Here is a 57,671-nt window from a genome sequence, read left to right as displayed (position 1 = left end):
TTTGTAGAGTAGATAACATTAAAGTGGATTGGATAAACTGGTTTCGTTTTTCGGACGGAATCAGTTTATTTTTTGTATATTGATTCGTTAATATAGGTGCATTTTTGAACTATAGGGAAACTTTTAGGCAATCAATTGGTTGGCTTTTGGAAAAATAATGAATCAATTGTTCCTTACCGTGCAGCTGAAACCACACATTTATTTAACATAAATTTTTCTTATATTTCTTTTTGTTTACTTTTATCTTTTATATTGTAAAACAGATTTTATTTTATCGCTATTTTTCCGAAATGATAATTTATACATTTAACTTGAATATGATTTATTTATGATAGTAACAGAAATTTATATATGGTAGTGTATCAATTGGAGTAAATCAATGCTCCTACTATCATTTAGGAAGGAAAATGTAAATGAAAAAGCGATTTGGAAAAAGGCTTTTAGCGGCTTGCTTATCCGTTGCGGTAGCGTCTACCATGATTGCAGGGTCAGCACTTCCAGCATTTGCGGTACAAGATACTGCAAATAATTTGGATCAACCAGCGCAAAAAGGCTTGTGGATGACTGAAATTTATCAAAATGATGTATCTTATCGAAGCGATGTTTATGGAAATACTAGTGACCAGATGGAATTTGTTGAAATTACAAATACTTCTGACCAGACAATCAATTTTAACCAAGACTATGGTTTTTGGTACGAATATCCTTCTGAAGACAACTATGTGATGAAACAGTTGGCAGTTACCACTGTTGATGGTAGCAGTGACGTTAACATTGCCCCAGGACAGACTGTTATTTTTTGGAGCCAAAGAAAAGACCTAGGGGAAGGCGGTTATGCTTCTGAAGAGGAATTCCGTAAAGATATGAATGTACCGGATGGTGTTCCAGTATTCATAGTAAGCGGACAAAACGGATTTGCAGAAAATGATCGTGGTTTTGCGATTAAAAAATCTACTGGGGAGACGGTTTCTTACTACCATTATAACAAAACAACGGATGAGGTAACATCCGATGGACTTTCTGTCCAATTGAGCATTCCAGACTTTGGCTCTACAATGAATGTATATGAAAGCAAAAAGCCAACCACTGCCGGTGTTGTATATACCGCTCAATTAAATGGACAACGTGAAATCCATATTCCAGAAAATCGGAAACCAGAAGGTTTATATTTAACAGAGATTAGAGCAAACGATAGTAATCGAGATGCGGTTTATGGGTCTGGATCCAATGATTTAATGGAATGTTTTGAGTTAACAAATACAACCAGCCAGGATATTGATTTAAACAAAGAATACCAAATTGATTATCGCATTAAAACGGATAATGTAAAAACATTGGAAATTACTACTATGGATAAAAGTAAGGAAGGCTGTATTATCCCAGCAGGAAGTACAGCAGTTATCTGGTGTTACCGTGCAGACTCTTTAGCAGGTTCCTATACAACCTATCCAACTGAAGAGGAATTCCGTGCGGCCTACAGTATTCCAGAAAATGTTCCAGTCTTTATTTTTGAAAATCAAAATGGATTAAATAATACACTCCGTGGTTTTGAAGTTTATAAAACGGCGGAAAACCAAGACAGGGAATTAGTTTCCTATTACTTCTGGGATGGAACTAATGATATGAAGGACAACAAAAGCGTTGACCTGAAGATTAATCCAGACGGACCAAAAATGGATGTTTATAAAGCGCAATCCACAACAAATATGGGTGCTATCAATGACGCCCAGGTAACCTATGCTGAAGATGATGGTTCCTCTCCAAATCTATCTTTGGCAGTTGATCCAGTAACCAGTGTAAACCAAGGGGATTTTATTCGAATCCCATATAACTACAGTGGGAGCGATGTGATGCCGGTAAAATCCATTGAATTGTACTATAAGACACCTGATATGGATTCTTATGTATGTGATAAGACAACATCATTTGCTATCTATAACAAATGGTATGCGTTTATTCCATCCGATGTAGTATTAAACGCGGATTATGTAGATTACTATGTAAAAGCATATAATACCTACCGCTATACCATGACAGATGTCCAAAGAGTTAACGTCAATAAACTGGATAATGTAACAGGATTACGTGTAAACTTTGGTGGAGATGGAAGTTTATCCGGAACACAATCTCTTTCTATCAAAGACTTTGACAATACAACTTCTTCCATTACCGCCACAGTAGATGGTGCTCCAGTGGAATTAATCCCATCTTTTGAAAATGGAGCATTTTTCACCTTTACCCACCGTGGTGTAGATAGCTATTTTAAAAACGCCTTGACTTGTGGGGATAAGATTATCAAAAATTTCTCCAAATGCAGTGAAATTCCGTCGGACTCTTCTATGGCAATTATGGTAGACCAATCCTATTTTACATACAATGAAGATGGTTCCGTTTCGATTGAACTGGCAATCCGTGCTGGTACCTATGGTTCCACCTGGGAATCTGATACTGATGCGAATAATGATGACTTTTATATCAGTAATATGGCACTTTCCTTGACAGATGGTACGGTAATCCAGCCAACTTCTGTAGTTGGAGTAAACGGCAATGATCTCAGCACAATGGGCGAAATTAAAATGGGGGATTCCGCTGATTGCGAAATCGCTGCGATTATGGATTTTGAAATCCCAGCGGGCAAAGTAGATGCCGTATCTGGTATGATTGATACCACAGCGCTTTCCGATGGTGGTCACCAGTTGGTTGTCAACAGCAGTTCTGGCAATTCCAAAACCATTGATTTTACAGTAGATAACAGTACCCCACAACAACCAGAAGAAACTCCAGTAGCAACCGATTTGGATTTCAGTATTGAATCCTCTACTTATCCAGCAGTAGCCACAGTAGGAAGTGTGGAAGGTGCAGCCAATACCACAATTTATCAAGCAAAAGCTTTAAATGACATTAGTATTTATACAGGTGTTGGAGATAGTACCGCACAGGCTGAAGCTGCCAATGGATTGGGTTCAGTAACTTCGGATAATGGTCAATACCCATATCAGATTTTTGAAATCACAACAGATGGCACACAACAAGAACAAATCAGAATAGATCTTTCTGCTCAAGCGGATTATGATCAACCAATCCAGTTATACGCTTTAAATACTACAGACAGTACCTGGGATATTCTTGAAACAACTGAACAGAATGGTAAAATTACCGCAGTATTCCCATTGGAAGATTATCTGGAAAACGGAAAAGTTACTGTTTTGGCGCAAGCAAGAGGAGAAGAATACACCCCTTATACAGAACCTCAAGCTACCCAGGATACCGTAAAAAATGATTACAACTGGGATGGTACAGGAATTCCAGAGCAGTATGATTTCTCAATTGCTTGGATTTCCGATACGCAATATTATTCGGAACAATATATGGAGAACTTCTCTAAAATGACCAATTGGATTGTAGATAATAAAGATGGTCTTGGTATCCAATACGTTGTCCATACGGGGGATATTGTTGACGAATTTAATGAAGAATACCAATATGTCAATGCTTCTAATGAGTTAAGTAAATTTGAACAGGCTGGTTTGCCTTATGGTTTATTAGGCGGAAACCATGATACTGGTCACGGAAATGAACGTTATGAACTATATGATAAATATTTTGGTGCAGAACGTTATGAAGGAAACAGCTGGTATGGTGGAACTTACGATGATAATAAAGGGCACTATGACCTGGTGAACGTAGATGGAGAAGAATTGCTGTTCATATATATGAGTTGGGATATCTACACTCCAGAGGTGGATTGGATTAACAGTGTATTGGAACAATATCCTGATAAAAAAGCGATTATCTGTACCCATCCAGGAATTAATGCAAATGCAGAACCGGATTATTTCAGTGATTTATTGTTAGAACAGGTTTGCAAAACACATACTAATGTCATTGCTATGTTAAATGGACATTACCATGGTGCTTCTATGAATAACGTAGGATTTGATGATAACGGGGATGGAGTCGAAGACCGCGTTGTATACCGTATTTGTACTGACTATCAAAGTGCTCCAGGTGGTGGTGAAGGATACATTAAAATGATGTACTTTGACCTGGCAAATGGAAAAATTTATTTAAATTCTTACTCTCCAGTATTAGATGACTATAACTATTATGATACTCCTAAATTAGATAATTATGGAAGCGGAGTAGTTGCTAGTGATATTGATATTGCAGAATTGCCAGTCAACTTTGATCGCACTACACCAAAAACTTTAACAGTAGATAGCTTGAACGCTAATTTACTTACAAACAATATTTTAGGACAAGGAACAGAAGGTCAAACACAAATTGAACTTTCTACCGCAAAAGGTCAAACAGATACTGCTTATGCAGTGGCAAAAGATGCAGAGGGAAACATACTTAGTTATTCCAATGCACTTCAATATACAGTTGGAACGGTTCAATCCACGAATAAGGATATTTTAAAGAAAGTAGTAGAATATGCAGACAACGTAAAAGCGAGTGATGAGTTTGACAATGTAATTGCAGATGTACAGAAATCTTTCCTTGAGGCATTCGATCAGGCAAAAACAATTTTAGAGGACCCAACCGCTTCTCAGGAACAAGTGGATGCTTCGTGGAAAACATTGTTAAATGAGATTCACAAACTTGGATTTGTAAAAGGAGATATTACTTCCTTACAAATGTTGGTCGATATTGCAAAAGGCTACGATTTATCCCAGTATATTGAGGCTGGACAGGCAGAATTTGATACTGCTCTTACTGCGGCGGAAGAATTACTGGCAAATGCGGACAATGCAATGCAGCAGCAGATTACAGAGGCAGCAGATAATCTGTTAAACGCAATGATGAACCTGAGGTTTAAAGCAGATAAATCTGTACTGGAACAGGTGGTAGTAGAAGCAAACGGAAAAGATGCGACAGCGTATACAGCAGAAAGCTACAATGCGTTAACAGTAGCCGTACAAACTGCAACAACAGTATTGGAAAATGATAATGCAACCCAAGATGAAGTTGATACGGCGGTAAATGTAGTACAACAGGCAATTGACAAATTGGTTCCGGTTACAACAGAAGATACTACTTCAAAACAACCTTCCCAGGATGAAACGAAAGAAGTAGTTTCTACCGGACAGGAAAGCCAAGAGACGAAATCTGCAAATACAACAACAAAAACAGTGCGGACTGGAGATACAGGAAGAAATATACTCTATCTCATGATTTCCGGTTTATCTGCAGCAACCGTTGGTGTGCTAGTAGGACATAAAAAACGTATGTCTAAATAATAAAAAACGATTTAAATAAAAAAAGACCTAACGAAATATAGTTAGGTCTTTTTTTATGAATTATCAAACTATTTTTGTTTTTGGTATTCAGGAAAGCATAAATAGTTATTACAAAACCGAGTATAAGTGGCTGGATTGAGATCCAGCATTCCTTTATGGAGTAATATTTCTAGCTTTTACTGTTTGTGATTTACTATAAAATGACATAGATGAGAGGTTAAAAGTGATCGAGATTAATTAATATTTTGTCTGGCTTTATACCGTTTATATTGTCTGATTATTAATACAATACCACATGGAACCACAAGCAGGCTAATCCACTGGGAGGTGGAGAAGATGAGCCAGGAACCCCGTTCCGCGTCATAACGGAAAAATTCCGTAATAAATCGGATTACACCATAACAGATGAGATAAAAACCAAGTAGAGAAATCTTATTTTCGACTCTGCTGATTCCATAATACAGCACAAAAAATAAAATTAAATTCAAACCAGCTTCCAACAATTGTACTGGAAATAGGGTAATATCATGAGGTGCTACAGGGGATGCTTGAAACATCATGCCAATTGGTGGATCAAATGGAATACCATAACAACAGCCAGCGCAGAAACATCCTAGTCTACCAAACGCATGAATTAATGGAATTGCTGGAATCATCACTTGAATGAGAGGATAAAATGGAATACGGTATATTTTGGAGTATAAATATACACCGATGATTCCACCAAATAATCCACCATAAAAGACAAATCCCCCTCCTAAAAGTCCCAATATGTTCTCTGGAGACTGGATTAACTCAGAGAAATGTTCAATGAGTGGCTTTAGAATCGTGAGGATATATAAGATTTTTCCACCTATTACGACGCCAATAGCACCAAATAATATAGAATAAAAAACATCTTCTTTTGGTACACCGCATTTTGAAGAACGGAATACAGATACGAGACATCCAAGGGCGAATCCAATTAAAATAAGCAGCCCATACATCGCAATCGTAAAATCTCCAATTGTAATGGTTGGTAACATAATAAGCTCCTTTCGTATTGCAAAAGCGGGATAGAATTTAAGAAATAAATCGATATGGGAGATACAATAAAAATAAAGTATTTTATTTGATAATGAATATCATTGGAATTCATATCATTTGATATTTTATAGTAAAAGTTTTGTTTTCTGGTGCTTTTATAATAGCTAAATGGAATAAGTTGTATTTCCATTTTGTCTTACAATCAGAGGGGAATTCATTTTCGAATCATATGAAAAAAACGGGCAAACGTAATGGTTTGCCCGTTGTGTGCTTTTCTAATTATTAGTAAGATAACATACCAGCTGTACCGATACAGCCAACACAAGCAACACAAGCAATTAAACTAATTGCACACAGAGCTACAGCGATAATGGACAGAACCAAACCTGCTGTAGCCATACCGGATGGAGCCTCTTTTTTAGCAGAGATACCTAAGATGATACCTACAATACCTAAAATAAGACCAACCCAACCACCGTATGGAATAAACATCAGTACCAGGGAAATAATACCCAACACTAATGAAGCTACCGCTTTACCATTTTTTTGTTCCATAAATGAAACCCCCATTCAATTTATTAATTAATATATTATTATGTTAATATATAGGACGCATTTTGTCAATAAATAAATCGCAAAAATTTTCAGTTTAATTTTTATGTATTTTGTCATATTATAGGAGAAACACAAATCATTGAATAATTTGTGTTTTATAAAGTTATTTTGTTTTCCATTTGGTTATGCAAATATGTTTTTATTATATGCACTATGGGAACCTTTGTTTCCTAATTATATACGATATAAAAACCTTTTTTACCAATAAGGCAATGATGCCATTTTGATAAAATTATATAAAAAGGAAGGCAAATTTAACTGCCTTCCCAATTCAAATTATTGATTTTCTTTGTGTTGTAAAGCGGCTCCAACAAAATCCACAAACAAAGGATGAGGACGGTTTGGACGAGATTTAAATTCTGGATGGAATTGTACCCCAACAAACCAAGGATGTTCTTTTACCTCTACAATTTCTACCAATTTTTCGTTTGGAGAAACACCTGCTAAGGTCAAACCAGCTTCCTCCAATTTTGCGCGATAAGCGTTGTTGAATTCATAGCGATGACGGTGACGTTCGTAAATCACTTCTTCTCCATATAGATTACGGCACTTGGTATCTGGACGAAGTTTACATGGATACAATCCCAAACGCATCGTACCACCTTTTTTGGTGATATCTTTTTGGTCATCCATAATATCAATTACTGGATCTTCTGCATCTTCTAAAAATTCTGCGGAATTTGCGTTTTCCAGTCCTGCTACATGGCGTGCGAATTCAATAACAGCCATCTGCATGCCCAAACAAATTCCGAAGAAAGGAAGGTTGTTTTCACGGCAATAGCGGATTGCTGTGATTTTTCCCTCAATACCACGGTCTCCAAAACCGCCAGGAACCAAGATGCCATCACAGTTCTTCAGTAAATCGGCACAATTATCTTCTGTGATATCTTCAGATTGGATATATTCAATTTTTACTTTTGTAGAGTGTGGCAAACCACCATGATATAAGCTTTCAGCTACTGAGATATATGCGTCAGGCAACTCTACATATTTTCCTACCAGACCAATGGTAACTTCTTTGTTTGCACTTTTCACCTGGTCGATCATTTGCAGCCATTGTATGTGGTCTGGCTCTCGTTCCTCCAAATGTAAATGATGACATACAGATTTCACCAAACCGTTTTTTTCCAACATCATAGGAACTTCATACAAAGTACCAGCAGTTAGGTTCTGTATAACATCCTGTGGACGGATATTACAGAACAAAGCAATTTTGTTTACCATATCATCTGGCAGAGGGTAATCGCTGCGGCATACAATTACATTAGGCTGGATACCTAAACTCAGCAATTCTTTAACAGAGTGCTGGGTTGGTTTGGATTTTAATTCAGTAGAACCTGGAACAGTTGGAACTAATGTAACATGAATATAGATTACGTTTTCTCGCCCTACTTCGGTGACAACCTGACGGATTGCCTCCAAAAATGGGGTGCTTTCAATATCCCCAACAGTACCGCCAATTTCTGTGATAACTACATCACAATTGCTGTTTTTGCCTACGGCATATACTTTATTTTTGATTTCATTTGTAATATGGGGGATTACTTGTACAGTACGGCCCAAATAGTCTCCACGACGCTCTTTGTTCAATACATTCCAGTATACTTTACCTGTAGTAATATTGGAATCAACAGATAAATTTTCATCAATAAAACGCTCATAATGGCCTAAATCCAAATCAGTTTCAGCGCCATCGTCTGTAACAAATACTTCACCATGCTGGTAAGGGCTCATTGTACCAGGATCCACGTTAATGTAGGGGTCAAATTTTTGGATGGTTACTTTATACCCTCTATTTTTTAGCAAACGCCCTAAAGATGCCGCTGTAATGCCTTTTCCAAGCCCGGAAACAACGCCACCTGTTACAAAAACATATTTTACAGCCATAAGTCGATAAACCTCCATATCTTTTATAGTTGCTGTCCCAAAAAGGGTGGTTTGGGTGTGTGATAAAACAAACCGCTTTTTTACCGTACTGGCGCTTGTTGTTTTTTCATAAACCATCAAAAGCTTAAAAATATGGACTTTTGGGACAGAAACAAAATAATAATCAAATTAATTGTACTATTTTTTTATGGCTGGGTCAACCGATTTTCCAATTATCTTGCTGAAAAAAAGTATTTTGTATCAATCACTAAATTTATTTGAATTAAAAGATAGGGATTTCACAGATATCTGAAAGGTAAATAGAAACGGGAGAGAATCTGCCAGTGCTATATTCAAACCGATTAGATTGAAATTGTACGGTATCTTTTACACTGTTTTTTATGGGAAGGCGTAGGACAACCTGTGTGCCTTGATGAGGCTGGCTAGTTAATAAACAGCTTCCTCCTAAACATTCCGCTAATTTTTTGGTGTAGGGCAGTCCAAGGCCAATTCCACTATGAGTTCCAGTATTAGGGTTATAGGAATAATAAGGAGTGAATACCCGTTCAAACTGTTCTGTGGAAATTCCTTCTCCATGGTCGGTTACCCGAATAATCAAATCTTCTTTTTGGGTACAAACCGAAATGGATACCAAATTATCAGACCCCCCATATAAATATCCATTGGAAATTAAGTTTAATAGAGCAATGTGGAGTTTTTCTACATCCGTTTGCATCAAAATAGGAGAATCTGGAAGATGATATTCAAACGTTTTGTTGGAACGAAGCAGGTTTGCCTGTACCAAAATAAAAAGTTGCTCTAACTCTTTTGTAATATCCACTGCAGTTAAGCGGAGGGAATTAGGACTAAGTTTACGGTATGCCAAACTGTTATTTACCATTTTTAACAGATGGTAAGCATTTTGTGAGATCTGTTTCAAATAATCTAAGGATTCATATTGTTCCTGCTGTTCCATTTCTTTATAGAGAAATGGCAGTACATTAAAAATATTTGTCAGGTATATTCTGGTTTCAACGCTAAATAAATCAGAAGATTGCATGGAAAATTCGTGAAATCTGGATAAACTGTTCGAATCGGTTTCTTCTAAAAGCCACTCCAAAAAACCACCATTTCCAACCGGGATATATCTAAGCCAAGCACAAGTATCCCCACAAATAAAATGGAACGATAGAGTAGTGGTAGGGTCTGACTGTTGGAGGGAAAAAAAGAATTCTTCCCAGATAACAGAAATATCTTTCGTATATTTTTGCTCTATTTTTCCGGCAGCGGGGTTGGACCATAAAATTTCTAATTGATTGGAACAATAAAATACTGGATTTTGAAAAGAAGAATAGTGTTCTTTTAAAATATCTAATTCTTCAGAAGTTACCATAATTGTGTAACTCTCCTTTGTCGTATTTTGTCGAAACAAGTCACTTTTAATTATAGCGAGAGTAAAATCAAAAGTAAAGGGAAGGATGAACAAAAAGTAAAAATAGCACTGTGAACAATTGTTATAGTAAGAAACTGTCATGTTTGTAGAACAGTATTGCAACTATAACAAAAAATAATTGCTGAAAATAATATGTTCCATTTTTCAAGCGGCATGTATGAAAAAGTGTTGGTAGATTCCGCCAGATGGTTCAAAATGATTGTGGGCCTAAAAAATGATAAATCATTTTGCGTTGTTTTTACAGAACTACTGGCATAAAATCAATAGAATAGAAAAAATTATTTTATGGCTTATTTTGTAGTGGTAATTGCAATAAGGCTGGTTTTTACCACTATTTTTTTGTTAAAAAAGAAAAATTCGTGATTGTTCATATTTCTGACGTTATTCTGATAAAAAAATTTTCCAAAAAAATTCTGTTAAAATGTTGTCAAACTCTTGTATATTTTTGAATTTTGGTATATGATAAGTATATAAACTTATTTGGAGGTTATTTAATATGGCTATTAAAGTTGGTATTAATGGTTTTGGCCGTATCGGAAGACTGGTTTTCCGTGCTGCTATGGCTCAACCAGATGTATTTGAAATTGTTGGTGTAAACGATCCATTTATCGATTTGGATTACATGGTTTACATGACCAAATACGACACAATGCACGGTCAATTCAACGGTACAGTTGAAGCAAAAGACGGCAAACTGGTTGTAAACGGTCAAGCTGTAAACGTATACGCTTGCATGAACCCAGAAGAAATTCCTTGGGGCGAATGTGGCGCTGAATACGTTGTTGAATCTACTGGTGTATTTACAACAACAGAAAAAGCTTCTGCTCACTTCAAAGGCGGCGCTAAAAAAGTTGTTATCTCCGCACCATCTAAAGATGCTCCAATGTTCGTAATGGGTGTAAACAACGACAAATACACAAGCGATATGAACGTTGTTTCCAACGCTTCTTGTACAACAAACTGTCTGGCTCCTTTAACCAAAGTTATCAACGATAAATTTGGTATGGTAGAAGGCTTGATGACTACTGTTCACTCCACAACAGCTACCCAAAAAACTGTTGATGGTCCTTCCAAAAAAGACTGGAGAGGTGGACGTGCTGCTGCTGGCAACATCATCCCATCTTCTACCGGTGCTGCTAAAGCAGTAGGTAAAGTTATCCCAGAATTAAACGGCAAATTAACAGGTATGTCCATGCGTGTTCCTACTTTGGATGTTTCTGTTGTTGACTTAACTTGCCGTCTGGCTACACCTGCTACCTATGAAGAAATCTGTGCAGCAGTAAAAGAAGCTTCTGAAACTACAATGAAAGGCATCCTGGGCTACACTGAAGATATGGTTGTTTCTTCTGACTTCCTGTCTGACCCAAGAACTTCTATCTTCGATGCAAAAGCTGGTATTGCTTTGACCGACAACTTCGTTAAACTGGTTGCTTGGTACGACAACGAATGGGGTTATTCCAACAAAGTGTTGATGCTCATCCAACACATGTATGGTGTAGACCACAAATAATTAGAACTTGTTCTTTAACAGCGGAGAGAAAATTCTCTCCGCTGTTTTTTTGCAAAAATTAAAATTAGAACGATTGAGATTTGTTTTTTATTTAAAAAAGTAGCATATTTGAATAGAGTGACTAAAATAGATATTTAGTAATTAAGACCACATTGGTTTACATTTACCAGTGATAAGCTTTTGCAAATAATGCTTTGTATCCTTTTCATAGAGAAATTTTATATTTAAAAAGTACTTGTAACACATAAAAGTAATACAGAAGAAATAAAGCATGATTCACAATTCCATTTAAAAATAAATTGCATCCTTAATTGGGATATTTACTGAATAAAGTGAACAACCTAAAAGAAAGGCAAAGTGGTATCTGATTTCGTTGAAAAATAGGGTTTCAAAAGGTATCTGGTGATTACTACATTTTTTTGTTCCCTGTTGTTCTACAATATAGGTAAAAAATGTAAGGATGTGAAATCATGAAACGGATTGTAAAATGGATGAGTTGTATTGTAAGCTGTTGTTTGTTAACAGGATGTACTGTTCAGCCTTATTCTTTACCAAGCAAACAGGCTGATCTGCCTGCCAATGATGTAACAGTTCAGATTGTATTGAAAGGGGAAGAAGGGGAATTTCTGCAAACCGCAGCAGAAGCTTATCAGAATCTTCATTCTAATGTTCAGATACAAATTGACCGGCTGCCAGATAATGCTGAATATAATACTGAGTTATTGTCCCGTATCCAAGAGGGGAATATTCCAACTGCTTTTTCGGTCAGTGGAAAAACAGATTTATCTTTTTGGCAGGATGACGTTGAAAATTTGTCCAATCAGGAATGGATATCCCCTGTAGAATCCAGTTTGATGAATCAGGTTACAATAGGGGAAAATTACTTTGCTTTGCCATTGGATTTGGTTGGATATGGTATTTTATATAATCAGAAATTATTGGACAATATGCAGATCAATCACGATTCTATCGGAACATTAAAAGGATTGCAGGACATTGTGCGGGAATTAAAATCTAGAAAAGAGGAAACCTCTTTGTCTAGCCCTGTTTGTGGGGATGGGGACTTTGAGGACCTGTTTGCTACTTACACCCAGCTGGATGAAACAAATCACGAATTCCATTTGCCAGAATCCTTTCAATGGTTTACCGAACTTGTAGGAAAAAACGATGTCGGAATGGATAGCGTTGCCATGTTATCCAACCAGAACGCAGCTATTTATCTAGGTGGAAGCGACATCATGCAAAAAATGAAAAAATCCGACGTAGGGCAACCAGATTTATTTTGCATGGCTCCTTTCTTGATTGATGATCAGGATAAATTAGTAATTGGGTGTGATTACCTCGCCATTTATCAACCAGCAGAAGGAGCCAAGAAGGATTGTTTGTTGGATTTTTTGAATTGGATGTATTTTTCGGACGAAGGTCAGGATTTATTGCGAGAAAGCGGTGTACTCTCTCCCTATACCAATACTGCTTCCTGCCAGGTAGATTCGATGATTTACAGTAAATGCCGGTTAAAACAGATAATCCCCAGTGGGGCAGGATCTGCTCCGATAGGATGGTGTGGAGAAAAATTTGACCAAGCCATACAGAATTATTATTCCGGAACATGGAACTGGGAACAGTTATTTGCGGATTTAAAGTCCAGATGGTAAATAAAAAGAAATGATTTTGTTTTGTCTTATGGTTTATCGTAGAGTTTTATAGATGGAATCCAGTTAGGAGTTTTTGTCTTTTCAAAATAAATTGTTTCCAGCTTAACAATCGGCTTTATTTGAGCACTATCCACATTTTGATGAAAAAATTTCCTGTTTTTATAAACCGATAAGATATCTTTACACTTTTTTCACCACTTTACGCCCTTTTTAGAGTAGAATATAGAGAAGAAATCTGAAATGAAATTGGGGAATGTATTTGTTTGGTTATGTAAAGCCTTATAAACCTGAATTGAAAATTGCTGAATTTGAATGGTATAAAGGGATTTATTGTGGGCTTTGTAAGCAGATGGGGCGATTGTATGGACCCATTGCCAGAATGATGCTCAGTTATGACATGACCTTTTTAGCATTGGTTTCCCTTTCCTTAAAAGATCAGTGCCATGGTTTAAAACGGCAGGTTTGTATTGCGCATCCACTTACGAAAAAGAATTGTATGTGCGCTTGTGATGATTTGTCATTTGCTGCCCATACCGCCATGATTATGGCCTACTATAAAGTAAAGGATAATATTCGTGACAGTGGTTTTTGGGGAAAAATAAAATATGCTTTAGCTTTACCAGTTGTCAGCTTTACTCATCGGAAAGCAAAAAAATGCCAACCCGAGATGGAAGAGGCCGTAGCAGCGATGATGGAGCAACAATGGAAAGCGGAACAGGAAATGGTTACCAGTATTGATAGGGCGAGTGACCCAACCGCAACTGCACTTGGAAAGATTGCGGCAATGTTGGGGACAGATGAAAAACAAAAATACATCTTGCAAAAAGTTGGCTATATGCTGGGAAAATATATTTATCTAATAGACGCCTTGGATGATTTGGAAGATGATATCAAAACAGGTAATTACAATCCTTATCTTTTAAAATTTCACACAAAGCAGCCAACAGAAGAGCAAAAAAAGGAAATTATTCAGTATGCCGTGGAGGTAACCAATTTAACAATTGCTCAATTAGCAGCTGCTTATGAATTGCTCGATATAAAGCGGTTTAAGCCGATTTTAGATAATATTATTTATTTAGGGTTAAAAGATACTCGAACGATAATTTTACAAAAAAGGGAGAAACAAAATGACAGATCCATATCAGATTCTTGGAATTAGTCAAAACGCTACAGATGAACAAGTAAAACAAGCCTATAATGTGATGCAACGGAAATACCATCCAGATAATTATGATGACTCTAACATGAAAAAATTTGCATCAGAGAAATTACAGGAAGCTACGGATGCGTTTGATTCTATTATGAATGAGCGTCGTAAAACGCAGGCAAAGAATAATAGTAATCCAACCATAACAATTGACAACCCAGAAACTGGTGGCAATAACTCTTCATATTCTTATGAACAGGCACAGCCTGGGGGCTATACAAACTATAATACCAATTCCTCAGCTGGATTTACGGATATCCGTAATATGATCCAAAACAATCGTATGGTAGAGGCAGAAGAACTGTTAGATGGCATGGGGCCGGAGAGTCGAACTGCTGAATGGTATTTTCTGAAAGGCACAGTGTTTTTTTCCAGAGGATGGATTGACGACGCTACCAACTATTTTTCTACTGCGAACCGAATGGATCCCAATAATGCGGAATACCGTGCAGCATTAAACCGTATGGCTTGGCAGCGCCAAGGAAATTTTGGTTCCGCACAAAATGGTCAATACCGTACCCCACAAAATAATGTGGGGGGATGCAGTGGATGTGATTTATGTAGTGGCTTAATCTGTGCAGACTGTTGTTGTGAATGTATGGGCGGCGACTTGATTTCCTGCTGTTAATCTATCTGTGAAAAAGAGAGGGAATTGAGTAATGAAACTAAGCCAAAAAGTTGCTTTAGGTGGTATGGTAACTGCTTTAAGCATAGTATTGATGTTTTTTACGGGGATTTTTCCATTTGCCATGTTTGCCTTGCCCGGAATTGCGGGGGTATTATTGGTACTCATTGTAATGGAACTGGGGCGCAAATATGCGTTGGTTGTTTATATCGGCGTATCCATCCTTTCCATTTTTATTTCACCGGATCGAGAGGCAGCGCTGTTTTATATTATTTTATTAGGGTATTATCCAATTTTAAAATCAGTATTGGAGCAGATACCTTCTCGTATTGTAGAATACCTATGTAAGCTACTTTTAATTAGTATTGTAACAGTAGCGGGATACTTAGCCGTAGTATATCTGTTCGGAATGGAAGATATTGAGACTAACCCCTGGCTATTGGCGGGCGGTTTTGTATTTGTGATTATTACATTTTTTATTTACGATTTAGCAATTACGCAGCTTGTACAATTGTATCAAGAGAAGTTCCGGAAACAGATTTTTAAACGCATTTTCAAATAATCAAAACATCGAAAGGGAGGCCTTTCGATGTTTTTTTACGACTGGTTTCCCATTTAAAAAATATATCCAAATTGTTGTTTATGCGTCTTATCAAAAAGTTTAATTTGTTTTATTCGTATAAGAGGATATCAACATCATTTTTGTCCTAAATTATAAGCAATTGTTTTGTTCTGTAATGATAAAACAGTAAATTTTTTTTGTTTAAATTTATGCAAATAGCTAAATATCATGTTTGTTTGAGCCCATCTATAGAAAAAATAAAAAAATATTGTATAATAAAAATAAGGAGAAAAATCGTTTTTATAACAGAAACATTGTAAAAATGAATGATAAATTGACATTTTCGCCGTACTGGTATGGTATTATGATGAATCAAAGGGGGGGATGAAATGATAAAAAGATGTTTGGCATGCTGCCTTGTTTTTGCCTTATTCTTTTGTTTTGTTACTCCTGTTTTTGCGGAAACAGAGTCTTCTGAGTCCAGCTCCTCCATGGCTTCTTCCCAGCCAGAATCTACGATAGAATCCAGCAGTTCTTCCGAGCAAACCAGTTCTTCTTTAGAATCTAGTTCTTCCCAGTTATCTTCCACAGTAGCTTCTTCTAGCCAACAATCTTTTCAGAATTCGACAACAACTTCTATTCTAGACCGTTCTTCTAGCCAGAAGGAGCCTGTTTCCAATAGTGGAGGTTTTGATGGGTTCGAGAATCAGGACGAAGCTGGTTTTCATTGGGATGACCAGATGACCGCTGCCTTGAATCGAGCAAGTACTTGGCTGGGCTTAAACGAGAAAGATGAAACTTATTTAATTGTAACTGGAGTTTGTGGAACCACAACGGATGTTGCTACCGCTACCAAAATGAAACAGAAAATTGTGGAGCGCAATGGGGAATACCATCAGGCGTTCCTTTTAGAGCAGGATATTTTAAGCCTGGTATTTAGTGGATTAAATCCAAAAGACTTTCAAGGTCTTGACCTCATTCAAGTATTATACCAATACCCTGATTTGCCAACAGAAGGGGTTTATAGCATGGCGTTTGCTTTAATTGCATATGATAGCAATGATTATAGCTTGTCAAGGAACGCCAGAAATTCTCGAAAACGTCTAGTGAACTGGTTGTTGGAAAGCCAGAACGAAGATGGCTCTTTTGGAATGCCGGGTTCTGAAATTCGGGATACCGCTACAGTGTTAACGGCATTGTCCAATTATGTAGATCAAAAAGAAGTGAGTGACGCTGTCCGAAAAGGGCTTGTCTATCTACAGGATACTCAAAATAAAGATGGCGATTTTTTACAGGATGGAATAGCATATTCTGAGAACTTGAGCTATGTTATGATTGCGTTGAATTCCTTGGGAATATCAGTGAATGACTCCAGGTTTGCTCAGAATCATCAAAACTTGATGGATCGTTTGCTTGCGTATCAAGGGTCAGATGGAGGATTCTCGGTTCAAATAGGTGAGGAAAGTACGGTTCGTTCTACAGGACAGGCTATTTTAGCTATGGTGGCAACTCAGCATCAAATTAATCCGTATATCCAGCAAAATAACCTAAACTATCAATCATCAAGTGAAGGACAATCCGATGGAATGTCAATTCAATGGATTATAGCAGTTGTAATTGCTGTTTTGATGATTGTCGGTATAGTGGTTGTTATTTATAACCGCAAAAAGAAACTGAGAAAACTGCAACAACTGGAAACGGAGAAAGAGGAAACAAAAAAATGACACGACCAATGTTAAAACTAGGTGGCGGTTTTGCAGCTGGTTTATTGGTTGCATCCTTTTTTAGTGGAAAGCTGATTTGGATATTGGCAGTTTTGCCAGCATCCATCAGCTTTTTATTTTACTTTAAGCGAAAATTTCGTCCGTTCTGTCTATTTTGTTTTTCTTTGGCAGTTGGAGTGGCATATTTGGGGTTTTATCAAGTATTTGTGTACCAGCCAGCTGTAGCGTGGGACGGAGAAACTGTTCCAGTAAAAGCGGTAATGTATGATTGTACAGAAGACATGAATGGAACGATGGAATATTTATTCCGTGTAAAAGAAATTGATCACAAAAAAGTTGCGGGCTACTATTATTTACGCAGTAATACCTCTACTCAATTGCCCTGTCAATATGGGGATATATGCCAGTTTACTGGAGAACTAGTACGGATATCAAAATCAAACCAGTTGACAATAGATGACCAAGCAAAAACGAAATATTTTTTCTTGTCCACAGATTTTGATGAAGTACAGGATTTTGAAGTAGTATCCCATAACCGTTTTTCCTTCCAAGCGATGTTATTCCAATTAAGGGACCGTATTATACAGGTATTTGAAGAACATTTGCAACCCGAACAGGCAGCAGTTTTATCCGGTATGCTATTGGGGCAGAAAGAAAAGATACCCTATTCTGTCACAGAATCCTTCCGACTAGCTGGATATTCCCACATGTTAGCGGTAAGTGGTTTGCATCTTTCGATTTTAATGGCATTGATAATAGGGACTTTAAGCAAAATCCGTGTGCCTAGAAAAGTTTCTTCTTTATTAGGAATTGTTTTTATCTTTTTATTTGCGCTGCTAACGGGTTGCTCCCCATCAGTTGTCCGTGCCGGTATTATGATGGGGGCGATTTTAATTGGAAAGTTAATGGATGCTAAAGCGGATTCGGTCAATTCACTGGGCTTAGCTGCTGGGTTAATTTTAATCATATCTCCTTTTTCTATTTTAAACCTCAGTTTTTTGCTCTCCTTTTCCGCAACATTTGGATTGGTGTTGTTGGCACGTCCGCTATCAAAACGGATATTTGAAAAAATAAAACTGAAATCCAGTTTGGTCCGATTTTTGGTGGAAGGGTTTAGTGTTGGGGTAAGCGCAACCATATTTACGATTCCAGTAATTGTTGCGTCTTTTTCTCAGTTCGTTTGGGTTTCCCCGATTTCCAATTTATTAGCAATTCCGTTGGCGACTGTTATTTTGTGTTTTGGATTTTTTATCGCTATTTTAGGATTGCTTCTGCCACAGGTATCCTTTTTATTGGCTCCTATTTGTTATTTGGAAAATGCTTCTATTTGGGGGTTGGAACAGCTGGCAAAACTATTTTCCCATGTACCGCCTATTCCGTTGCATTATGATTTTGTCCAGCTCTGGTGTGTTTTGAGTTTGGTGCTAGTTCTTATTGCCGTAGGGATTCATAAAAATAAATTCCTTGCATTGGTCGCTTGCGCTTCGGTTACTTGTTTAGTAGCTGGAGCGGTATCCTATCAAATTACAGTTTCCAATCAAATGATAATGGCTATTGTGGATGGAAGTTATGGGTATAGTGTAATACTTCAAAAAGATGGTACCACTGTGTTGTTGAACTGTGGAGGATATCGGGGAGGATATCATACCCTTTCCTATTTACAAGGCAAGGGTACCCAAAAAGTAGATTTGTTGGTTTTAACAGATGCCAATAAGAAAGAAGCGGCAGGAGTTCCATTTTTATTGGAGAATCAACAGGTGGATTGGATATGTGTTCCGGAAGAAGGAACAATGCTCGGCGATATTATGCAATCTGACCTGAGTAATACTCATGTAGTAGAGGATACTTCTATCCAAATCAATTGGGATGATTTTTGTTTGATTTTGGATGACCAGTCTGTTTTTTGTAAATGGGGAGAGGTGACGATTGCCATGGGAAATTATCCTCCAGTACCGGAAGGTGAAATCGTAACATTTTATTTAAAAAATGGGAAAACTACCAGGAAACCCGTGGATTTTTCTGTGAAATATGATATAATTTTAGAGAATAACCAAGTGTTATTGCAAAATGGTGAAACCGTATATCAAACGGAATCCAACTTAGTGGAATTGGTCTGTGATGAGAAGGGACAGGTGAAATAAAGGATGCCTTATATATCGGATAAAGAGCTGGTGAAGCAGGTTCGTCAAAATCAATTTTATTCTGTATACTTTTTGTATGGGCAGGAAAATTACCTGTTGGAAAAAACAGCGAGTCTTCTGTTCCGAAAAGCGGTTACTGGTCAACCACTATTTAATTTTGTAAAGGTAGATGGGGCAAAAGCGACTTTGGAGCAATTGTCCAACGAAGTGGAAACACTGCCTATGATGTCAGAACACCGTTGTATCGCGGTGGAAGATATGGACTTAGAAAAATTAGGGAAATCACAACTGAAACAGCTAGAACAGATGATTCAGGATTTGCCAGAAACCACTATTTTGATTTTTTGGTATCCTGGACGGGAAGTTATATTAAAAAAATCCAGCACATACCGTAATTTTTCTAAACTGGTTGAGAAAATTGGTTGTGTAACTGAATTTGTGTTAAAAACCCGTTCTGATCTAGTAAAAATCCTTTGCAAACAGGCAGAAAAATTGGGGAGTGCTATCAGTACAAAAGCGGCATATGATTTGATTGACCTTTGTGGGACAGAGCTAAATTCGTTATTACATGAACTAGATAAGTTGGCCTTTTATGCTTTGGGGAGAGAAATTACTAGGGATGATATTTTCCAATTGGTGACCCCCAGTGTAGAAAGCTCTTCTTTTGACCTTGCGAAAGCGGTACTACAAGGACAATATCAAAAAGCATTTCAGATTTTGGATAGGCTGTTATCCCAGCAACAGGATGAGATATTGCTTTTATCTGCTATGAATACTTCTTTTTTGGATATTTATCGTGCCCGAGCAGCACAAAGCGCAGGGCAGAATGAAGATGCGATCTTACAGGCGTATTCTTATAAAGGCAGGGAGTTTCGGATGAGGAACGCTATGCGGGATTGTTCCCGCTTTTCTATGGGGCAGATAAAACGCTGTTTGGATTGCCTGATGGAAGCGGATATCAAGTTGAAATCTTCCAGGGTAGACCACCGTATTATCTTGGAAACAGCAGTTGGTAAAATGATTCTGGCTAGGCAAGAGGTGAAGGGATGATTCATGTAGACCAAGCAATCGTAGTGGAAGGAAAATACGATAAGATAAAATTAAAACATCTAGTGGATGGCTTGGTAATCCAAACAGATGGATTCCGCATATTTAAAGATCGGGAAAAATCCGCCTTGATTCGGAAACTGGCGCAAACGCAAGGGGTAGTTGTATTAACCGATAGCGATACCGCTGGACTGGTCATCCGCAATTATATCCAATCCATTGCCCATGGTGGACGGGTTACCAATGTATTTATTCCCGAAATTTTAGGGAAGGAAAAACGGAAAGAAAAGCCCTCTAAAGCAGGATTCCTGGGAGTGGAAGGAATATCGGATGAAATTTTGCGGAAACGGTTGCAACAGGCAGGGATAGGATGTGAACAGCCTATTCAACGGACACCAGTGACAAAATACCATTTGTATGAAGATGGTCTAAGTGGTGGGGGAAACAGCAAAAATAGAAGAAAATGGCTGTTTAAACAACTAGGTTTGCCAGAATATCTTTCCACCAACCATTTGTTGGAATATTTAAATCATGCTGTGGGATATGAGGAATATCAAAGATTAATCCAGTTGTTAAAACAGGAGGAAAACCAATGATTTTTTCCACATTTAGCTTTCTATTCTGTTTTTTGCCAGTATTTTTTCTGGTTTATTATCTACTTCCAGCTAAAGTGAAAAATTACTGGATTACCTTGGGCAGTATTCTATTTTACTCTTTCGGGGAACCTATTTATATTATTTTACTGGTAAATATCGCAATTGCCAATTATATCATTGGCCGGTTATATACCAAATTTCAAAAGGATAACAGGGCAAGGGTTGCATGGTTGGTAGTAGGGCTGGCGATTAATTTAGGAATTTTTATTTCCTGTAAAATTATGCCGGATTATATTAGCAGCTATGTAAAGGTAACTACGGTTTACCATATTCCATTGGGAATTTCTTTTTATATTTTATCCTGTATTTCTTATTTAGTAGATATTTATTGGGGAAAAGCAACCATACAAAAAAATTTTATCTCTTATTTTGTATATCTTGCTATGTTCCCAAAAGTGCTGGCGGGACCGGTAATTAGTTACCAAAATTTTTCTGGACAGCTTGAGAACAGGATAATCTCTTTTTCCAATATTTCAGAAGGGATTTTATTATTTGGTAAAGGGTTGGGGAAAAAGGTTTTATTGGCGGATAACCTGTATCCATTGTGCAGCCAGATTTTAGCGGCAGACGATAGTTCCCTCTCTATTTTAACAGCATGGTTGGGAATATTGGCAATTATTTTTCGTTTCTATTTCGATTTTTCCGGCTATACCGATATGGCAAGGGGATTGGCAAAGATGATGGGATTTTACTTGCCACGTAACTTTCGGGCTCCCTTTTCCTCCAGGAGTGTGACAGAGTTTTGGCATAGATGGAATATATCCATAATCCGCTGGTTCAAACGGTATATTTTTTATCCACTCAATGGTATCCACAAAGGAAAACTGTGGTTGGTATTCAATCTTTTGATTGTAATCGCAGCTTATTGCTTTTGGCGTGGTTTTGGATGGAATGTGATAATAGCGGCAGTTTTTTATGTTACTATTTTATTGGGGGAACGGTTTGTTTGGGGCAATTTTTTAAAAAAGATTCCCCGGTTCTTAGGGCAGTTTTACACCTTTTTCATGACGGTATTTGTGTTTGTTATGTTATCCCACCCCAATGTAAGTTCTGCACTTTCCTATTTAGGGGTTATGTTTGGTTGGGGGCGTTATCCTTGGATCAATAACGAAACAATCTATTTTTTTGCATCCTATCTAGTTATCTTACTAATTTGTATCTTTATCAGTAGCCATTTTTTAAAACATTACAAAGAGAGCTTATACCTCTACTATCCAAAAATTTACCATCTTTTAAAGCCAATGGTCATTTTTATCATATGGATTTTTAGTATTGCTTTTTTAATGAATAGCAATACCATCCCCTTTTTATGTTTTACTTTGTAAGGAAGAAGTGAATTTTTATGAGGCACAAATTAATCGTGGGGCTCTTTACCATTTTAATTTTGTTTCCCACAGTTGGTTTTTTCATGAGGAATTTAAAAAATAGCCAATCAGCTGAGTTTCCTTTGCCTTCTGCGACAAAAGTTGTAAAAGGGAATTATGATGACCAGGTGGAAGAGTATTTAAAGCAAACAATTCCAGGGAAAGATTGGCTGTTGGGATTAAAAACAAAAGCGATGATTTTAATTGGGCAAAAAAAGATTAATGGGGTCTATTTGTCGGGAAACCGTTTATTAGAAGATCCACAATTGCCTTCTAACCAGGCCGTAAATTCGATGAAAGATTATATCAATGATTTTTCCAATCAGTTTAACGGGCAGTCCTACATTACCCTTTTACCCTCCGCAGCAGAATTATATAAAGAGCAGATACCATCCTATATTCCCAGAGAAAATGAAGTGACTTTTATCAATAGTATGTATGCAAAAATGGATCCCTCGATTACCTGTTTGGATTCTATTACCCCGTTAACCGCAGCAAAAACAGAACAGATCTATTATAATACTCAGGATAGTTTGACCAGTTTAGGGGCTTATACTTTGTATAGTTACATTGCAAAATCCCTTGGTTTAGTGACGACAGATTTATCGGATTATAGTATTGAACATGCCTCCGACTCGTTCCGAGGAGACTTATACGAAAAAACGCGGTATGAAGATGCCGCTTTCGATAATATTGATTTATACCACTATACTAAAAAAGAACTGCAAATACAAGTAACCGAAATAAATGGGGGCAGCGCTTCTACCCAAAACTCGATTTATTATCCAGAATATTTACATACATCAGACCAGACAGATGTTTTTTTAAAGGGAAGTTCTGCACCAGTAACCGATATTGTCACCAATAACACCGAAGGAAAGAAAATGCTGATTTTTGGAGATGAAAATGCAGGAACACTGGTACAGTTCTATCTGCCCCATTGTGAACAGATTACTGTAGTAAACCTGAATACCTGGAATACATCTTATCAGGATTGTATTGACCTTGATTCTTACCATACTGCGTTGTTCCTTTACTCTGTAAATTCGTTAAAGGAGAGCTCTCAGTTTGTAAAGCTAAAGCAGTTTTTTGAATAAATGGAATGGGGACAATCTAAAGCCGCATAAACTGGCATGGGAGTGATAGTTTATGCGTATTCTGTTAGGCGGAAATAAGAAGTTTTATTTTTCTTTGCTACTGATCATTTCATTGGCACTGGGAATGGTAGCAGGTATCTTTTTTTGTTTTTTTTATTCAGATGCGAAAGAAAACCGTTTGTTGCCAGTATATCAAGTGGAAACATCTGAAGCAAAGGTCGCTTTGACATTTGATGTGGCTTGGGAAGACTCTGATTTAGAAGAAATTTTGGATTTATTAGAGAAATACGGAGCAAAAGCAACCTTTTTTGTCACAGGTGATTGGCTAGACCGGTGTCCAGCGGGGGCGCAATTGATTGTGAACTCTGGAAATGGGTTACAAAACCATTCCAATACCCATCCCCATATCCAAAAACTATCTACGGAAGATTTGTTGCAGGATACCGTAAAATGTGCTGAAAAAATACAGGCTTTTACGGGAAAACAGCCCGTTTATTATCGTGGTCCGTATGGAGAATACAATAATACGGTCATACAGGCATTATCTGATTATCAAGTAATCCAATGGAATATTGACAGCAAGGATTGGAAACTGGATGCAACAGTGGAGAGCATTACTCAAAATGTCCTTCCGAAAATGACTAACGGTTCTATTTTGTTATTCCATGTGGATTCGAAAGCAAAACAAACAGTGCCTGCCTTACAAAAAATACTTCCGGAAATAACAAAGCAGTACCAGTGTGTCTTATTAGAAGATTTGGTATTAACGGACCATTACCGAATTGACCACACAGGAAAACAGATTGCCACTACTTAGGAGAATCAAAATGGAACAAGCTAATTTTGTTTATATCTTACAGTGCAGAGATGGAAGCTTGTATACTGGTTGGACCTGTAATCTAGAAAAAAGGGTTGCTGTCCATTCTGCCGGCATGGGGGCAAAGTATACCCGTTCCCGCCTTCCGGTAAAATTGGTCTATTGGGAAAAATGTAATAGCCGTTCCGCTGCTATGAAACGGGAATATGCAATCAAACAGCTTTCGCGCCAGAAAAAGCTAGAACTTATCCAGAAAAATTGTTCTTATGTAAACGTTAATAAATAGTACATAATTTTGGATAACTTGAAAACAAACTGTAACAGGGAGGAGAAATCCCCCTGTTTTTGTTGTATTTTGGAATTTTTCTTGTTATAATAAGTAATAACAAAAATGCCATTTGTGGGTTTATATGAAATGAGAAAGAGGTCTGTGTTATATGGTGAAACATTTCGTGATTTGGAAATTAAAAGATGCTTTTACTGTGGATCAAAATATTGACCATGCCCGTAAAATAAAACGCAGTTTAGAGGGGCTAAAAGGTCAGATTGACGGTTTGGTTGATATTAAAGTACAGGATGAGTTGCTGTCATCCAGCAGCGGTACTGTATTGTTGGATACGACTTTTGTGGATGAAGCCGCTTTAAAGGCATATCAGACCAATCCAAAGCATTTAGAGGTTGCTTTTTTTGTCCGCTCTGTTGCACAGGAACGGTTAAGTGCGGATTATGAGTGTTAATAGGTTATGAAAAAAGAACATAGAATCAAAAAGGCGTAGTATTTACTGCGCCTTTTTGCAACGTCAAAAACGATATCGATACCGTTAGTATCTATTTCATTTATTTGTAGGACGCATAAAATTGGTTTTTCTAGGTAAGCTGTTCCTCTAATATTCCGTTTATAGTAAAAAAGAATTTATCATGGGGAGGAATCATTTTTATGTATATGGATACAATAGAAATAATTGTGTAATGATAGATATTTAGAAAGAATATTTGCTCCATTATTAAATTTTTTTCAAAATTTTAAGACTTTTTCCTTGTGGTGTGTTATAATAATTATGATTTATCTTATAGGATTGGAGGAAGTTGTATGAATTACGAAAAATCTTGTGGCGCAATCGTTTTTCGTAAGTTCCATGGGAATATTGAGCTCCTTTTGATTAAACACGCCAATGGAGGACATTGGTCTTTTCCAAAAGGCCATGTGGAAGCTGGAGAAACTGAAGTGGAAACCGCTATCCGGGAAATAAGAGAGGAAACAGGGATTGAAGTAATGATTGATCCTACCTTTCGTGAAATTGTTTCTTATTATCCAAAGCGCGATATTAAAAAGGATGTTATTTATTTTATTGCAAAAGCAAAAACCTACGATTACACTCCACAAGAAGAAGAAATTTCCCAAATTAAGTGGGTGGAATTGGACCGCGTCCACCAGCTACTTACCTATGATAACGATAAACAGCTGGTAAACAAGGCCCGTCAGATTATGAAAGATAGCTTTTAAGAAAAAGGCAGGCGTTCCGCCTGCTTTTTTACTAATTGGTAGCCATTCTATTTTGGCTAGTAAAATCCAAAATGATTTTTAGAAAATATAGGAGTTTATTACATATGAAAGACTTAAACCTAAATCAGGATGCAGCTTCTATTGCAAAGGAGTATTGTAAAAAATCCAATTTGGTAACCATTTTGGTGGTATTTGTTGTATTGGCAGTAATACTTGGTTATATTTTTACCCTTCATTTTTCCAGTAGTTTAATTCTTATCTATTTGCTGTTGGCGATTGGAGCGATATATTATAAAGCATATCACCGCAACCAATTGCGGTTCCAGTTAAAAACTATTTTATATGAATATTGCGACCCTGAAAAACAGATGGCAGTTTTCCAAGCGGTTCGTCCCCATATTTTTGGTCAATATTTAAAAAGGGAATTGGATTTGGATAGAATCCAATGCCTTGTTGTCATGGAACGGTTTACCGAGGTGGAAGAAGAACTGAAAAAAATCCAGGAAAAGAAACTTTCTAGCGCCTCTAAAATTTTTTATTATAACTTATATTCCAACCTATACTTTCATCAAGGAAATGCGGAAGGAATTGAGGAGCTAAAACGGAAAATTAGAGAGTTAGAACAGAAACGAAAAAATAAAAGGGTATCTCAACAATTGGCGCCAACAGCATTATTATTGATGAATACTCATCTGGCGCATTTAGAGGGAGATACTGACACAGAAAAAAGAAATTTAGAACGTATTTTAAGGGATGCTTCTTATCCATTTCAAAAAGTAAAGTTCCATTATGAACTAGGCATGTTGGAAGTAAAATTAAGTGATAATTCAGAAGCAAAAAGGAATTTACAATATGTTGTAGACCATGGTAAGGCTATGGTACAGGCGCAAAAAGCGGAACAAATTCTGTCGATGTTATAAAAGGGAGAGAAGAGCAATGCAAAAATTATCTTTTGGGCGCAAGGTATTATCTGTTTTTCTGACAATATTGGTTCTTTTGGATGGTATTGTATTTTTGAATATTACAGCGGTTAGAAACTCTTTATCCAGGGATGCTGTACATACAGCAATAGAAGAAGTCAACCTTCCAGAGAGAATCCAGAACGCTCTTTCCAATGATGCTGTTTTTTCCCAGATTACACAGGAACAATGGGAAAATGTGTTGAATTCATCTGGAATCCAAACATTAGTTGACCAATATGGAGATTATATTTCTGATTATTTATTGTATCAGGACGAGAGCAACGCAATTACAGCGCAGAGTGTAAAAACAGCGTTGCAACCAATGCTAGAGGAGTTATTGGACGGTGTTTCTTTTTTATCGGATAGTATGAAGCAAACGATTATAGACAGTATCCCTTATGAAAGCATTGCAGAAGTGTTTCCTTCTGCTTCCTCCCAACTTCCAGAAGAGGCAACCCAATTTATGAGTACTTTGGCAAGCCAAACTGCTTGGGTATTGTGTTTGGTTTTATTAGCGGTATTTGTGTTAGCCCTGGTTTTTTCGGCTGGACCAAAACGTATTTTAACTTACTTAGGTACAGGTGTGCTATTATGTGGAGGATTTTCTTTGGCAATCGGAAAATTCGCTATTTTATTTATGGATGGTATGTCCAGCAATCCGGTATTTCCAATTGTTTTAAACCTGTATGACCAACAGATTAGCCTATTAAGTTTTATTACCATGGTATCCGGTGTTGTAATGTTAATTGTGGGTATTATCCTATGGATGATTTTTGGAAGTAGAAAACAGTCTTATTATACATTCCGGTAGTGCATCACAAGAAAAAATCCCAGATGGTAGATCAATCTATCCTCTGGGATTATTTTTGATTCCAACACTTTAAATATTAGGTAAAAGGTGATTTTTGTTGGGTAATAAAATATTATGAAAAAATGGGAAGGAAACGAATATGGGAACAGTATTGCTAAAAGCGTTTGGACTAGTATTTATTATTGCTCTGGCTTATTTTTTAAAAAAGGTAGGATTCTTTAAGGCAGAAGATGCAAACCTAACATCAAAAATTATGTTTAACCTTACACTGCCAGCGGCGGTCATTACATCATTTGCCCATTATCAAAACGATCATTCCCTATTTTTACTTTGTTTTGTTGGATTTGGCTGTGGAGGAGTATTACTAATAGTAGGTTGGATAATATCACGCCGCAAATCGGATGAAGAACGCATCTTTTATATGTTAAACCTGCCAGGTTATAATATCGGGTGTTTTACAATGCCGTTTGTCCAAAGTTTTATTGGACAGTTTGGAGTTGTGGCAACCTGTATGTTTGATATGGGAAACTCCATTATTTGTACTGGTGGCTCTTATGCGGCAACCTGTGCTGTAATCAATAATGGAGAAAAGACTACTGTAAAGAGTATATTGAAAAAGTTATTTTCCTCTATACCATTTGATGTATATTTGTTGTTGATGGTTACCGCCCTATTAGGATTTTCTATCCCTGATGGTATAGTACAGGTAACTTCGACTATAGGGTCTGCAAATAGTCTGATGGCGATGTTGACAATTGGACTGATGTTTGAGTTAAAACCTAACCGTCAGCACGCTAAAAAGGTAGTTCTTTCCCTATTAATCCGTTATGGGTTTGCAGTGGTTACAGCACTGATATTTTATCATTGCCTGCCATTTTCGTTGGAAGTGCGCCAGGTATTAGTAATTATATCTTTTGCTCCTATCCCAGCATTGGCACCTGTATTTACCGCAAAATGTGGTGGGGATACCGAAATTGCGGGGTTGGTAAACTCTATCAGCATTTTAATTAGCATTGTAGCAATTACTGCATTAGTCAGTGTAATGGGGCTTCAATAAGCTACATCATACTGTATTGTAAACAGGTCTTTAATTTATGGACAGCAGCCCTGCGGATACGGGAAATAGTCGATTTATTGTTATGAAATATCCGTGCGATCTGCACGGTATTTTTATTTTGGAAGTAATATAGTTTAATTACCTGCTGTTGTTTTGGAGTTAATTCTTCCTCCATAGCTTTAAATAGAGCCTTTTTTAGCCGTAAAAGCAGTTCTTGATTTGTCTCATAATCTTGACTAAGTTGAAACTGTTCGGGCAATGATAGAATATCATAGGATAATTTTTGTGTCATATCGGTACCTCCTGGAATAAAATAAATCGTTAGGAAACCTGATTGAGATCGAATTGTCTTTATTAATTTACACAATATGTGTTTTTAATATCATAACACACGGTTTGTGGATTGTCAATAATTTCAAGAACAAATGTTCTAAAATAGATTGAAAAAATAATTTTATTATGTTATGCTAATAATTGAACTTATAAACTGGGGGAAATGTAATGCTAGGGGACCGAATCAAACAATTAAGAAAACAGCATAAATGGACACAGGGAAATTTGGCGGAACAATTGGGAATCTCAAAAAGTGCGGTGGGGATGTATGAACAAAACCGCCGACAGCCCGACCATAAAATTTTATTAAAATTAGCCGATGTTTTTGGGGTATCGACTGATTTTTTGTTAGATGGGAAAGAATCCAATAAAATGGAAAATATGGATGATTTAGCAAATCAAGTAAGAACAATGCTGTTGGAACATGACGGACTGATGTTTTGTGGGGTTCCATTAAATGCGGATGATATCAATAATATTGTGACAATTGTAACAGATGCTACAAAATCTGTTTTGGAAAAAAAAATGGGGGACCAATAGGAGAGATTTAATATGGAGCAAATTGAACAAACTGTGGTTAGTTTGCTTACTGAGTATAAAACCCGTAATCCGTTTGAATTGTGTAATGAACTAGGTATAACGGTAGTCTTTCCAGAAATGGCGACCCATATTAAGGGGTTTTATACGAATTTAAATGGGATTGAGATTATTTATTTAAACTGTAATTTACCAGAATGGGAACAACGTGTGGTGTGTGCCCATGAATTAGGGCATGCATTATTACATCAACACATGAATAGCATGTTTATTACCTACCATACGAATTTGAATTCTGGTAGATATGAAAATGAGGCGGATTATTTTTGTGCTTGCTTATTGTTGGAGGACGAATGGTTTCAACCAAATTCAGAGTTTTCAACTTTGAAACAGATATCCGCTTACTCAGGGGTAGAATTAAGATTAGTAGAAATGAGAGCAAAAGCCTTGATGGCGGAAAATTAGAGGAATAATAGCAATGATTGCTATTATTCCTTTTTCTTTTGCAAACAAGTTATCTTAAAAATAGTAATTTTTCCTGTTTTTTCTTGTTTTTTTGTTTGTTAAGCCTTTTTAAAAAATAAGAAAAATTTTTAAATAAAATCCTTTTTTTGTACTATACAAATAGTAACATTTGGATTTTTCAGTTTTTTCAACAGCTATTAACAAAAATAAAAATAGCGTATTTTCAAGGTTATCAACCTTTTCAACTAAGTTTTCAACGAATAAATTTTTGAAGTTATCAACTTTTTCAACTGTGTTTTCAACATGGTATTGACATAAATTTAATTACAAATCGTATAACCTCTTTTATTTTGGTCCAAACTTTTGTTAGATACAACTAGGAGGGATACAATGATTAAAGGGGTTAATCGAAAAATTGTGGAAATTAACAGGACGGGAAACGATTATTTTGAAAAGGCGATTTTATTTATAAACCCACAAAAATCCTATTCTTCTACCCAGCAGATTTACCAATGGGCAGAAGAATATTTGGATAGTATGTTGGAATCCGGTAGTAAACAAAATCGGTTAAAAAAGTGGTGTCAAAAACACTCTGTATGGAAATGGGGAATTATTTTTTTGACAGGGCTTTTGCTCGGGTGTGGTATTATGCTTTTATTTTTTTAATGATGATAATAGAAAATTCCATAGTTTGGTTGTAAAAACTTTGACGAAATAGATGCAAAAAATAAGACGATATGGTATAATAAATAAAATAAACTGAAATAATGGGGAAGTATTTTTCCCTTAACAATATTGGATAGATCATAATGACAATTGGAGAGGACTATGGAACAGACAAAACGGGAGCAACATGATGTTATTACAGGCAGAAATGCCGTATTAGAAAGTTTAAAATCCGAGCGGGAACTAGATACGATTTATGTGGCTAAAGGCGAACGAAATGGAAGTATTTCTCAGATTATTGCACTAGCGAAAAAAAAGAATATTGTGGTAAAAGAAGCGGATAGCCGTAAACTGGACTATTTAAGCGAAGGAAGTAATCATCAAGGGGTTGTAGCAATCCCTTGTTCAACCTCTTATGCTAGTGTAGAGGATATTTTAGCTGTCGCAGAACAAAAAGGGGAAGCCCCTTTTCTAATTATTGCGGATGAAATAGAAGATCCCCATAACTTAGGTGCGTTAATTCGTACTGCAGAGGCTGCTGGCGCTCATGGGATGATTATTCCAAAACGGCGTTCTGCATCTCTGACTCCAATTGTGTATAAAACATCAGCAGGAGCTGTTAATTATTTGAAAGTGGCGCGTGTTACCAACCTAGCGTCAGAGATGGAACATTTAAAAGAGCGGGGAATCTGGATTTATGGCGCTGATATGGATGGGCAAAACTGGTGTGAGACCGATTTTTCCGGTGGAGTAGCTTTGGTAGTAGGCTCAGAAGGGAAGGGAATTGGTAGATTAGTCCGCTCCAAGTGTGACGCTGTTGTTTCCTTACCAATGGAAGGCCAAATTAATTCTTTAAACGCATCGGTTGCGGGCGGTATTTTAATGTATGAGATTACCCGCCAACGGCTAAAATTACAAGCAAAGAACGTGAAATAAAGGTTGTGATGCAAATGGGCTCTACCAAGAAAGAGGAATTGTCGTTTGAATCCATGCTTAGGGATATTGAAAAACAGACCAATAATCTTCCAGAGCAGAAAACAGCCATCCCAGAAAATAGGATGGAAGAGGAAAAGATGGATTCAAAATCAAAGGAAAAGGAGAAAACAATCTCCAAATCGGAAGTCGCGTATTCTGTGCGAGAGATTATGGGAGAGGAAACGCAAAACCTTCCTGGTCAGATTAAATTTGACCTGGAAAAAGAGGAGCAAAATTCTCATTCAGAACAACAGAATAAAAAATTGGATAGCAAACAAAAATTGCAAGAATTTTTGGAAAGTACTACGGATATTTACAGTGGTAAACACCGTACTATTGTGACTTCTCACACAGCTACCATCCATAAGATTACTCCAGAAGAAGTAAATCGATTCCGCAAATTTGATCTGGCGGAAAGCCAGGTGCTGCGATATAAAGAATTTAAAAAGCTGCGCAAAGCAAAAGCCGCCCAATTTGTATTGGATACCGAACCGGAACAAAAACGGGATCCAGAAGATAAGCCAAACCAGGAGGTTCAACTTCCCGAGCTGGATCTCTATGAAGATGAGCTAAAAGAAGAAGCGGAATTGGAATATAATCAGCCTTCCGATGCTGCTGAGGTGGGAAACCGTTTAAAACGAATGAAAAAGCACAGTTTGTTGCGTTTGCTTGGTACGGCAGTGTTGGGGCTGCTAAGCCTTTATCCACCAGTAGCCATGCAGTTTAACCTGCCTATTCCACCAGTATTTACAGTGAATTCTGCTATTACTTATTTATTAATCTATCTTTTATTTGGATTAGGTGCGATATTTATTAATGTTCCAACTTTTATTTCAGGGTTAAAATCATTTAAGTCTTTGGCTGTGAATCGGGATACCTTATATACTATTCCAATGCTGGTTACGATTTTACAGGATTTATTCTTGCTTATTGTGGGTAGCGATGTACTGGAATCGAACCCCAATGTATTTTTATTGATGCCACTGGCAATATGGGGACTTGCTTTTCGGCAATTAGGTCAGTTCATGACAACACAGTTGGCAATCAAAAATTTTCCGTTTGTTTCTTCCACCCAGTACCAACAGTATGCCAGTGGTACGATTGAAAATAATGACCTTGCAGCGGCGTTTACCAAAGGGACAGTAAACCGGAAACCTTATGTAGGATATAATCGAAAAACCGGCTTTTTATCGAATTTTATTTACTACTCGTTTTTAGAGGATATTACAGACCAATTTAGTTTTTATCTTGTTCCAGCAGGTGCGGGGCTTTCCCTTGTTCTGGGAGCCGTTTGTGGATATATGGCCAATAGTTTTCCAGTCGGAATTACTGCGTTTACAGTGGGGATTTGTATCAGTGCCCCGTTGTGTCATCTGTTTTCGGTTGGTATTCCAATGTTACTGGCACAGAAAAAGCTTTCCCGCCATTCCGCTGTTTTATTAGGATATGAAGCCGTACAACAGTTTGGAAACTTAAATGCGGTACTGACATCTGCCCACGATTTGTTTCCAAAAGGGACCGTTGTGTTACAGGGAATGAAAAGTTTTTCCCATTACTCAATTGACCATGCAATTATTGACGCGGCTAGTGTATTAAATGCCTCCAACAGTATTTTACGAGATATGTTTATGGAGGTACTACTGGGAAGGGAAGACCTATTAAAGCCAGTAGATAGTGTCGTGTTTGAAGATACTATGGGAATTTCTGCTTGGGTAGATAACCGTCGAGTGATAATCGGAAACCGGGAAATGCTAATAAACCATAATATTGAGGTTTTATCAGAAGAAAAAGAACGGAAGTTATGTCCAGAAGGCTGTGAAATTGTTTATATTGCGGTGTCCGGTATTTTGTCAGCAGCATTTATCTTTAGTGTGCGTGCGAATAAAGAAGTCCGTAATAGCTTGGAACAGTTGATTTCCAATGGTATTTATTTGGTAGTGCAAACGGTAGATCCTATGGTAACCCAACAAAAACTTGCCCAGGTTTTTCAGGTGGATGAAGAGGTATTTAAAATATTGCCTGCCCGATTTCATGAACCTTACCAGAAACAAACTGGAGAAGTGGAAAAAGACGATTCCCCAGTTGCAAATAATGGACGTTTTTCTTCTTATGTAAAAGCCGTTTTAACAGCAAAACGGCTGCGCCCTATTATTTACCTGCTTATGACTTTATCCGTTGCCAGTATCGTTTTTGGCTTGGTAATCCTATTTGTTTTGGGCTCACTAAATTCCCTTGGGGATTTTAACCTCTTAAACTTATTAGGGTATGAACTGGTTTGGGCAGTAATAGCAGCATTGATTGCGCTGATAAAGCGGGCATAATGGAAGTATAGTATATTCTAATTAGAAGAAAAAATCCCATATTAAAATATAAATGGAGTTTCTTATCATAACGGATGCTTTTCATCTGTATTGATTTAGAAAAAAGAAAAGATAATAAAAATCTCCTGTGGTAGAATGAAATTTCCACAGGAGATTTTGTTATGCCAATGAAAAATAGGTCAGTTTGCTGGATAAAAAAATAAATTTATATTTGTGTGAATTATTACTTTTAGTATATAATATAGTTTAGAATTATCTGATAGGGTTTCAATAAATCATGGACTTTATTTATTATTAAATTACAAAAATATCCAATTTTAATTTTGGGTTTTATATAGTGATTTTTATTTCAATAGAAATTTTTCATTAGTAGGGTATTATTGGAATACTATTGAACTTAAAAAGTATATCATTCGCTGTTCCTCATTCTACAATTGATGTTATAGAAAATCTGGACAGTATACAATTCTATTCTAATCAATATTGTCAATTTGAGAATCAATCTGCTGTAGAGAGGTTTTTGTAGAATACCTTGATGAATTGTTTCCTATGGATTGCAGCTATTAAAACATTCGATTACATCAGCCGGATCATGGCAAAGATAGATTTGAAAAATTGTTTGCTGCATTAACTAGAAAATAAATTTTCTCTGGAATAAGTCAGATAAAATGGGGTTATTCCGCAAAACAGATTGTTCCTTCCTGGCAAGAAAGCGCATTAGGAACCAATTCGATTCCCAATACAAACTGGTCTGGGATTCCATTGGTATTATGGATGCCAAATTCGGTTGTTTGACGGAATCCAAATCTACAATAATAATCTGGGTTTCCCACCAAAAAAGCGGCGGTATATCCCATGAGTTTAGCCTTTTCCAGCCCTACTTTTAATAGTTTTTCTCCTATCCCCTGATTGCGATGCTCTAATTCCGCACATAATGGGGCTACTAGGATATGTTCTTGCCATTTTCCTGATTTTGTTTGTATTAATTGTTTCGTAAGCATAATATGACCAATTAGTTGTCCATCTTTTTCTGCTACTAGCTCCAATTCTGGCAAATAAGCACCTGAATCTCTTAGGCGCAAAACAAAGTCCTGTTCTTTGCCATTACTTACTTGAGCTGTTTGGAATGCTGTTTGCACCAATTGTGTGATGGTTGGGACTTCAAATTGAGTTGCTTGTCGTATTACCATGGGTGAGGTTCCTCCAATTATGATGTTTATTTACAACAAATTTTATTTTACGATCTAGTAGTTATTATGGGAGAATAGATGAGATGGAAAAAGGAAGAAAAATAAGAAAAAATCTATTTTCGTTTGTCTAAGCCTATTTTATTGGTTTTGTGGTAAACTAGCTAATTTGTTATTTCTATACATTTTTGAAAAATTCCATTTTCATCCCGGTAAAATGCGGAACCATAAGCAGAATTTAATAGTGGGATAATATCCGGGTCATAGTTACAGATTGTGTTCAAATCGTAGCGGCTCATATATTGCTGGTTTGTCAGGTATTCTTCTGTTTCATCGCCGGCTAGAAAGCACCATCCACTATCTAATTGTTTGTCATTTGGAGCGATGCGATAACAATATCCCACCTCATAACCTTCAACAGTGATACGGTCAGATGCGATGCAAAGGTCTGGTCCTTCCCAGTTTTCCAACAAGGGCTGCAATTCCTCTGGTGAAAGCAATAATGTTTTTCCTTCATTGTCCCCATGAAGGTTAGGACGATTTAAATGGACATATTCCAGTTGTTCCCCTGTAAATTCTTTCAATAGTTCATCTGCGCTGTGTTCAATTTTAAACTGCATTTCTTCTTCATAAAGTGGAATAACTTGATAAAAGTTAATTTCATCACCATTTGGCAAAACACAGCAACTAGCTTCTGGTGGGAAAGCCCCTGGATTTAACAGCATGATACCGGATAGTTGGGTATTCTCCGCAAATGGGCCTCCGTTTGGCACAGTATGGCCCCATCCCAGCCAAGTATCCTGTTCACCAGGGAGACGGGCTAAAATTTTAAGCCATCTTAAAGGCCAGTACCATTTTTCATCACTATTTTGAATCTCCCAGTCAGGAGGCAGGCAGATCATTAATTCAGCGCGTTCTAGCTTTTTTTCTGCCAGTTCTAAAGGGACATTCATCTGATGGGCGCCCATCCCTAAGGTAACTAACTTGTAATAATCCTGACTTGGAGTTGGAGGAATAATACAAATATCTACATGGATATCTGGAGAAATCAATTCGTGGAATACATGTTCATAACTACCAAAATAGTTGGAAATATGTCTCTCCACTGTTTCCATTTCTTCCTCTGTATAAAGTTCTGGATCATACTGTTGCTGTTCCATTTCCTGTTGACACCAGGTAAAAAAGAGTTTGGCATCCTGGTCATCTGGGTTATCTTTTAGCACCTGCTCAAATTCTTCCATAGCCAGTGGGATTTCATCTAAATAATAATAGGCATATCCCATCCGAAAATGCCATAAGGGGTCAGATAGCCCTTGTATTCGGATCGATTGCAACAAGGTAATTGCATCTTGGTATTTTTCTAAATTATTATAAGCTCTTGCCAAATGGCTTATCATATCATAATCCCATTTTTCTTTTGGAATCGCTTTAATAGCATCTACAATTTTTTGGTATTCATCTTGTTCATGCCATTCCTGTAATTGTTTTAATAATTTACTGCCCATTTTTGTTTCTCCTATCTAATTTCCTCGAAATACTGTTTTAATCATAACATAGATATCATGGGAAACAAATAGATAAACTGCTAAATAATTATGATGATATTTTGTAATATTAACCAAAGAAAAAGAGAAAATAATTCCATTGGCTGCATGATAGCGAGTGAGAAGATAAATGTAAGGAATGTTAGAGAATAAAATGAAAAAAATCATGAAATTATGAAAACCGGGTTTCTTTTCCTTTCCAGAATATGATACAATAGTAAGGACAGTTCCCTTTATAACAAGGTGGGTGATATTTTATGGAACGGATGGAACGGCTTCAGGAAAAAGCGAGGCAATTAACAGATAAACCAGGAGTTTATCTGATGAAAGATAATATGGGTGAAGTAATTTATGTTGGAAAAGCAAAGCGGCTAAAAAACCGTGTTTCCAGTTATTTTAGAAAAAACAGTTCCCATAATGAAAAAGTGCGGAAAATGGTCAGTAATGTACAAGATTTCGACTTTATTGTCACTGACAGTGAATTTGAAGCCCTGGTATTGGAATGTAGCTTGATAAAACAATACGACCCAAAATATAATATTTTATTAAAGGATGATAAAGGTTACCATTACATCAAAATATCTTCTGACCCTTATCCCAAAATTACTTCAGAAAAACAGCATACAGGGACAGGGACTTTTATTGGACCCTATACCAGCTCCATGGCAGTAAAACAGACAGTAAATGAGGTAAACAAAGTATTCCGGCTTCCTACCTGTACCCGAAAATTTAATTTTCAGCGCAATACTCGTCCTTGTTTAAACTATTATATCAAACAATGTGCAGGGATTTGTTTGGGCAAAATATCAGAGAAAGAGTACCAGGAAACCATTCGGCAGGCAGTTGACTATATTAAGGGGGGAAGCACCCAGTCGATTGAAAAACTGACCAAAGAAATGGAACAGGCGTCGGAACAATTGGATTTTGAGCGTGCAATCCGGATAAGGGACCGTATTCAGGCAATCCAGAAAATTTCTGAGGACCAAAAGGTAATTTTGGGAAACCAAAAACAGATTGATGTCATTGCGATGGCGCAGAATGGCACTACAGTCTGTTTTTCCCTGTTAAAATTCCGGCATGGAAAAATGGTGGATAAAAGTGATTTTATTTTTGATGATGTTTATGACCCTATTGAGGTGAGAAATGATTTTATTTCCCGTTATTATACTTCACATCCAGATTTTCCTAAGATCGTTTTAACAGATGAGGTGAATATTGACCAATCCCTTTTAACTGATTATCTCACCAAATTGGCTGGATATAAAGTGGAAATTCAAGTACCACAGCGGGGGGAAAATCGAAAGCTGGTACAGATGGCAATGAGTAACGCAGCAGAACAGCTTTCCTATAAAGTAAAACGTTCTGGACGCGCTATCGCTGCCTTGGATGAGCTAAGCCGGCTATTGGGGCTTTCTTCTACACCCGAAATCATTGAAGCTTATGATATTTCCAATCTGGGGGATAGCGGCATTGTTGGAGGAATGGTTGTGTTTGAAAATGGCCAACCAAAAAAATCGGATTACCGGAAGTTTGCCATTCATTCTACCAATACCAGGGATGATTATGGTTCCATGCGGGAAATGTTAGAACGGCGGTTTTCCCGTTATCAGACGGAACAAGGGGAATCCTCTTTTGGTAGGCTGCCAGACCTTATCCTATTGGATGGGGGAAAAGGCCATGTAGCTGCGGTAAAAGAAATTTTCCAGAAATATGGGATTGAGGTTCCTTATTTTGGAATGGTAAAAGACGATAAACACAGAACCCGAGCGATCGCCAAAGAGGGTGGGGAAATCTCCATTGCCGCCTATAAATCGGCGTTTCATCTGCTGACCCGGATACAGGACGAAGTCCATCGGTATACTATTTCTTATCAACGGAATGTGCGGAAAAAAACCATGTTGGAGATGGAGATTACCCGAGTGAAAGGGATTGGGGAGAAAAAAGCCCTGGCAATTTTAAGACATTTTAAAACAAAAACAGCATTATATAACGCAACAGTGGAAGAACTTTGCCAGGTGGCAAAAATCAAGCCGGAAACGGCAAGGGAACTTCAGTTATTTTTGGAGCAACTAAAGTAAAAGGAGAATAAAAAATGGAATGCAGCAACGTGACATTTGAACAAATCAAAAACAGCCCGGAAATTCAAACTTATATTAAAATGGAAGACCAATCTTTAAAAGCCCTTGGATTTACCGAACATGCCTTTGCCCATGTGACCAGAACAGCGGAAAACGCTGGAAATATTCTGAAAGAGATGGGATATTCTGAGAGAGAACAAGAACTGGGGAAAATAGCAGGGTATATTCATGATATTGGAAATATTGTCAACCGGATAGACCATGCGCAAAGTGGGGCGGTAATGGCATTTCGTATTTTGGATAAAATGGGGATGACACCAGAGGAAATTTCGATCATTATTTCCGCCATTGGAAACCACGATGAAGGAACAGCGGCTCCAGTAAACGCGATTGCGGCAGCGCTTATTTTAGCGGATAAAAGCGATGTGCGGCGTACTCGTGTCCGCAATCGGGATTTAGCCAGTTTTGATATCCATGACCGGGTCAACTATGCAGTAACTCAATCCAGCCTAAATTTTTCCGATGAAAGCGATAATATTATTTTGGAATTGACCATTGACACGGATATTTCCCCTGTTATGAGTTATTTTGAAATTTTTATGGACCGTATGTTGCTATGTAATAAAGCCGCTGCTTACTTCCATAAATCGTTTGGACTTGTCGTAAACAAACAGCGTTTGTTATAATATAAAATTTTGATTTGATCACCTCTGCTTACTTTTTATAGCAGAGGTGTTTTTTTATAATGGGATTGTTCCTTTTAAATGGTGCATAGTATAAGCTTGGTATAGATTTTTGGAAAACTATGAGTGTTGGCATAGTAAATATATTGGAAAAATGTAATAATATTGTGGGTTTATGGGGGAAAAGCCGATTTGTCATTGGCTGAGCATAAGGTTGTCGTAATGTAATATTTTAAGAAATGGAATTGGTGATGGCTTCACTTTATCACAACTTACAAAACAAGTCGAAAAAAGTCGTTTTCCTTCTGCTGTTTTGTAGAAAAATCTCCTAATAATTTACTTTTAGGAAATACTGGTGTATTATTATAATATAATTTGCCGTATTTCTCAGCGGCATAGGAGAGGAATGAAGATTATGAAAAAGCTTTTTGTATTGTTATTTGCTATAATCGTACCTTTATCATTGGCGGCCTGTGACACAGGGACAACAGCAACTGGAGAAGAATCATCTGATTACAGTACGGATTATGCGGATGTTTTCTCGATGCTTGAGGATACTGTAAGCAAAGCATCTCAACCAGAGGTTACCCAAAGCGAATCTGGGAGCCAATCGGCAAATCCTGCTGACCAAATGACGATTGGACAGAGAAATGCCCTCGAGTCGGCAAAATCCTACTTGTCTTTTTCCGAGTTTTCGTATACAGGACTGATTGAACAACTGGAGTATGAAAAGTATTCTCACGAGGACGCAGTATATGCTGCTGACCATTGTGGCGCAGATTGGAATGAACAAGCTTTAAAATCAGCGAAATCTTATCTGGAATACTCTGCGTTTTCCTATACAGGGCTGATTGAGCAGCTGGAATATGAGGGGTTTACAAACGACCAGGCAACCTATGGTGTGGACAATAGCGGTGCGAATTGGAATGAGCAGGCAGCAAAATCAGCAAAATCCTACCTGGAGTACTCTTCGTTCTCAAGGGAGGGGTTAATTGAACAGCTTGAGTATGAAGGTTTTACGCATGAACAGGCGGTTTATGGTGTGCAGCAAAACGGGTATTGATATTATAGTTAAAAATGCACGATAATATTTCCAATATTACAAAGATAACCTTCCATACAGAGATGAAACTGGATGGATTTTAAAGTATTGGTCACCAAGAAGTTTTCTAGTGGAATCGTTTCATCAAATAGATGTAATGGGCGGAGATACTAAAAAAGTATCTTCGCCCATTGATTTCTGCCTATAGGCTTAAAAGACCTTGACAAAATGAGAACCTTTTACAGATGGAGATTGCATTTTGCTTGAGAATGGAATAAAAAATTTAGGAAAATCAATTTAGGGATTTTTGTATACATTTTTCCCACATAAAGGTACGGAATGACTACCCAAACTGGTTTACCAGTAGCAGAGCAAGCAATGCGATGGTAGTCCTCCAAACCTCTTCCAGAGGTAAGCAAGTACTGAACCATCTGGGAATGGAGCAAATCACTAGTTTTGATTTAAAAAGAAAAAAGCTCCATATCACAAAAGTGATATGGAGCCAAATCCAAAACGCAACTTATTCAGCAAAACCGCTTTCTACTAAAGAAACCAAACCTTCCACAGCTTCTTGTTCGTCAGCGCCATCAGCAATAATTCTGATGTTGGTACCGCCTACAATACCCAGGGACAGAACACCCAGCAAACTTTTTGCGTTTACTCTGCGTTCTTCTTTTTCCACCCAGATGGAAGATTTGAATTCGTTTGCTTTCTGGATAAAAAATGTTGCTGGTCTAGCATGCAAACCAACCTGATTTTTTACTGATACTTCTTTTACGTACATAAAGACACTCCTATTAAAGCTAATTAAAAATTTTATCAAAGTGAATGGGTTCAATCAACAATCCTAATTATACGAATTATTATTCAAACCGTCAACGTCAATTATACAAAATCCGGCGGATTTTTGGAAAGATTTCATACTATGGTAATTTCTCAATCAAAACGGATGATCTGATTGTGCAACATGACTATATAGTTTTCAACCTACTATGCAAAGTAACTATATTATTTTCGCAAAAATCAAAATTAAACTTCCTTATTTTTACAATTTTTAAGAAATTTAAGGTCATTCTCCGTTAAATCTGCTGAATCCAGCATATCTGGACGTTTTTTTAATGTGCGAAGCAGCGACATCTCTCTGCGCCATTTTGCAATATTGGCATGGTGGCCGGAAAGTAGAACCTCAGGCACTTGTTTTTTATGCCAAACAGGGGGACGGGTATACTGAGGATATTCCAGCAAACCATTGAAATGACTTTCTTCCTCAAAACATTCACTGCTCGATAATACGCCTTCCTGTAGCCTTCCCACACAATCTACCAGCACTAATGCCGAAAGTTCGCCTCCAGTCAGTACATAATCGCCAATGGAAATCTCTTCATCTACAATTTCCTCAATAATACGTTCATCTACCCCTTCATAATGGCCACAAATTAGAAGCAAATGTTCCTGTTGGGAAAGCTGGATGGCTTTTTTCTGGGTTAATGGTTTCCCTTGCGGAGACATATAGATGACATGGGGGGTGTTTCCGCTCTTTTGTACAATATCCTGGTAACAGCAGTAAATCGGTTCTGCCTGCATCAACATCCCCATCCCTCCGCCATAAGGGGTATCGTCCACTCTTCGGTGCTTGTCCATGGTATAATCCCTGATATTATGGGTATAAAGCTCTAAAATTCCTTTTTTTCTGGCACGGCCAATAATACTTTCATTTAGCACCGTTTCACACATTTCCGGAAATAATGTAGCAATATCAATCCTCATCTTCAAACAATCCTTTCAAAGGTCGAATTTCCATAATGCCGTCTTTTAAATCGGTACGGATTACTACATCGGGGATTGCCGGAATTAACCGTTCTTTTTTCTGGTCGTCTGTAATATGGTAAACATCGTTTGCGCCTGGCTGGGAAACTTGTGTCAGTTTGCCATATACTTTACCAGTATCAACATTTTTTACTGTCAGCCCAATTAAATCCTGAATAAAATAGGTATCTTCTGGCAGCTCTAATTCTTCCCGGTCAATATATAATATGCAGTTGCGCATTTTTTGTGCCTGTTCCATAGTATCTATGCCTTGGAATTTGGCAACCACTACATTTTTGTGGACACGGGCGGACTCCACCATAATACTATTTTTTCCTTGTTTATCAAGATAAAAGGAATCAAACTCCGTTAAAAATGCAGAATCGTCGCACCAGGGTTGAATGCGAACTTCCCCTTTGATGCCATGGGTGGACACAATCTGTCCTGTTTCTAAAAATCTCTGGTAAGCCATAGTTCACCTCATACTATTTTGTGTTTTTTTCATATAAAATCAACAATCCATCCATTAACAGACTGGGATCATAGGTAACGGGATATTTACATAAGCAGATAATTGGCTCCGCTTGTTTTCCTGTTACCACGACTGTCAAACCTTCTCCTAATATTTCCTGATGTCGTTGGATCAATCCATCTAACAGGCAAGCGTTTCCATATAGAATTCCTGCCTGCATAGCGGATACTGTATTGGAACCAATAATCGAATCAGGGCATTCTTCAATGCTGATTTGCGGCAGTTGGGCTGCCGTTGTACACAGGGCTTCCAGTGAACTGGATACACCGGGGATAATACAGCCGCCAATAAACATCTTTTTTTCGTTGAGTACCGAAACCGTTGTAGTGGTATTCATGTCTACCACCATAATAGGAGCAGGATATTTCTTTAGGGCAGCAACTGCATTGCATACACGATCGGCTCCCAGTTGTGCTGGATTTTCAATCCTCAAATTCAAACCAGTTTTAATACCGGGGCCAACCACCAGTATGTTTGCTTTGGTGAGTTTCTTTACTGCCTGTTTTACGACACTTGCCAAAGGAGGGACTACCGAAGACAAAATAACTCCTTCTATGTCAGAGCCGCTTAATCCGTGTAAATCCAATATCGACCGGATTGAAATCGCGTATTCATCCGCTGTTCCTTCTAAGTCTGTACGCAGGTAAGACTGGAACAGTTTGCGGTGGTGAGATGTCCCACATAAAATAAGATTGGAATTTTCAATGCAGATTGCTAACACCATGGAAAGAATCCCCTCCTCTGGATTTGATTGTAAAAATAAAAAGTATTCCTGTCAACATTATAAAGCAAACCGGGGAAAAGTCAAATCACATTCATAAAATTAACATGTTATACAGTAGATTTTGAACAAATGATGTAGTATAATAATATACACTAATATTAGAGTGTATTATTTGTATTCTCAGATATTTGGCAATATAAAGTAAAATATCAGAATAGTTTTGAAATGATAGTGTAAATTCATGTACAATATTGGTCAAAAATCAGGGATAATTTATTAGAATAATAAGGAGTCGAGTTCATTACCTATGGTTTATTTGGACAATGCTGCCACCACAAAAGTGCGTCAGGAAGCAGTGGACGCTGCTGTAAATGCTATGGAAAAACGATATGGCAACCCATCTTCTTTACATAGATTTGGTTTGGAAGCGGAAAACATTGTTACCGCTGCGAGAAAAATCATTGCGAAAACGTTGGGATGCACACCAGCAGAACTGTTTTTTACTTCTGGTGCGACCGAAAGCAGCAACTTGGCAATATTGGGTGGGACACAGGCAATGCACCGTCGTGGGAACCGAGTAGTTACTACCACAGTGGAACATCCGGCCACTGGACATCCATTTGATGAATTGGAAAAGCAGGGGTTAGAAGTAATACGGATATCCCCAAGGGAAAATGGAAAGTTCGCCCCGGAAGATTTTGTGGAAGCTGTCAATGATCAGACCATTTTGGTTTCCTGTATGTATGTGAATAATGAAACAGGGTTGATTTTACCTATTGATGAAATTGGAAAGAAAATAAAACGGAAAAGTCCTAATTTGTTGTTCCATGTAGATGCTGTACAGGCGTTTGGAAAACTGCCTTTCCAGGTTGGGAGAATGCCGGTAGACATGATGAGCATTAGTGGACATAAAATTTATGCGCCAAAGGGGATTGGTGCTCTTTATCTTAAAAAAGGGGTGCGAGTACTGCCTAGGAATTTAGGAGGAGGACAGGAAAAAGGTTTGCGTTCCGGTACGGAATCCGTTCCAATGATTGCCGGATTTGGCACGGCTATTCAAGCGATTGCCCCCTCCATTCGGCGTAATTTATCCTATTATCAAGAATTGAACCACTATTTGCGGGAACAGCTGCAAGGGATATCAGGAATTGTTTGGAATTCCCAGCCAGATGATGCCCCATATATTTGTAATTTTTCTGTGTTGGGAATCCGTTCTGAAATAATGCTGCATTTTTTAGAGCAGAAAGAAATCTATGTATCCAGTGGTTCTGCTTGTTCCAAAGGGGCACACAGTGGTGTGCTCAGCGAACTAGGATGCTCTGACCAGCAAGTGGATTCCGCATTGCGGATAAGCTTTAGTTATGAAACTACCAAACAGGATTTGGATTGTCTGATTGCAGGGCTTCAGGAAGGTATGGCTACCTTGGCAAGACAGAAATAAGGCGATTCCATCATAAAAACGGAAAGGATTATGATATAGAAATGAAAGAAATTATTTTGTTGAAAGAAGGGGAGATTGCCCTGAAGGGATTAAACAGGGCAACCTTTGAAGATATTTTGGTGAAAAATGTGAGGTATCGCTTAAAGGATCTGGGAAAATTTAAATATACCCGTGCCCAGTCCACTATATATGTCCGTCCAGAAGAAGATACCTGTGATATGGATGAGGCTGTAGAACGGATCAAAAGCATTTTTGGGATTGCAGCTTTTTCCCGTGCCGCTATTGTGGAAAAAGACTTTGAGGATATTAAGGCAAAAGCGGTAGAGTATGTAGCGGAGGAACTGGAAAATGCCAGAACCTTTAAGGTAGAGGCAAAACGTTCTGATAAAAGTTTCCCAATGAAAACGCCGGAAATCACAAGGGAATTAGGTGGATATTTGCTCTCAAAATTCCATCATTTAAAGGTGGATGTTCACAATCCAGATGTCGTTGTGATGGTGGAAATCCGGGATTTTGCTGCTTATGTTTACGCAAAACGTTACCAGGGCGCAGGCGGTTTGCCTGTTGGCAGCGGTGGAAAAGCGATGCTGCTGTTGTCCGGTGGGATTGATAGCCCAGTAGCGGGGTATATGATGGCAAAACGTGGGTTGAAAATCAGTGCGATCCACTTTATTAGCCCTCCTTATACCAGCGACCGTGCGAAACAAAAGGTAGAGGAATTGTGTGAACTCTTGACCCCTTACTGTGGGGATATCCAGTTTTACTGTGTTCCATTTACAAAAATCCAGGAAGAAATCCGGGAACACTGTCCAGAAGAATTTTTCACAATTATTATGCGTCGCCTGATGATGAAAATTGCCCAGAAAATTTGTGCAAAAAATGAATTCCAAGCATTGATTACCGGAGAAAGTGTGGGGCAGGTTGCCAGCCAGACATTACATGCCCTTGCTACAACCGATGCGGTTTGTGAGATACCGGTTTTACGTCCTCTTATTGGAATGGACAAAACAGAGATTATTGCGATTGCCAATCAAATTGGCACGTTTGAAACTTCGATCCAGCCATATGAAGATTGCTGTACCGTCTTTACCCCAAAACATCCAAAAACACGGCCACAGTTAAAATTTGTAGAGTTGGCGGAATCCAAATTTGATTTTGAACCATTGTTGGACGAGGTAGTAGAAAATACTACCATGGAAGTTAAACGGATGGAATTATATTAATAGAAAAGAGAAGAAAACGATCTGTATTAGAACTATAAAAACAGTCCACAGGGGGTGGAAGAATGAACGCCGAATTAATTGCCGTTGGTACAGAGATTTTGCTAGGGGATATTTTAAATACTCACGCAAAATTTTTATCCAACGAGCTAGCAGAATTGGGAATTAACCTGCTGTACCATACAACGGTTGGTGATAACAAACAGCGTTTACAGGGAATCGTCGCGCAAGCGCTTCAGCGCAGCGATTTAATCGTGGTGACTGGAGGGCTTGGCCCAACAAAAGATGACTTGACCAAAGAAACCGTTTGTGAACAGATGGGGGTTCCGCTGGTACGGGATGAACAGACCGTCCATAGGATCAAAGATTATTTTCAAAGGCTTGGAAAAGAGATGCCGGAAAACAACCTGAAACAGGCATTGCTTCCTGAGGGTGGGACAGTATTCCAGAATCAACATGGAACTGCACCAGGGATGGCTGTACAAAAAAATGGAAAAACCGCAATTTTATTGCCAGGACCTCCTCATGAGCTGGTTCCAATGTTTCAGGAACAGGTACGCCCTTATTTGATGCAGTTTACAGATTCTGTGATTTTATCCCATAGCCTGAGGATTTTCGGCTTAGGGGAATCCCGTGTGGATGAACTTTTGGATGAATTGCTGGACAACCAAAACCCTACGGTAGCTCTTTATGCAAAGCGGGGAGAAGTACTGGCAAGGATTACTGCGAAAGCGGAAACAAAAGAGAAATGTGAAGAAATGGTTTCCCACATGGTGGAACAGGTGAAACAGCGTGTCGGAGAATATGTATATGGCATGGATGTCTCCAGTTTGGAGGAAGTGCTGGTAAAACAGTTGATCCAGCACAATAAATCCATCGCTTTAGCGGAAAGCTGCACAGGTGGAATGGTGGCAGAAAAAATCACCTCTATTCCAGGTTCCAGCCAGTGCTTTTCATATGGGATTGTATCCTATGCCAACCGGGTCAAAGCGGAAGAACTGGGAGTAGACCCAACTACATTGAAAACCTATGGTGCTGTAAGCCACCAGGTAGCGGAACAGATGGCCAGTTGTGCCAAGCAGCGAGGGCAGGCTGATATTGGTATTGGAATTACTGGTATTGCTGGGCCAGATGGTGGAACAGCGGAAAAACCTGTGGGTTTGGTATATGTGGGGGTTGCGTTTCACAACCAGGTCCGTTCGATCGAATTACATCTGAGCAGAGGATTACCGGATGAACGTCAGGATATTCGGCAGCGTACTGCAATGCACGCCCTTAGTTTAGCACTAAACGTTTTAAATCAGGAATTAATCTAATTAAAGGAGAAAACCAATATGAGTGATACTACTGCAAAAAAACCATCATGGATCAAACGTTTTTTTAAGTATTTCCTTCCTTGGAAGGGTGACCGCCCAGGAGAAGTAATCCGTAAAATTGTATTATTGGTCGCTTTGATTGTATTTATTGGTTCAGCGATTTATATTGCGGATTATTACTGGACTCGCCACAAATCCGATGTACTTTATGACCAGGTAGCTACTCTATATGATAGAGATAAAGATACAACTGCAAATGCTGATCCAGAGGAGGAACCAGTTAACCTTCCACCAGGATATAATGCAAAATTTGCTGATTTATACCAGATTAATCCGGATATTAAAGGATATATTGAAATTCAGGGAACCAATCTTTCTTTCCCAGTTGTACAGGGAAAAGACAATGATGAATACTTATACCACAATATCTATAAAAAATACGATATTTATGGGGTACCATTCCTGGATTATCGTTGTACTTTGGAACAGGATAAAACCAGCAACAATCTGCTAATTTATGGCCATCATATGAACGGAAAAAGGGTGTTTGGACAGATTACAAACTATAAGGATTTGAGTTTTTACCAGCAGCACCCAATTGTAAATTTTGACAGTGTTTATGAGGAAGCAGATTGGAAGATTATTTCTGTGTTTTTGGCAGATCCGGAAGACCAATCCTTCCAATACCAGAACTTTTTAGATATGGACGAGCAAACATTTAACAGCTATGTACAACAGGTTCGTGACCGTTCTTACTTTGATGCAGATGTGGATGTACAATACGGAGACCAGCTTTTGACCCTTTCCACCTGTTCTTACGAATTTACAGATGCACGTACAGTATTGGTAGCTCGTAAAGTCCGTGAAGGGGAAACTTCGGATGTCAATGTAAACAATGCGGCAGTGAATAGCGATGCTGTTTATCCTGCAAAATATAAAGGCTAGTTGATACATAATTACAGAAAGGGATTGCCATGAAACGATGGATTTTGAGCGGTATTTCCTGTTTGTGCGCAACAACGGTAGGAGTATTTGGTGTGTTAGTGGCATACCGTACTTCCCAACCAGTAGAACCTACCTCCGCGGAACTACAGAAAATTTCCGATTCCATTACATCACAATATGCTTCTGAACCCATCAAAGATCCAGATGATTTGGAGTATATTACAATGAGTACTGAAGAGCTGGTGGAATCTTTGCCACCAGAATCTTTTGAGAATGTTTCTTCTACGAAAAATCAATTTTCTTCCCAGGAATATATTCCTCCCAAAACTACAGAACAAAATGCTGCTCCGCAGTACAGTCAGGTTACTGTGGATGATACAAAAGATAATCCTTCCAGTATGCAAAGCGCAGCTTCTTCTACTGGAGGTACAGGTTCTATTATTGCCAGCAGCATTCCAGCTCAGAGCTCGCAACAGGAGATAAATTCCCAAGATTCTTCTAGTAGTGGAGATCCTTCAGTGGGATCATCTTCACAGGAAGAACCCTCCCAACCAAGTAGTAGTTCAGAACCAAGCTCTGTTTCCCCACCTCCTTCCTCAAGTTCCAGTGAACCACTTTCTTCTAATTCTTCATCAGAAGAATCGTCCCAAACTCCTGTTCCGCCAGGCGGTGGGGATTACGAAAATAATCCTCAATGGATGTTGGTAAGTTTTAAAGGAAAACAGGATTATTATTTATCAAGTGAAATTCTACCATTTTATGTGGAGACGGAAATGTCTTCTAGTTGGTCAACAGAAGCATTGAAGGCACAAGCAGTAGCTAGCCATACCTATGCGCAATATAAAGCAATGAATGGACAAGCAGATGTAGTGCCAACCAATAAAAAACCCAGTGAAAAAGTAAAACAGATTTGCAAAGAAGTTGCGGAAGAAATGGTCTACTACAATGGCAAGCCAATTAATGCCATGTATACTGCTGCGATGGCTTCTTACAGCAGAAACTCTAAAGATGTATTTGGTGGTAGCTTACCTTATTTAATTAGTGTTCCCAGTGAATATGAATCGCTTGGAAGCAACTGGGACTACAAAAGGGAAGTATCCAAAGATAAATTCCGTCAGTATTTAGAAAACTGGTTTGGTACAACTGACCTTGGATTAGATGGAGATATTTCTGGATGGATTAAAATCATCAATTATACAGCGGATGGATATGTGAATCAGGTTCAGGTTGGAAACCGAATGATGACAGGATGGGAATTATATAAAGCAACTGGCTGGGGAAGCGGTGTAAGAAGTGCCTATTTTTCAGTAGAAACCTCTGGGGATACCTTTATTTTTACCACTCGAGGATATGGACATTGCGTCGGAATGAGCCAGTGGGGAGCACATTTATACGCCCGTGAGGCAGGATGGAACTATAAACAGATTTTAACCCATTACTATAGTGGCACACAAGTTTATTAATATGACAAAAGAGAGAGGCACCTACTATGTTTTGCCTCTCTCTTTTTGTAGTTTTTTGTTTTCTACTAAGAAAGTATAGACCATTTCATCTTATAAATGATATAAACAATATCAATAAATCATTGCAAAGAAGTTTTATTGATTGCTGAAGACTATATTGTCTCCAAATAATATTGGAACATTTTTTAGAAACAATAATTATTTGTAAAAGGACGGTCATTATTCCTATCTTTATGTGCAGTAAAACTATTGTAAAAGGGGGATTTATATGTTATATCATACAATCTTTTATAAAATTACTTTGAAGATTCTACTGTAAAGTACTTTATTGGATAAAACTAATTTTTGGTAAATTGGTTTGACATTTTAAAAATAAAAAACAAGGATTTTGTACAATTGGATTTGGTAAAATCAATTGTTATCGTTTTATTTTAGAAGGAATGACAAAATTACAATTGTTTTTTAATGAAAAATCCCGTTTTTTACGGAAAAAAGTAAAACATACTGTATTATCTGAAATAGTATGGTATAATAATCAACATAGTATGATTGATATTAATAAAAAGGAGATCCTATTGATATGAATGATGAAAATAAAAACAATCCAAACCGGTCGGATCATATGGAAGATATTTTTTCCAGTAATACCATTCCGCCAATAGAACCTGAAAAACCGGAACAAGGACAAATACCAACTCCGGATGTGGCACCTACTACAGCATTTATCCCACAGCAGACACAGTCAACACCGGATCAAATGCAACCAACCACTCAAATTCCTCCAGTGAATCCACCTTATCCTCCAATAAACCAGCCTTCTCAACCATATACGACCAATATGGTACCTCCAACAATGGGGTATTCCCCTGAGGGAATGCCTCTTCAAACTCCAGGGGCTATACCCCCACCTCCACCAAAAAAACCATTGAGTTCCAAAGCAAAAAAAGGAATTATATTTGGCTCTATTGGCGGCGGTGTATTAATTATTGTTGCCATTATTTTATGTATTGTCCTGCTTGGCGGTGGGAAAAAATTTGACCTTGGAAAATATTATATGATATCGGTACAAGGGATGAATGGTAACGCAACTGCAGAAGTAATTACCAATGATTCGATTACGGATACAGAATTGATGAAAGACCTGGGATTAAAATCCAACCAATATAGTGAACTGGTGAATTACGCAGGGTTTTTCCAATCGGTATCCGCTGAGCTTTCAAAAACAGAAGGGATTAGCAATGGGGATACCATTGAAGCTACATTGACTTATGATGAAGATTTGGCAGAAGAACTACATATTAAAATTAAAAATAGCAAATTGAGCCTTCAAGTAAAAGGACTAAAAGATGGTACAAAAATAGATGTTTTTGAGGATTTACAGGTTACTTTTACCGGTATTGCACCAAAAGGAGAAGTTGAGATTGTCAATAACAGCACAGATGATTTTGTAAGTGGCATCTACTTTTCAGCAGATAAAACCAGTGGTTTGAGCAATGGGGATGTTGTAACAATTACCGCAAATTACGATAAATATCAAGCACAAGATGAATTGTTGGTTGTCACCCAAGAAACAAAAGAATTTACGGTAGAAGGGTTGAGCGAATATCTAACCAGTGCAGAACAAATCACCGATGAGGTGCGGGCAGCCTTGGATAATAAAGCAAAAGAGGCTGTAAACGCATCTTTGGCAGAATCTTGGTCCACTTATTATGAAAAATTTTCCGATAAATATTACTACAGTACCAATAAAATTTCTGTCAGTGATCCTGTGATCTCTACCCAAAGCTTACTGGTTGGAAAAGATCCAGAAGGATATTATTGGGATGGATATAACCGTCTTATTTATATCTATCAAGTAACGATTGATATTAGTTCTGATTCTACCTTTGGGGATAAACCAGATGGACCAAAAACCGGTTATATCGCAGTTGCATTATCCGATATTTGTATTTTAAATGGTGAAGTTGTGGTGGATAATGTAGAGAAACCTTCTCCATATGGGGATTGTTCTACCAACAATGTTACTTTAATTGATGAACTGATTAACGCCAATAAAGTAGAATATAATGTGATTGATATAAAACCTGCGGCATAGTGTTGTCGGCCAAATAAAATTTTATAATAACAAATAAGCACCTAGTTAACTAGGTGCTTATTTGTTTAGTAAAATGGTTAATTGCTGGATATTAAAGGCTTTTTACTTAAAGTATCAATAAAAATAAGCAATGAAAAAATCATAAGACAAGAAAGTTCGTGGCGGAAACAGGAATGCCAGTAGTTTATTTCTTAAACTTTTAAGACGATTATTCACTACCTTCGAAATCAATCGAAAGCTATCAATTCATAATGGTATTGATTCCTTAAATAAATGTAAGCGATAAAAATAACAACATCAATGATAATAGAACAGAGTATGTAATGCTATGAGAAAAGGATATTTTGTTCATCTAGAAATAGGTTGCTTTAATCGCAATATATAATTACTAGATGCATGGTTAGAGTGGTAGAAATTTAACTTTAATAAGCGGACCAATATTTTCGATCAAGGCTACGGTACTGGATGGCCTCAAAAATGTGCTCCTGTTGGATAACATTTTGGTTTGCTAAATCCGCAATGGTTCGGGAAACTTTTAAAATACGGTCATAAGCTCTGGCGGATAAACTCATTTTTTCAAAAGCCTGTTTTAATGTTTGTTTCGCCTGATTAGTCATAACACAGAATTTTTCCAAGTCCGCAGTAGGAAGCATAGCATTACAATAATACCCCAATTCCTGATACCGGTTTTGTTGTATCTTTCTGGCTTTTTCTACTCTTGCACGAATATCACGGGATGGTTCCGCCTTTTCCTGGGAAGAAAGCTGATCGAATTCCACTGGAGCAACTTCAATATGTAAATCCAAACGGTCCAGTAACGGCCCGCTAATTTTATTGAGATAATGACGTACTTTGCTGGCGGAACAACTGCATTCCCTAGTTGGGTGGCCGTAATAACCGCATGGGCAGGGATTCATAGCGGCGATAATCATAGTGGAACATGGATAGGAAACCGTAATGTTTGCTCGGTTGATCTGAACAACACGGTCTTCTATCGGGGCACGTAAAACCTCTTTGGCGTCCCGGTGGAGTTCTGGCAGCTCGTCTAAAAAGAGCACTCCGTTGTGGGCAAGGCTGATTTCGCCTGGTTTTGGTGGGATTCCTCCTCCTGTTAAACCAGAAGCGGAAATGGTATGATGAGGGCTACGGAATGGTCTGACTGTGGTTAAAGCACAATTTTCTGGAAGGATTCCCGCAATGGAGTGGATTTTTGTGGTTTCAATTGCTTCCTCAAACGTCATTTTGGGCAAGATGGAGGGAAGGCGTTTTGCCAACATGCTTTTTCCAGAACCTGGTGGACCAATCAGTAAAGCATTGTGACCGCCCGCCGCGGCGATTTCCAAAGCTCGTTTTGCGATTTCCTGCCCTTTTACATCCGCAAAGTCGGGTAAATTCTGTTCTTGTTGGGAAAAGTCTATCGAGAATTGGGCTGGTTCCAGCGAAGTGGCTTGTGCTAAGAATGAGGTTAATTTGGTAACAGAGTCTACGCCATAGACTTGAACCCCTTGTACTACACTGGCTTCCTTGATATTCTCCAGTGGGACAAAAATTCTTTGGAACCCCAATTGTTTTGCGTGAAGTACCATTGGCAGAATACCATTGCAACGCCTGATTTCTCCACCTAAAGATAACTCTCCGATAAAGATATCGTTGGTATTATTGTAATTTAATTGCCCTGTTGCCTGTAATAATCCAATCAAGATAGGCAAATCGTAGATAGGACCAGTTTTTTTGGTGTTTGCAGGTGCCAAATTGACTGTAATCCTGCGGGCGGGAAGTTCATAGCCACAATTTTTCATGGCAGCCCGCACCCTGTCTTTGCTCTCTTTGACAGCGGCGTCTGGTAGCCCGACAATTTCAAACGCTGGCATCCCATTGGCGATATCTACTTCAATTGTTACATGGTATGCGTCCAAACCAATTAATCCAATGCTATTGATGCTACATAACACTTGCCGTTTCCCCTTTATTTTGTTTTTGTGTGGATTGTTTAATCTCCTGATAGATAAAATCGTTCATATCCTGTGCCATTTTTAAAACGGATTCCATTTGTTTTTGATTAAATTCCAAGGGAAAATCCCCTGGATAACGAGTTTCAATATAATAATGGTTTAAGTTGGCGCTTTCGTCCAGCCATTCCACAAATTTTTGGTCGTGTTTTACAGCTTGTTTACACAGCCAGGTAAGGTTATGCCCATCTACCAAGCGATGGGTTTTAAAAATAAGATACGCCTTTAATGCTTTTTCCGCGCATTGTTGACAGTGGAAAGCACAACTATCATAAAGGCGGGGGTCAGTAAATAGGAGCTCGGCCGCCAGACGATCCTGGTAAGCTGCGTCAATCCAGTCTTCGTAATCTTTACTGTCCCGGGACCAGCTTCCTCGTCTAGCCATATAATACAACCCCCTTTTGAATTGCCCGTTCTGCCAGAGAGTTTTGGGTATGGCTCAGTTCTTCCCATTGTGTTGGGCTGTATACGACTAAATCAAAAGGAATCTCGCAGTCAATATTGAGGTACAGGTCATGGCTTAACCCTTCTGAATGGTCGGCGATGACAATTAGTTTAAAGCTGGATAACTCATCTTTTACATTGTGTTTCCAGCTAAACAAGATAATTTTATTTGGATGGCAGTACTCAATAATTTCCTTTGTAACTTGTTGGATATATTCATTATGAATCATAAAAACCGCATCCTTTCTGACTGGTACTCTTTTAGTATTATTATAAGCCGTGTTTTTACTGTTTGCAACAAATTTTTCCAAAAGCTTGTTAGATAACTGTTTTTGCAGCAGTATTCTACAAAATCATTTATTTTGCAGGAAATAAAATAGATTAGCCAAGGAAAAATACTTGAATTTCCTGCCATAAAATGATATCATAAATTTAACTCATCAAACAAAAGGGAGAATGGATTATGTTATTAAGCCAATTGTTAGGGGAACGGTATCGTGAAAAACCTTCTGATGCTAGTATTCCAAGCCATATATTTATGTTAAAAGGCGGTTATATTCGTCAAGTTGCCAACGGTATTTTTTCTTTATTGCCACCAACGAAACGAATAACGAGAAAGATTGAGGAAATTATCCGCCAGGAAATGGACCGTATCGGCGGCCAGGAAGTATTGTTCCCAGTGGTGCTGCCACGTGATTTATGGGATGAATCCGGCCGTTATGACTCTGTTGGAAGTGAATTATTGCGTTTTACAGACCGTTCCGGTGCAGGATGCGTACTCGGTATGACCCACGAGGAAGCCGCTGTGCATTTGGCGCGTTCTGAAGCAAAGAGTTATCAAAAGTATCCCTTTATGATTTATCAGATCCAAACCAAATTCCGTGATGAACCACGGGCAAGGGGTGGATTAATCCGTGTACGTGAGTTCACCATGAAGGACGCGTATTCTTTCCACACTTCCCAGGAAGATTTGGAACGTTATTATAAAATCTGTTTTGAAGCATATGAACGTATTTTTGCCCGTTGTGGTGTGCCAGAAGTAATTTCTGTTACTTCGGATAGCGGCATGATGGGTGGCGCGGTAGCAGATGAATTTATGCTATTGTGCGACGCTGGGGAAGATACCATTGTAACCTGCCCTCACTGTGGTTATCGTTCTAATATGGAAGTAGCTGAATTTGAGCATGAAGCCATTGAACGTCCAGAGAGTGAAATTCAAAAAGTAGCGACTCCAGGGGTAAAAACAATTGATGAACTAGTTGCATTTTTTGAAGGGAAAGTTCCACCACAACAGATGATTAAAGCTACAGTATTTGCTGTGGAAAACAGTGATAGAGTGGTAATTGTATTTATCCGTGCTGATTATGAGGTAAACGAGGCAAAATTGCGCCGTATTGTTGGGGCGAATGTATTCCCATTAACGGATTATTCTGATGTTGATTTGGCGTTTGGTTCTTTGGGACCTTATCAATTGAATCCAGGAAAATGCGAAGTTTACTATGATGAAACCATTGCCCATGCCAATGATATGTCCTGTGGTGCCAATGAAGATGGCTATCATTATACTGGCGTGTGTATGGACCGTGATATTAAACCAGAAAAATATATTGATGTGGCAAAAGTAATTACAGGCTCCAAATGTGCAAAATGCGGCCAGGAGTTAAAATTAAGCCGTGGTGTTGAAGTGGGGAACATCTTCCAATTGGGTACCAAATACACCGAAAGTATGGGAATGACCTATACGGACAAAGATGGTACACAGAAAACTCCGATTATGGGATGTTATGGTATTGGTGTTGGACGTTTGGCCGCTTGTATCATTGAAGCGCATCACGATGAAAATGGACCAATTTGGCCTTACGCCGTTGCTCCTTGGCAGATTCATATTTGTGCGTTAAGCAATAAGAAAATGGATGTTATGCCAATTGCCAAAGACTTATATGATAAATTAGGCGGACAGTATGAAGTGGTATTGGATGACCGTGGTGCAAACGCAGGGGTTCAATTTGCGGACGCTGATTTGTTAGGGGTTCCAATCCGGATTGTAGTAGGAGTAAAAAATGCCCAGAATGGACAAGTAGAAATTTCTACCCGCGATAAATCTATCCAGGAAGTTGTAGACATTGCGGATGTCCCTGTTAAGATTGCGGAAATTGTAGAAAAGATAAAATAGTATCTAAACAGAGGGGCAATATTACCTGCACAGGTTCGTACAAAACAAACATAGAAAGTAAAACCTCCTATGATAGAATAAAAACTATCATAGGAGGTTTTTTACGCCAAGAAGCTACAGAAATATAAGTATGTATCAAATTGAAATAATCAAATTAAGAACGCAGGGATTTAGAGGACAAGAAATTTACCAAAAATTAGGATCTAATAAAAAACAGTATGAAAATTTCATAACAAGATACAACAAAAAAGGATGCCAAGATAAAATAGCTTGAAATAGAGAATGAACTAATGATGGATTTTCTCTCACTTACAGAAAGGAAGTGAGATTACAGGTAAAATACAATGTAATCTATCGGCATAGAGAACAGTATCCAATCAGTTCAATGTGTCGTTTCTTTGATGTATCGCGCAGTGAATATTATGGATACGTACAAAGAATAGATATAGTTCAAAAGATAAAAGAATGTCAGGATAAATGCGATAGAACTTATGGTTATCACAGAGTACATATATGGCTTGAAAGACAAGGAATACACCGCAATCCTAAGACAATATTGTGTACAATGCAAAAGTATACTCTGTTATCGTCAGTAAGAAGAAAGAAATATCGTAATTATGGAAATGCACTTCATAAATATCCAAATCTATTAAATAGAGATTTCACCTCCACAAAACCGAATTAGAAATGGGTTACAGATATATCATATATACACCACGAGGAAACTTGT

General features: G+C 37.9%; 49 protein-coding genes. 35 read left to right on the top strand and 14 right to left on the bottom strand.

The window, feature by feature from the left end; all coding sequences use genetic code 11:
- The first annotated feature begins 413 nt into the window (after positions 1-413).
- Positions 414-5,243, top strand: a complete 4,830-nt coding sequence (locus H8Z77_RS08455) for a metallophosphoesterase (RefSeq protein ID WP_186996735.1) — start codon at positions 414-416, stop codon at positions 5,241-5,243.
- 233 nt (positions 5,244-5,476) lie between these two features.
- On the opposite strand, the gene H8Z77_RS08450 is transcribed toward H8Z77_RS08455, so the two are convergent.
- The 4 genes from H8Z77_RS08450 to H8Z77_RS08435 form a co-directional block, all read right to left on the bottom strand.
- A complete protein-coding gene (locus tag H8Z77_RS08450; RefSeq protein WP_186996734.1) occupies positions 5,477-6,268 on the bottom strand; it encodes a prolipoprotein diacylglyceryl transferase in 792 nt (263 codons plus the stop codon).
- Positions 6,269-6,551: 283 nt separating this feature from the next.
- Positions 6,552-6,824 (bottom strand): hypothetical protein, encoded by a 273-nt coding sequence (locus H8Z77_RS08445; RefSeq protein ID WP_069987493.1) that lies wholly within the window; start codon positions 6,822-6,824, stop codon positions 6,552-6,554.
- A 336-nt stretch (positions 6,825-7,160) separates the two neighbouring features.
- Positions 7,161-8,771 carry a CTP synthase gene (gene pyrG, locus H8Z77_RS08440; RefSeq protein WP_186996733.1) on the bottom strand — a complete coding sequence of 537 codons (1,611 nt, stop codon included), beginning with the start codon at positions 8,769-8,771 and terminating at the stop codon, positions 7,161-7,163.
- Positions 8,772-9,033: 262 nt separating this feature from the next.
- Complete coding sequence (locus H8Z77_RS08435; RefSeq protein WP_069987491.1) at positions 9,034-10,143, bottom strand: sensor histidine kinase; 1,110 nt, start codon at positions 10,141-10,143, stop codon at positions 9,034-9,036.
- Between the two features lie 556 nt (positions 10,144-10,699).
- On the opposite strand from H8Z77_RS08435, the gene gap reads away from it, so the two are divergent.
- The 18 genes from gap to H8Z77_RS08345 all read left to right on the top strand — a co-directional run bounded on the left by gap (position 10,700) and on the right by H8Z77_RS08345 (position 28,942).
- Entirely contained in the window at positions 10,700-11,713 is a 1,014-nt protein-coding gene (gene gap, locus H8Z77_RS08430) for a type I glyceraldehyde-3-phosphate dehydrogenase (RefSeq protein ID WP_069987490.1), read from the top strand.
- A gap of 470 nt (positions 11,714-12,183) precedes the next feature.
- Positions 12,184-13,368: an ABC transporter substrate-binding protein gene (locus tag H8Z77_RS08425; RefSeq protein ID WP_186996732.1), complete on the top strand. Its 1,185-nt coding sequence runs from the start codon at positions 12,184-12,186 to the stop codon at positions 13,366-13,368.
- Positions 13,369-13,627: 259 nt separating this feature from the next.
- On the top strand, positions 13,628-14,527 hold the full coding sequence (locus H8Z77_RS08420) for a DUF5685 family protein (protein WP_186996731.1): 900 nt from the start codon (positions 13,628-13,630) through the stop codon (positions 14,525-14,527).
- A complete protein-coding gene (locus H8Z77_RS08415; RefSeq protein ID WP_186996730.1) occupies positions 14,496-15,203 on the top strand; it encodes a J domain-containing protein in 708 nt (235 codons plus the stop codon). Before H8Z77_RS08420 ends, H8Z77_RS08415 begins: the two co-directional genes overlap by 32 nt.
- Before the next feature lie 31 nt (positions 15,204-15,234).
- Positions 15,235-15,762, top strand: coding sequence for a hypothetical protein (locus H8Z77_RS08410; protein WP_069987486.1), 528 nt, complete (start codon positions 15,235-15,237; stop codon positions 15,760-15,762).
- A 389-nt stretch (positions 15,763-16,151) separates the two neighbouring features.
- Complete coding sequence (locus H8Z77_RS08405) at positions 16,152-17,486, top strand: prenyltransferase/squalene oxidase repeat-containing protein (protein WP_186996729.1); 1,335 nt, start codon at positions 16,152-16,154, stop codon at positions 17,484-17,486.
- Positions 17,483-19,627 carry a ComEC/Rec2 family competence protein gene (locus tag H8Z77_RS08400; protein ID WP_186996728.1) on the top strand — a complete coding sequence of 715 codons (2,145 nt, stop codon included), beginning with the start codon at positions 17,483-17,485 and terminating at the stop codon, positions 19,625-19,627. The genes H8Z77_RS08405 and H8Z77_RS08400 overlap by 4 nt, the downstream gene beginning before the upstream one ends.
- Positions 19,628-19,630: 3 nt before the next feature.
- The gene (gene holA / locus H8Z77_RS08395; protein ID WP_186996727.1) at positions 19,631-20,677 is read left to right on the top strand and encodes a DNA polymerase III subunit delta; all 1,047 of its coding nucleotides are present in this window, start codon (positions 19,631-19,633) and stop codon (positions 20,675-20,677) included.
- Entirely contained in the window at positions 20,674-21,270 is a 597-nt protein-coding gene (locus H8Z77_RS08390; RefSeq protein WP_069987482.1) for a ribonuclease M5, read from the top strand. The genes holA and H8Z77_RS08390 overlap by 4 nt, the downstream gene beginning before the upstream one ends.
- A complete protein-coding gene (locus tag H8Z77_RS08385; protein WP_186996726.1) occupies positions 21,267-22,655 on the top strand; it encodes an MBOAT family O-acyltransferase in 1,389 nt (462 codons plus the stop codon). Before H8Z77_RS08390 ends, H8Z77_RS08385 begins: the two co-directional genes overlap by 4 nt.
- 83 nt (positions 22,656-22,738) lie before the next feature.
- Positions 22,739-23,791, top strand: a complete 1,053-nt coding sequence (locus H8Z77_RS08380) for a DHHW family protein (protein WP_186996725.1) — start codon at positions 22,739-22,741, stop codon at positions 23,789-23,791.
- A gap of 52 nt (positions 23,792-23,843) precedes the next feature.
- A complete protein-coding gene (locus H8Z77_RS08375; protein WP_069987479.1) occupies positions 23,844-24,608 on the top strand; it encodes a polysaccharide deacetylase family protein in 765 nt (254 codons plus the stop codon).
- 10 nt (positions 24,609-24,618) lie between these two features.
- Positions 24,619-24,894 carry a GIY-YIG nuclease family protein gene (locus H8Z77_RS08370; protein ID WP_069987478.1) on the top strand — a complete coding sequence of 92 codons (276 nt, stop codon included), beginning with the start codon at positions 24,619-24,621 and terminating at the stop codon, positions 24,892-24,894.
- A gap of 151 nt (positions 24,895-25,045) precedes the next feature.
- The gene (locus H8Z77_RS08365; RefSeq protein ID WP_186996724.1) at positions 25,046-25,345 is read left to right on the top strand and encodes a Dabb family protein; all 300 of its coding nucleotides are present in this window, start codon (positions 25,046-25,048) and stop codon (positions 25,343-25,345) included.
- A gap of 353 nt (positions 25,346-25,698) precedes the next feature.
- Positions 25,699-26,112 carry a bis(5'-nucleosyl)-tetraphosphatase gene (locus H8Z77_RS08360; protein ID WP_069987476.1) on the top strand — a complete coding sequence of 138 codons (414 nt, stop codon included), beginning with the start codon at positions 25,699-25,701 and terminating at the stop codon, positions 26,110-26,112.
- Between the two features lie 104 nt (positions 26,113-26,216).
- On the top strand, positions 26,217-27,032 hold the full coding sequence (locus H8Z77_RS08355; protein ID WP_186996723.1) for a hypothetical protein: 816 nt from the start codon (positions 26,217-26,219) through the stop codon (positions 27,030-27,032).
- A gap of 16 nt (positions 27,033-27,048) precedes the next feature.
- Positions 27,049-27,885 carry a hypothetical protein gene (locus H8Z77_RS08350; RefSeq protein ID WP_186996722.1) on the top strand — a complete coding sequence of 279 codons (837 nt, stop codon included), beginning with the start codon at positions 27,049-27,051 and terminating at the stop codon, positions 27,883-27,885.
- Between the two features lie 139 nt (positions 27,886-28,024).
- Positions 28,025-28,942, top strand: a complete 918-nt coding sequence (locus tag H8Z77_RS08345) for an AEC family transporter (RefSeq protein WP_186996721.1) — start codon at positions 28,025-28,027, stop codon at positions 28,940-28,942.
- A gap of 1 nt (position 28,943) precedes the next feature.
- Here the strand turns inward: H8Z77_RS08345 and H8Z77_RS08340 are convergent, their stop codons facing one another.
- A complete protein-coding gene (locus H8Z77_RS08340) occupies positions 28,944-29,234 on the bottom strand; it encodes a sigma-70 family RNA polymerase sigma factor (protein WP_069987472.1) in 291 nt (96 codons plus the stop codon).
- A gap of 209 nt (positions 29,235-29,443) precedes the next feature.
- Between H8Z77_RS08340 and H8Z77_RS08335 the strand changes: the two genes are divergently transcribed.
- From H8Z77_RS08335 to H8Z77_RS08315, 5 genes are all read left to right on the top strand, one after another.
- The gene (locus H8Z77_RS08335) at positions 29,444-29,815 is read left to right on the top strand and encodes a helix-turn-helix domain-containing protein (protein ID WP_069987471.1); all 372 of its coding nucleotides are present in this window, start codon (positions 29,444-29,446) and stop codon (positions 29,813-29,815) included.
- A gap of 12 nt (positions 29,816-29,827) precedes the next feature.
- Complete coding sequence (locus H8Z77_RS08330; RefSeq protein ID WP_069987470.1) at positions 29,828-30,277, top strand: ImmA/IrrE family metallo-endopeptidase; 450 nt, start codon at positions 29,828-29,830, stop codon at positions 30,275-30,277.
- Between the two features lie 390 nt (positions 30,278-30,667).
- On the top strand, positions 30,668-30,943 hold the full coding sequence (locus tag H8Z77_RS08325; RefSeq protein ID WP_069987469.1) for a hypothetical protein: 276 nt from the start codon (positions 30,668-30,670) through the stop codon (positions 30,941-30,943).
- A gap of 162 nt (positions 30,944-31,105) precedes the next feature.
- On the top strand, positions 31,106-31,879 hold the full coding sequence (rlmB, locus tag H8Z77_RS08320) for a 23S rRNA (guanosine(2251)-2'-O)-methyltransferase RlmB (RefSeq protein WP_186996720.1): 774 nt from the start codon (positions 31,106-31,108) through the stop codon (positions 31,877-31,879).
- Positions 31,880-31,893: 14 nt separating this feature from the next.
- The gene (locus tag H8Z77_RS08315) at positions 31,894-34,239 is read left to right on the top strand and encodes a hypothetical protein (protein ID WP_186996719.1); all 2,346 of its coding nucleotides are present in this window, start codon (positions 31,894-31,896) and stop codon (positions 34,237-34,239) included.
- A gap of 674 nt (positions 34,240-34,913) precedes the next feature.
- Here H8Z77_RS08315 and H8Z77_RS08310 read toward each other — a convergent pair.
- Positions 34,914-35,429, bottom strand: a complete 516-nt coding sequence (locus H8Z77_RS08310) for a GNAT family N-acetyltransferase (protein WP_186996718.1) — start codon at positions 35,427-35,429, stop codon at positions 34,914-34,916.
- Positions 35,430-35,590: 161 nt separating this feature from the next.
- The gene (locus H8Z77_RS11735; protein WP_186996717.1) at positions 35,591-36,931 is read right to left on the bottom strand and encodes an immunity protein Imm33 domain-containing protein; all 1,341 of its coding nucleotides are present in this window, start codon (positions 36,929-36,931) and stop codon (positions 35,591-35,593) included.
- 296 nt (positions 36,932-37,227) lie between these two features.
- On the opposite strand from H8Z77_RS11735, the gene uvrC reads away from it, so the two are divergent.
- From uvrC to H8Z77_RS08290, 3 genes are all read left to right on the top strand, one after another.
- Positions 37,228-39,048 (top strand): excinuclease ABC subunit UvrC, encoded by a 1,821-nt coding sequence (gene uvrC / locus H8Z77_RS08300; protein ID WP_186996716.1) that lies wholly within the window; start codon positions 37,228-37,230, stop codon positions 39,046-39,048.
- A gap of 14 nt (positions 39,049-39,062) precedes the next feature.
- Positions 39,063-39,734 carry an HD domain-containing protein gene (locus tag H8Z77_RS08295; RefSeq protein WP_069987464.1) on the top strand — a complete coding sequence of 224 codons (672 nt, stop codon included), beginning with the start codon at positions 39,063-39,065 and terminating at the stop codon, positions 39,732-39,734.
- 412 nt (positions 39,735-40,146) lie between these two features.
- Positions 40,147-40,794 carry an Ltp family lipoprotein gene (locus H8Z77_RS08290; RefSeq protein ID WP_270738825.1) on the top strand — a complete coding sequence of 216 codons (648 nt, stop codon included), beginning with the start codon at positions 40,147-40,149 and terminating at the stop codon, positions 40,792-40,794.
- 499 nt (positions 40,795-41,293) lie between these two features.
- Here the strand turns inward: H8Z77_RS08290 and H8Z77_RS08285 are convergent, their stop codons facing one another.
- From H8Z77_RS08285 to H8Z77_RS08270, 4 genes are all read right to left on the bottom strand, one after another.
- Positions 41,294-41,557, bottom strand: coding sequence for an HPr family phosphocarrier protein (locus tag H8Z77_RS08285; RefSeq protein WP_069987462.1), 264 nt, complete (start codon positions 41,555-41,557; stop codon positions 41,294-41,296).
- A 245-nt stretch (positions 41,558-41,802) separates the two neighbouring features.
- Positions 41,803-42,540, bottom strand: coding sequence for a tRNA (guanosine(37)-N1)-methyltransferase TrmD (gene trmD / locus H8Z77_RS08280; RefSeq protein WP_186996714.1), 738 nt, complete (start codon positions 42,538-42,540; stop codon positions 41,803-41,805).
- Positions 42,530-43,051 (bottom strand): ribosome maturation factor RimM, encoded by a 522-nt coding sequence (rimM, locus tag H8Z77_RS08275; RefSeq protein WP_186996713.1) that lies wholly within the window; start codon positions 43,049-43,051, stop codon positions 42,530-42,532. The genes trmD and rimM overlap by 11 nt, the downstream gene beginning before the upstream one ends.
- 13 nt (positions 43,052-43,064) lie before the next feature.
- Positions 43,065-43,835: a type III pantothenate kinase gene (locus H8Z77_RS08270; protein ID WP_186996712.1), complete on the bottom strand. Its 771-nt coding sequence runs from the start codon at positions 43,833-43,835 to the stop codon at positions 43,065-43,067.
- A 307-nt stretch (positions 43,836-44,142) separates the two neighbouring features.
- Between H8Z77_RS08270 and H8Z77_RS08265 the strand changes: the two genes are divergently transcribed.
- The 6 genes from H8Z77_RS08265 (at position 44,143) to H8Z77_RS08240 (ending at position 52,315) form a co-directional block, all read left to right on the top strand.
- The gene (locus tag H8Z77_RS08265) at positions 44,143-45,276 is read left to right on the top strand and encodes a cysteine desulfurase family protein (protein ID WP_186996711.1); all 1,134 of its coding nucleotides are present in this window, start codon (positions 44,143-44,145) and stop codon (positions 45,274-45,276) included.
- A 41-nt stretch (positions 45,277-45,317) separates the two neighbouring features.
- Positions 45,318-46,499: a tRNA uracil 4-sulfurtransferase ThiI gene (gene thiI / locus H8Z77_RS08260; RefSeq protein WP_186996710.1), complete on the top strand. Its 1,182-nt coding sequence runs from the start codon at positions 45,318-45,320 to the stop codon at positions 46,497-46,499.
- A 62-nt stretch (positions 46,500-46,561) separates the two neighbouring features.
- On the top strand, positions 46,562-47,812 hold the full coding sequence (locus H8Z77_RS08255; protein WP_186996709.1) for a competence/damage-inducible protein A: 1,251 nt from the start codon (positions 46,562-46,564) through the stop codon (positions 47,810-47,812).
- A gap of 18 nt (positions 47,813-47,830) precedes the next feature.
- Positions 47,831-48,757, top strand: coding sequence for a class B sortase (gene srtB, locus H8Z77_RS08250; protein ID WP_186996708.1), 927 nt, complete (start codon positions 47,831-47,833; stop codon positions 48,755-48,757).
- Between the two features lie 29 nt (positions 48,758-48,786).
- Positions 48,787-50,220 carry a SpoIID/LytB domain-containing protein gene (locus H8Z77_RS08245; protein ID WP_186996707.1) on the top strand — a complete coding sequence of 478 codons (1,434 nt, stop codon included), beginning with the start codon at positions 48,787-48,789 and terminating at the stop codon, positions 50,218-50,220.
- A 580-nt stretch (positions 50,221-50,800) separates the two neighbouring features.
- Positions 50,801-52,315: a hypothetical protein gene (locus H8Z77_RS08240; RefSeq protein WP_186996706.1), complete on the top strand. Its 1,515-nt coding sequence runs from the start codon at positions 50,801-50,803 to the stop codon at positions 52,313-52,315.
- Positions 52,316-52,737: 422 nt separating this feature from the next.
- On the opposite strand, the gene H8Z77_RS08235 is transcribed toward H8Z77_RS08240, so the two are convergent.
- The 3 genes from H8Z77_RS08235 to H8Z77_RS08225 are packed head-to-tail and all read right to left on the bottom strand — an operon-like array spanning position 52,738 to position 54,998.
- Complete coding sequence (locus H8Z77_RS08235; protein WP_076939115.1) at positions 52,738-54,267, bottom strand: YifB family Mg chelatase-like AAA ATPase; 1,530 nt, start codon at positions 54,265-54,267, stop codon at positions 52,738-52,740.
- Entirely contained in the window at positions 54,257-54,709 is a 453-nt protein-coding gene (locus H8Z77_RS08230; protein WP_186996705.1) for a HEPN domain-containing protein, read from the bottom strand. Before H8Z77_RS08230 ends, H8Z77_RS08235 begins: the two co-directional genes overlap by 11 nt.
- Entirely contained in the window at positions 54,702-54,998 is a 297-nt protein-coding gene (locus H8Z77_RS08225; protein WP_069987452.1) for a hypothetical protein, read from the bottom strand. The genes H8Z77_RS08230 and H8Z77_RS08225 overlap by 8 nt, the downstream gene beginning before the upstream one ends.
- A gap of 233 nt (positions 54,999-55,231) precedes the next feature.
- Between H8Z77_RS08225 and H8Z77_RS08220 the strand changes: the two genes are divergently transcribed.
- The gene (locus tag H8Z77_RS08220; protein ID WP_186996704.1) at positions 55,232-56,941 is read left to right on the top strand and encodes a proline--tRNA ligase; all 1,710 of its coding nucleotides are present in this window, start codon (positions 55,232-55,234) and stop codon (positions 56,939-56,941) included.
- 385 nt (positions 56,942-57,326) lie between these two features.
- A complete protein-coding gene (locus tag H8Z77_RS11730; RefSeq protein WP_366472186.1) occupies positions 57,327-57,626 on the top strand; it encodes an IS3 family transposase in 300 nt (99 codons plus the stop codon).
- The last annotated feature ends 45 nt before the right edge of the window (positions 57,627-57,671 follow it).

This window comes from Clostridium facile, from assembly GCF_014297275.1.
GTDB classification, from domain to species: domain Bacteria; phylum Bacillota; class Clostridia; order Oscillospirales; family Ruminococcaceae; genus Massilioclostridium; species Massilioclostridium facile.
Note: the sequence above shows the minus strand (reverse complement) of the source record. Positions and strands in the feature narration are given on the sequence as shown.

Coding starts and splice junctions, on each gene's coding strand:
- gap (WP_069987490.1), top strand. CDS start 10,700: ATGGCTATTAAAGTTGGTATTAATGGTTTTGGCCGTATCGGAAGACTG.
- H8Z77_RS08405 (WP_186996729.1), top strand. CDS start 16,152: ATGATAAAAAGATGTTTGGCATGCTGCCTTGTTTTTGCCTTATTCTTT.
- H8Z77_RS08230 (WP_186996705.1), bottom strand. CDS start 54,709: ATGGCTAGACGAGGAAGCTGGTCCCGGGACAGTAAAGATTACGAAGAC.
- rlmB (WP_186996720.1), top strand. CDS start 31,106: ATGGAACAGACAAAACGGGAGCAACATGATGTTATTACAGGCAGAAAT.
- uvrC (WP_186996716.1), top strand. CDS start 37,228: ATGGAACGGATGGAACGGCTTCAGGAAAAAGCGAGGCAATTAACAGAT.
- H8Z77_RS08435 (WP_069987491.1), bottom strand. CDS start 10,143: ATGGTAACTTCTGAAGAATTAGATATTTTAAAAGAACACTATTCTTCT.
- H8Z77_RS08370 (WP_069987478.1), top strand. CDS start 24,619: ATGGAACAAGCTAATTTTGTTTATATCTTACAGTGCAGAGATGGAAGC.
- H8Z77_RS11730 (WP_366472186.1), top strand. CDS start 57,327: ATGTGTCGTTTCTTTGATGTATCGCGCAGTGAATATTATGGATACGTA.
- H8Z77_RS08385 (WP_186996726.1), top strand. CDS start 21,267: ATGATTTTTTCCACATTTAGCTTTCTATTCTGTTTTTTGCCAGTATTT.
- H8Z77_RS08355 (WP_186996723.1), top strand. CDS start 26,217: ATGAAAGACTTAAACCTAAATCAGGATGCAGCTTCTATTGCAAAGGAG.
- H8Z77_RS08255 (WP_186996709.1), top strand. CDS start 46,562: ATGAACGCCGAATTAATTGCCGTTGGTACAGAGATTTTGCTAGGGGAT.
- pyrG (WP_186996733.1), bottom strand. CDS start 8,771: ATGGCTGTAAAATATGTTTTTGTAACAGGTGGCGTTGTTTCCGGGCTT.
- H8Z77_RS08390 (WP_069987482.1), top strand. CDS start 20,674: ATGATTCATGTAGACCAAGCAATCGTAGTGGAAGGAAAATACGATAAG.
- H8Z77_RS08345 (WP_186996721.1), top strand. CDS start 28,025: ATGGGAACAGTATTGCTAAAAGCGTTTGGACTAGTATTTATTATTGCT.
- H8Z77_RS08350 (WP_186996722.1), top strand. CDS start 27,049: ATGCAAAAATTATCTTTTGGGCGCAAGGTATTATCTGTTTTTCTGACA.
- H8Z77_RS08455 (WP_186996735.1), top strand. CDS start 414: ATGAAAAAGCGATTTGGAAAAAGGCTTTTAGCGGCTTGCTTATCCGTT.
- rimM (WP_186996713.1), bottom strand. CDS start 43,051: ATGGCTTACCAGAGATTTTTAGAAACAGGACAGATTGTGTCCACCCAT.
- H8Z77_RS08310 (WP_186996718.1), bottom strand. CDS start 35,429: ATGGTAATACGACAAGCAACTCAATTTGAAGTCCCAACCATCACACAA.
- H8Z77_RS08290 (WP_270738825.1), top strand. CDS start 40,147: ATGAAAAAGCTTTTTGTATTGTTATTTGCTATAATCGTACCTTTATCA.
- H8Z77_RS08220 (WP_186996704.1), top strand. CDS start 55,232: ATGTTATTAAGCCAATTGTTAGGGGAACGGTATCGTGAAAAACCTTCT.
- H8Z77_RS08245 (WP_186996707.1), top strand. CDS start 48,787: ATGAAACGATGGATTTTGAGCGGTATTTCCTGTTTGTGCGCAACAACG.
- H8Z77_RS08270 (WP_186996712.1), bottom strand. CDS start 43,835: ATGGTGTTAGCAATCTGCATTGAAAATTCCAATCTTATTTTATGTGGG.
- H8Z77_RS08415 (WP_186996730.1), top strand. CDS start 14,496: ATGACAGATCCATATCAGATTCTTGGAATTAGTCAAAACGCTACAGAT.
- H8Z77_RS08450 (WP_186996734.1), bottom strand. CDS start 6,268: ATGTTACCAACCATTACAATTGGAGATTTTACGATTGCGATGTATGGG.
- H8Z77_RS08380 (WP_186996725.1), top strand. CDS start 22,739: ATGAGGAATTTAAAAAATAGCCAATCAGCTGAGTTTCCTTTGCCTTCT.
- H8Z77_RS08315 (WP_186996719.1), top strand. CDS start 31,894: ATGGGCTCTACCAAGAAAGAGGAATTGTCGTTTGAATCCATGCTTAGG.
- trmD (WP_186996714.1), bottom strand. CDS start 42,540: ATGAGGATTGATATTGCTACATTATTTCCGGAAATGTGTGAAACGGTG.
- thiI (WP_186996710.1), top strand. CDS start 45,318: ATGAAAGAAATTATTTTGTTGAAAGAAGGGGAGATTGCCCTGAAGGGA.
- H8Z77_RS08365 (WP_186996724.1), top strand. CDS start 25,046: ATGGTGAAACATTTCGTGATTTGGAAATTAAAAGATGCTTTTACTGTG.
- H8Z77_RS11735 (WP_186996717.1), bottom strand. CDS start 36,931: ATGGGCAGTAAATTATTAAAACAATTACAGGAATGGCATGAACAAGAT.
- H8Z77_RS08330 (WP_069987470.1), top strand. CDS start 29,828: ATGGAGCAAATTGAACAAACTGTGGTTAGTTTGCTTACTGAGTATAAA.
- H8Z77_RS08225 (WP_069987452.1), bottom strand. CDS start 54,998: ATGATTCATAATGAATATATCCAACAAGTTACAAAGGAAATTATTGAG.
- holA (WP_186996727.1), top strand. CDS start 19,631: ATGCCTTATATATCGGATAAAGAGCTGGTGAAGCAGGTTCGTCAAAAT.
- H8Z77_RS08240 (WP_186996706.1), top strand. CDS start 50,801: ATGAATGATGAAAATAAAAACAATCCAAACCGGTCGGATCATATGGAA.
- H8Z77_RS08265 (WP_186996711.1), top strand. CDS start 44,143: ATGGTTTATTTGGACAATGCTGCCACCACAAAAGTGCGTCAGGAAGCA.
- H8Z77_RS08400 (WP_186996728.1), top strand. CDS start 17,483: ATGACACGACCAATGTTAAAACTAGGTGGCGGTTTTGCAGCTGGTTTA.
- H8Z77_RS08375 (WP_069987479.1), top strand. CDS start 23,844: ATGCGTATTCTGTTAGGCGGAAATAAGAAGTTTTATTTTTCTTTGCTA.
- H8Z77_RS08285 (WP_069987462.1), bottom strand. CDS start 41,557: ATGTACGTAAAAGAAGTATCAGTAAAAAATCAGGTTGGTTTGCATGCT.
- H8Z77_RS08425 (WP_186996732.1), top strand. CDS start 12,184: ATGAAACGGATTGTAAAATGGATGAGTTGTATTGTAAGCTGTTGTTTG.
- H8Z77_RS08445 (WP_069987493.1), bottom strand. CDS start 6,824: ATGGAACAAAAAAATGGTAAAGCGGTAGCTTCATTAGTGTTGGGTATT.
- srtB (WP_186996708.1), top strand. CDS start 47,831: ATGAGTGATACTACTGCAAAAAAACCATCATGGATCAAACGTTTTTTT.
- H8Z77_RS08410 (WP_069987486.1), top strand. CDS start 15,235: ATGAAACTAAGCCAAAAAGTTGCTTTAGGTGGTATGGTAACTGCTTTA.
- H8Z77_RS08360 (WP_069987476.1), top strand. CDS start 25,699: ATGAATTACGAAAAATCTTGTGGCGCAATCGTTTTTCGTAAGTTCCAT.
- H8Z77_RS08295 (WP_069987464.1), top strand. CDS start 39,063: ATGGAATGCAGCAACGTGACATTTGAACAAATCAAAAACAGCCCGGAA.
- H8Z77_RS08325 (WP_069987469.1), top strand. CDS start 30,668: ATGATTAAAGGGGTTAATCGAAAAATTGTGGAAATTAACAGGACGGGA.
- H8Z77_RS08340 (WP_069987472.1), bottom strand. CDS start 29,234: ATGACACAAAAATTATCCTATGATATTCTATCATTGCCCGAACAGTTT.
- H8Z77_RS08335 (WP_069987471.1), top strand. CDS start 29,444: ATGCTAGGGGACCGAATCAAACAATTAAGAAAACAGCATAAATGGACA.